Here is a 57,671-nt window from a genome sequence, read left to right as displayed (position 1 = left end):
TACCCTGCGATAGGTTCCACATTTTTATGCGAGTCAAGAAAGGCGAACGCGTATACGCCCTGCCAGTTTCCTTTTTCATCATATCGCCCTTTCCCAAGTCCACCCCCCCAAGAATTTTCATTATAAGAATTAATTTTATGTGAGGGGTAAACGTAGCGATTATGCCAAGCATATCCTGATAAATACACTTCCATATCGCCCTCATGAAAAATGGAAGCGATGTGTTGACAAGTAGGCTTTGACCAGCCTGCCCAATTTCGACAAGATTCGTTGGCAAACGCAGATGGACTAGATATTCCTAAACAAAAAAGCAGCAAAAAGAAAAATCTCATTCACGATCCAGGTGAGAAAGATGCTATTTGCCAATCAACATTTGGCATGGTAAAAACGCATAAAAGACTTTAAAAAAATACGACAGGAATACTAACATGGACTTGTTTCGTAAAAAAGATATTTCTAATCAAGTAGATAACACGGGCCATTTGCGCAAATGCCTTTCTGCATTCGACCTAACGTTTTTAGGGGTAGGCGCGATTATAGGCGCAGGTATTTTTGTTTTAACGGGGATTGTAGCCGCCACCCAAACAGGACCCGCCATTGTGTTTTCTTATGTAATGGCTGGATTGGCTTGTGCTTTTTCAGCCTTATCCTATGCCGAATTGGCGGCTTCTGTTGGTGGGTGCGGTAGTGCTTATGGTTATGCTTATGCAGGCTTTGGGGAGTTTATTGCCTGGATCGTGGGCTGGGATTTGCTTTTGGAATATTCCATTGCGGTATCGGCGGTTTCTGTTGGTTGGAGTGGATATTTTAATGATCTATTAAGGGCACTTCATATTCATATTCCTAGATATTTACTCCATAGCCCTCTGGAGGGTGGAGTGATCAATGTCTTGTCAATTGGGATTATTCTAATTTTAACGGGGTTATTGAGCGTCGGGGTTAAGTCTAGTTCAAGATTTAATAACTTAATGGTACTAGTAAAACTTCTCGTAATTGGCTTATTTATTGTCATTGCTAGCGCTGAAGTGGATGTTAAAAATTGGGTTCCTTTTGCTCCTTTTGGTTGGACTGGAGTAATGGAAGGGGCGTCGTTAATCTTTTTTGCTTATGTAGGTTTTGATGCGGTATCGACAGCTGCCGAAGAAGCCCTTCATCCGCAAAAAGATTTACCGATAGGGATTATTGGATCGCTGGTAATTTGTACGGTCTTATATATCGTTGTTTCAGGATTATTAACAGGTATTGTCCATTATTCTTTTTTAAATGTGTCTTCTCCAATCAGTCATTCGCTTCTTATTCTCGGGCATAAGACGGCTGCGGGATTAGTCGGTGTAGGGGCTGTCGCTGGGTTAACAACCGTCATGCTGGTGCTTTTTTATGGTTTAAGCCGAGTATTTTTTGCTATGTCGCGCGATGGATTATTACCACGCTTTTTTTCTCATATTCATGCCAAAACATTAACCCCGATGCGTATTATTCTATTATGTGGTGTTAGTATGGCCGTTATTGCGGGATTTGTTCCGATTGGTGATCTGGCTGAGCTCGTTAATATTGGAACGCTGTTTGCGTTTATCATTGTGTGTTCGGGGGTATTAATGCTTCGTTACACTCGGCCTGAAATACATCGCCCCTTCAAAACACCGCTCATGCCTTATACGCCCATTTTAGGTATTCTTTGCTGTGCTTATTTAATTTACAACCTACCTTGGTTTACGATGTTGCGTTTTGTGGTTTGGATGGTGGTGGGGATTTTTATTTATTTTGCTTATAGCCGCACCAATAGTGAATTGGAGCGTACAAATGAATGCCCTGCAAAATAAAGTTAGCGTTAAATGGGTGAGTTATACATAATAACTACTGCGGGTCATGAGCTTAGATACGTAAGACATAAATTGCTTAACAAACCAGGGTAGTTCAGCGGCTCCTGCGCGTTTTGCTGCGTGTGCGTGCTGAGTTTCATCTTCGTGCATTTGAGCTAAAATGGCCATGGTTCGCTCATCTTCTACGGGGATTTGTCGCAAATGTCGTTCGATATGCGCACTTACTTGACGTTCTGTTTCTGCGACAAATCCTAAACTCCATTGGTCTCCCGCAAGCCCTGCCACCATACCAATCAGTAACGAGCCACCATACCATACAGGATTTAAAACACTGGGCTGACTATCCAGCTCACTTAAGCGTTGTTCACACCAAGCCAAATGATCGACTTCTTCTTCTGCAGCTTTTGCCATTTGCTCACGAACGTGATTCAACTTGGCAGTTAAGGCTTGTCCTTGATAAAGCGCTTGCGCACAAACCTCTCCGGCATGATTCACTCTCATTAAGCCTGCAATATGTCGCTTTTGATCCGATGTTAAATCGGTCGACGGGTATGGATCCCCAGGATTCTCTCGGGCGGGTGCGCGATGAGATGGGATAAAGAGTGTGCGCAAAATCGTATCAAATTGAGAAATGGCCTCATCCATCTTGTTAAAGTGGCGCATGGTTAAACCCTCACAATGAAATGGGTTTAATCATATCACAACTGCGACCAAATAATTCAAAAGCAACTTGCTTCAATGTATTTCAGGGGTATACTAAAAATGATGAAGGGATTGATTATCATAGGAAATGTATGCGTCAACTGCTTACCATCATATTCTTACTCGGCATGACATTCGCTCATGCAGAACCCTTAAAAATTGGCGCTATCCCTTTTTACCCGCCTTTTGAAATCCAGGGCGATAAAGAAGGTCAATTATCCGGTTTTGATATCGATTTAATCATGGCTATATGTAAAGAGATAGACCAAGAATGTATGATTCAACCGACTGTGTTTAAAGATATTATTCCAAAATTATTGACAAATGAAATCAACCTTGCTGCTTCAGCCATCATCATCACAAAAGAGCGCGAACAGTTTATGCTCTTTAGCCTCCCCTACTTAGCCAGTTATTTGCAATTCATGACGCTAAAGAGCAATCCTCTTCAGGATCTTACCGAGTTAAAAGGCAAAATAGTGGCAACCATCACAGGCTCGGTTATTAGTGATTATTTGCACGATCGCTATGGAAAGACTATTACCGTCAAGGAGTATCAACAATTTCCAGATATGCTTGATGGGTTAATGAACAAGCAAGTCGATTTGGTGCTTATCGATTACTATGCTGCACAGTACTGGATTGTTGCCAGTGGCAATCAACTTAAATTCGTTGGTGAAAAACTGCCGTTTGGAACAGGGTATGGCTTTGCAGCCCCAAAAGGCAATGAGGCGTTGATTAGTCAAATTAATAAGGGCTTAGTGACTTTGGAATATAATGGCGAATATTTAAAAATATATAATAAATATTTTGGCGAATAGATTTTTTATTTAAAACGTCGAGGCAGTATTGAATGACAAGATGGCCCGAACAAGTCGGGCCAGGTAGGGGGTGAGCATGTCGGGCCAGGTAGGGGGTGAGCATGTCGGGCCAGGTAGGGGGTGAGCATGTCGGGTCAGGTAGGGGTGAACAAGTCGGGTCAGGTAGGAGGGTGAGCATGTCGGGCCAGGTAGGGGGTGAACAAGTTAGTCAGGTAGGGGGTGAACAAGTTAGTCAGGTAAGGATGGTGAGTTAAAAGGTAGGGAGTTAGTTTCACTCACTAACCCCTCATTTCTTAGCCATTATTGTTCCATTTCTTTGTTTGTAAATGATAATCTTAGTTTGAGTCCAACACTGAATGACAAGGAAGCAAGATGACTTCGTTTTATGTTTATATTTTGACGAACAAACGAAATGGTACATTATACGTAGGTTCAACATCCGATTTGGTGAAACGTATATGGGAGCATAAAAATAAATTTATCCCTAATAGCTTCACAGCCAAATATAATCTTAACCTACTCGTTTATTATGAAATCCATGAAACCTATATCGAAGCAGCTCGACGAGAGGCGCGTTTTAAAAAATGGCCTAGGCAATGGAAAATTAATTTAATTGAAGCATTCAATATGAACTGGCTGGACTTGTATGCAAGTATTTGTAGTTGACTTAGAGTGAATAGATGGCCCGAACAAGTCGGGCCAGGTAGGGGGAGGTGAGTTAAAGAGGGGGAGAGGGCTAGCTTCATCTTTTCAACCGCAACATGGTTCAACTTCCCCACCGGGGCCCAACGATTCTCTTCCCCGCCGGGCCCGACTATTCTCTTCCCCACGTGGCCCGACTTGTTCGGGCCATCCATAGATTTGTCCTAGGTCACGAATCCCCATACTTCCACGCGAGCCAATTTGTTCTATCTTTTCAACGTGGCCTGACTTTGTTCTTTTTCTCTTCCGGGTTTGATTGCTCTCTCCCCACGGCTCCGTCTATTCTCTTTCACCACGGGGCCCGACTATTCTCTTCCTCACCGGCTCCGACTATTTTCTTCCCCACTTGGCCCGACTTGTTCGGGCCATCCATAGGTGTGGATTAGACATGAAAGACAGCGTGCTTCTCCGCTTTTTTGATACCTGCGAGAGAATTTGTTAAACTGTTTTTTTTATTTCCAATGGAGTTTGAAAAAAACGTTTCTTTGTTATGAAAAATTCAAACCTACAAATTTGTGACGCGACCATTCATCCTGGTGAAATAGCCAACTTGGCTTTACCCCTTCCAGAATTTTTTTCCTGTATTTCTTTTTACATGCCAATCAAAGTGGTCCATGGAAAACAAGCGGGCCCTTGTGTGCTTATTTTTTCTTCGGTCAAAGGCGAGGAATTAAATGGCCTTGAGATTATTAATCAATTGCTGTTATCAGAAGAAATTAAGCATTTAGCCGGAACGCTTATTGTGGTCCCTGTTTTAAATGTGCTTGGTTTGGCAAGTTATGCTAAAAGTCTTAAATTTGATACCAATTTAGAGCGCTGCTTTCCTGGGCAGGAAGATGGAACGTATGGAGAACGGATGGCTCATGTGTTTACTAAAGAAATCATGTCCAAAGCGAATTACTGTATAGAGCTTAGAACAGGGTCTTTGAATCATGATATTTTACCGCAAGTCTATTGCAATTTATCCGATCCTCAAAGTAAATCCTTAGCCCAAAGCTTTGCCGCTCCAGTCATAACCAATGTGATTACCGAAAACAACACATTGCGCCAGACCACCGAACATTTGAATATCCCTTTATTGGTTTATCAAGGCGGAGAGGCGCTTCGTTTTGATGAATCGGCCATTTCTCTGGGGTTAAATGGCATAAAAAACGTTTTACAAACGCTTGAGATGATTTCAGTGAAAGACAATCCAGCAAGCAATGGGTTTCAACCTGTTTTTTCTCAAGACCAGGATTGGATCTATTCTCATCGTAGTGGGGTGCTTAAATCGCAAGTTGAGTTAGGCCAGCGCATTCAAAAAAATCAAATCATTGGGTTGATTAACGACCCCTTTAGCGCAGATACAGTCGAGCCTGTTAAAGCGCAACAAGATGGCATCGTGGTGGGGGTGAATCGCCATCCGTTAATTCATGAAGGCCAAACTATTTTTAAAATCGCGACCTTTATCGATAACCTACGGGCAGAAACTGCATTAGAAGCCTGGAGTGAAGCACAACAAGACGAAAGCCTATGAGTCCAAATAAAGTCACTTGGCGCGGCTTAACCGTTTGGCTTATTTGTGCCGCGTTTTTTATGTATGAATTTTTATTGCGAACCGTTTTAGGAACCTTTCAATACCCTATTATGGATGATTTGCATTTATCCCCTATGAAATTCGCCTTTCTAAGCTCAACTGCCTATCAAGTGATTTATGGGGTGATGCAATTGCCGGTTGGCATTATTACCGATCGTTTTGGCCTTAAAAAAACGCTGTTTTCTGCGGTTTTAATTTGTGGCTTGGCCAACGTCGGTTTTGCGTTGACCCATCAATTTGACGTGGCTTTTTTATTTAGAGTTCTGATGGGGCTTGGTTCGGCATTTGGTTTTGTCTGTTTATTGGTTGCTGTATACGATTGGATGCCACGGAAAAACATCGCTCTTTTTATTGGTTTGTCGCAATTTATAGGAACCTTGGGCCCTATGTTAGCCGCAGGCCCTTTAAATGCCATGGCCGAAGAACATCTTGTGGGTTGGCGAGGGTTTTTTCTAGCCTTAGCTTTAGCTGCTGTGGTGTTAGGCGCACTCATTTTAGGTTTTGTTGAGAACAAACGAGAAACTACCGGCAAATTTTTAATTCTAAATCGCGATGCAGCGATTAAAGAAAATCTCTTACGAATAATCAAGCAGCCTGAAATCTGGTTCATCGCTTTTTTTTCGGCAACCATTTACTTTGCCATTGAGTATTTATCGGAAAACGAAGGCACGGCCTTTTTAATGGAAAAAGGATTTACCTCCACATTTTCATCTTACATGATCACCTTTGCATGGCTAGGTTATGCACTGGGATGCCCTATGCTCGGTTATCTTTCTGATTGGATTGAAAAACGAAAGCCGGTGATGATTGGCAGTGCTCTTGCGATTTTATTGGGTCTTACAGGGATTATTTATTTTGATTTAAATCGCGCAGCTACAACAATTTGCTTTTTATTAGTTGGAATTGGAGCAAGCGGGCAAAGCATCGGCTTTGCAATTATTGCGGAATATTGTAAAGAACGCTATCTTGCGGTTGGGCTTGCGTTTAATAACGCCATGATTATGTTTTGTTCGGCAATAAATGCCCCATTGGTTGGCTATCTATTATCCCGATTGTCATCGCCTGGAGCGGGTCATTCGCTTGCTACTTACCGCGAAGCGTTTCTGATTTTAATAGCGCTCGCACTTTGTGCAGTTTTCTTAAGTATGTTGATGATCAAAGAAACGTATTGCAAATCCATGCGAGAAAATACCGTTTTAAATCCAGCGTAAATGCCTTCTCTCTTGCGAGAGAAGGCCAATTCCTTTATTCTGCAAACCGTTTACTGTATTCATAATCAACGGTTTGGTTTGGCTGATTAGTCTTTGGATTTAAGCTTGAACAAGTAATACTGACGTAATTGCTTGAACAAGGATAATCCCTTGTAACCGACCAGAGAGACAGCAATCCCATTTGTTTTTCATCTGCAAATTGCTTTAAGGTATCCACATCTTCTAATGTGAAATTCAACGGGATGGTGTCGTTTAACCCAATCATAACCGTCACTCCAATCCGGTTCCACAGTTGCTCATCACTTTGGTTTGGATACAAAGTTTTTAATTGATTAAACGTACTGGTTGCTGCATCAATGGCGTACTCGCCCATCGTTTTTTCTTGGAAGCTTGGACCATAATCCATGGCCATAATATTCACAAGATAGTCATCTAACCCGCTTAATTGAGCACGTTTAATAACATTTTCGCCCACTCCTGAGACAAGTCCAAAAGGCATAACAGGTAGCGTAAAGCTTATTTTGATGTGGGGATAATTTTGTTTAACCCGTTTAATGGCTGCCATTAAACGATCCAGTTGCGCGTTGTTGGTTTGCATGGCGTTTTCCACGTCAAAGTCCAATACATCGGGTTGATAGGCTTTAATGATGGTGTCATAGGCGTTATATAACGCATCGGTTGTTTCACAAACCTGAGCTAGGTAAGTTCCACTTAAACCACCAAGTGCCACACGAAGCTCAACGCCTTGTGCTTTCAATTGTTTAAATATCGGCACACCAAAGCCATTTTCATCGGTACTGACTGGATACCCATTCCAAGTGCCTTGACAACCGTTTTGTGCGGTGATGAAGGCTAGATGAAATGATTTTATTCCAGAGTTTTTGGCAATATCCAATAAACCTAAGGGTTGCATGGAGCCAGTTTTTGAATCCCATTTAGCAACCGTTCCTAAGGTAACATCCACATAAGGACTAAACTCAGTTACCATGGGTTTTTCTTGATAAACCACGTTAAGACTTGCTGGAGTGTCCGCTTGCAGTAAGATAGACGCGGGTGTCACTTCAGCTTGGTAGCGTTTGTTATCAACATTAACCACCGCAGCACTGAATTGATATTGGCGATTGCTGGGTAACTTCCAATCTTGGGTGTGATTGCCAAGGGTAATCGGATACGTATTGCCTTTATTATCTTTTGCTGTAATGGTTGCCGTTTGATTCGCTGGCAATCCAGATACGGATAAATTCACTACCGTAGTGGGCAACGCTTGGGTTTCAAAACTTAAAGTGATGGGTTTTGAAGCCGTGCCATCAATTGTTACGGTATTGTTCGGGCTAAATTGCGCCACATAGCTGTGCTCTGAACCATACAAGGTGGCCACTGACAATTGATAAGCATCACCTACCTTAAGATTATTAATGAGCGCTTGCCCATTCCAATCAATGGGTTGAGCAGGTAATTCGGTATTCTTGGTTAAATTTTTAATGGTTAATACTGGGCTAGCCAAGCCTTCTTCAGGCTTTGCCTGATTTAATGTCACCTGAATCTCGCCATAAGCAATGGCTTGCTGATAGCGAATCGTCACAGTTTGTTGATGGGTAGAATTAACACTTAAGCTTGCAGGCTCTGCGATGCCTGACCAAGAACCACTGGATAATTGAATCGGTTGCACGGTGATTTGATAATTTCCATATGGGACGTCGTTAAGTACAGTGGCTTGATTCCAGGCGCCATTGCTTATGGTTTTGTTATAGGTTCCTCCATCTGAAATCGTCACGGTTGATGGATTCGCCAGGCTTTGATCGGGCGCGCTTGGAAATTGAATGGCCACTTGGCCTTTATTTACCGTGGGTGTGGCAATGGGATAAAACGCCAATTGTTCAATAGTGGTTTCGGGAGTTGTGGAAAATTGAAGACTAACCGAAGCGCCTGCCGGAAGTACGGTATTCGGTTTCCACCACTCATTACCAACGGGAAAAGCCAACGCCATACGCACCAAGTTGCCATCTCCTTGTTTTTCGTGCGTTATGGCTGGATTTTCAGGATAAGCCAAGGGTGAGAATGAACCCCAAAAGCTACCCGATAAAGCATGATTGGACTTAAATTCAACAAGGCTATCACGAAGATCAACCGCTTGACCGCACTGATTGCTAAGCGTCACACTACCATTCCATCCGCCCGTTTGTTTGGTTAACTTCATACAAGAAAGCGCTTCTCCTGCCCATAAAAAAGGGCTAACCGAAAGCCCACTCGCTAACACCAACGTTCTTAAAGGTAAACTCTTCATAATAACCCCTTCTACAAGATAGTGTGTATTAGTATATGGGTTTGATTAAAAATTGACCATCATGAAATGGGGTGATTTTTGTAAAGTTTGTGCAAATTGTGGGGTGATAGGTAAAAATGATCCTTGAGGAGGCGCATGGAAATCAAATTTATTCCACACCTACTTAGTTGACATGGCATGACCAGACCACCCCCTTACCTACTTGGCCCGGCTTGTCCGGGCCATCTAATACTTTGATCGCGCTCTGGTTTAAAAGCTATGATTAATTATCCTCCAGTCTACAAGGACCATCCTCGCATCCATCAGGACCAATAATAGATCCCGGTGCCACTAATTTCACCGTATCCCCATGCTTCACATCCTTCAGCTTATCCTGTTCTTCTTTGGGGACATGGACTTTGATTTGAGTGCCACTATCTGTTTGTATAGTAATAACCTGAACCTCCTCCTTTAATGGCCAATCGGGACTAGCAAACCCAGTACCCACAAAAAACACCATGGCCGCGATGCCCAGTAATAAACGTTTCATGTTGCGTTCTCCTCGAATTAAAAGTGAACAATTTGAGTATAGTCTAGATTTGAAAGAGTAGAGAAAGTAGCCCATGATGAGTGCACTGTAATCCAGTTTGCTCTCAGACAGACCTGGCCCGGCTTGTCGTGGCTATCTAATGGCCATTAGGATATACGATATCTGACTATGGATTGCAAAAAGCGGGAAGCTCTGACTAATTGATTTATTAGAGATGACCCGGACAAGCCGGGTCAAGTGGGCGCGGGGGGCGGCTAAGCTGGAGCAGATAGGTGTGGAACTCTCAGAAACAAGTCGTAGCACTTCGGCGATAGGAATATAATCAGCCAATATCAATTTATTTTTATGATATTATTGGAGCATTACTCACCCATCTCTTCTTCCCTCTCCCTTATCCCTTCACCCAATACCCCCGACCCAATCAATTTCACCGTATCCCCATGTTTCACATCCTTCAGCTTATCCTGCTCTTCTTTAGGAACATGGACTTTGATTTGCGTGCCTTTGTCGGTTTCAAGAAGTAAAGTCCCAGCATCAGTTAAAGCAACGCCATCTCTTGCCGCGGTTACATCCGCGATTACATCATCAACAGCAAAACCAGTACCCACAAAAAACACCATGGCCGCGGTGCCCAGTAATAAACGTTTCATGTGCGTTCTCCTCGAATTAAAAGTGAACAATTTGAGTATAGTCTAGATTTGAGAGAGTAGAGAAAGTAGCCTTGATGAAGCTCATCATGCCCAAGCCATTAGATGACCCGGACAAGCCGGGTCAAGTGGGCATGGAGGATGACTCGGACAGGCCGGGTCAAGTTGGTTTGGAGGATGACTCGGACAGGCCGGGTCAAGTTGGTTTGGAGGATGACTCGGATAGGTCGGATCAAGTGGGCTTGGCGGATGGCCCTGACAAGTTGGGTCAGGTAGGCGAGGATATTGTCTCATTGACGTGAGCGTAATAATCCACTTGGCCCGGCATGTCCGGGCCATCCAGAGGTGATAGCAATAAACCTTGTGTATTGGTTTGCACGTTTTACTAATTGCGATATGCTTCAATGAGTTAGAGCAAATCATTTCAAGGATAGTTCATGTTACACGGATTGTTCATTTTCTTTTTAGCCGCTTGTTTTTATTTATACGATTTTGTCTTACAGGTGGCTCCCAGCGTAATGGCTACACCAATCATGCAGGCATTTGATGTCAGTGCGCGTGGGTTTGGGCTTATCTCAGCGTTTTATTTTTATGCTTACGCGCCCATGCAATTGCCGGCGGGTGTGCTATATGATCGCTATGGTCCACGGCGGGTGATGACGACGGCGGTATTGATTTGCGCTCTGGGTTCGTTATTTTTTGCTTTGACTGAAAGCGTACTTGCGGCCTCTCTGGGGCGTTTTATGATTGGATTTGGTTCGGCGTTTTCATTTGTTGGCGTGCTTATTTTAATCGCGCGCTGGTTTCCAGAACGATATTTTGCGCTTTTAGCAGGAATTGCGCAGTCCATGAGCTCCGTGGGGGCTATTTTTGGTGAAGCGCCGTTGGCGGCACTGATAAAGCTTACCAGCTGGAGGCAAGCGAGTTTTATTTTATCGGTAATTGGCTTTGGGCTAACGCTTCTTTTTTGGCTATTTATCCGCGATTACCCTCATCAACAAACACAATCAGCCCCTAAGACCAAACTTTTTTATGAATGGCGAAGGCTTCATGCTGTTTGCCGCCATGCACACACTTGGTATACCGGCGCTTACGCTTTTACCACCTGGACTCCAATTGCCGTATTTGCAGCCCTTTGGGGAGTTCCCTTTTTAGAAGCCAAATATCAAATTAGTGTGATAGCCGCCTCGGCAATGTGCAGTATGATTTGGGTTGGTATTGGCGTGGGCAGCCCATTATTGGGATGGCTAAGTGATTACTTAAAAAGCAGACGAATGGTCATGGTCGCAAGCGGCAGTATGGGTTTAATCGCTTGCCTTTTAATTCTTTACACCCCCAACGTATCGCAAGGTTGGATGTATGGATGCTTACTGCTCCTAGGTCTCGGGGCTAGCGGGCAAATTGTGAGCTTTGCTGTGGTCAAAGACAACAATCCACCGCATTTGGTGGGCAGTGCTTCTGGGTTTAACAACATGGCTATTTTAATTGGCGGGGCCATCTTTCAGCCAATCGTAGGCTTTATTTTGCACCATAGCGACGAATGGGTGATGATTAATAACGCGCCAATCTATTCAGTAAATGCGTACCAAAATGCTTTACTGGTGATGCCGATTTGTTATCTCTTAAGCGTTTTTATCGCTTTATTCTTAATTAAAGAATCATTTAAAAAAAAAGAACATGTTATTAAATGATCGTTAGACTGCAATTTTAGAAACGAAAGTGTTAAAATAATGCGCTAAGCATTCAATCTTGGCGCATCATGTTTTCTAGTCGTTATACCCTTCCGCGCTGTGAATTTTACCAGCGCTTTGCTACGGTTGCGAGAATGACTGAAAGCAAACATTGGAATACGTATCATCGCAGCATCTTTAAACGAATTGAGGGGGTAAAGCCCTCACAATTTACTTTTCATCCTACAAAACCGGATGAAAAAATTACCAAAGCTTGTAAAACAGGAACGTATTATTCACCCTTTTACTTTGCTGGATACCAAAGCGCCGTAGTCCCTAAAGCAGAAGAAGGAAAGACTTATCCGTCCCAAAGCTATGATGCGTTTTTAGATTATCAACGAAAAATTGCCCGCTATATCGTCGATGAAGTGGCTAAGAAACAACCGCGCTTATTAGTCAATGCGGACTATGATTATCCTTGTGTGTTAATTCAATTTCCAAAGCCTAAAGAAGCCAAAGAAAACGACTGGGTTCATTTTGTAATTCTTCACTACGTCGCTATAGCGAATGATTTAAGTGAACGAAGTGGTTTAAACTGTGAGCTGGTTAGGCGCTCTGGATTCGGTCATCTAAGACCTTCGGTGAGTGAAACGGCTCCAAGCCTTCGAATCAGTGTAGGATTTATCCCAAAAGAGTACGCCGATGTTTTGATTCAAGCGTTATTAATCACCTATCAGCTTCTTTGTGGCAAAGAACGAGTGGTCTATGATAAACCCTTCGCTATACCAGAATTAACAACCGTATTGCAGTCCTACAATGAGGCGCGAGGTCTTCAGGATAAAAAAATGGTTGCTTTGCAAGCCACATTATGGAAAACATTCTGGTCAAGATTTGATTCGAAAGGCGGTTCATTTTTAGCCCAGATTTTGCGCAAAGAACTCTGTGCTGAATGGATTATTAATCAACTGATGGATGGGTTTAGACGCTGCGTTGATATACCCTATTCTTCAATAAAATCATTAGAAAGTTTGGTTATAACCCCTTGGGTAGAGATGCTAAAGCACTTCACGAATGCTCAAGATTCTCGTGTTTTATCTCTAACACCACCTAAAGAAAAGCTACCAACTTATTCATGGCATTCAAAGCCAGTTGCCATTCACGATGAATCGTTTTTGCAAATATTGCAACGACTTCATATCGTATTTGACATCGAAAAATGCGATCAAACGATTCATCTAGAGGGATTGCATGAGCGATTGGAAGCCGCAAGTGCTGAGATGTTTTTTAAGCCAATAGAAATGGAACATGAAGAAGGGTATGGTTCTGATTCCGAATGTGAGGAAATGGTTCCGCTGGCTAAGAAAAAAGAAACGCTTTATGCAAAAAAATTCATCACAGCAACGGGTATGCGGGCCATTCAATTGGTATTTGCTGCGGTGAAACGACACTGGCATGAAGACTATGGATTGGATTTCCGAAATTTAAGGCCAGAATTAGAGGGCATGTATTATGAAACAAAAGAAGCCTTAACCACTCACGCCATTCCAATTCCTGTGCACTCTATTGAGACGCTAGCGGCGAATCAGTATGTTTTACCTTTTTATGATCTGAATCATTGCAACGTAACCCACGCAAAGCCTAAATTATTGGAAGAGCGATCGTTTAGCCGCTCTCAAATTTGTGTATTAGACACAACATCCGCAACCACCAATAAAACCGCCAAAGCATGTCGGTTTATTTTTAACAAAAATCCGGATATAACGAGCATTATACTGGTAAGCAGTGGCTTAAAAAGTGAACAAGCCGGAAGCGATTTAAACCCTTATGGGACCATTCGGATTATTTCTCGTACAGCTAAAGAGCGCGATGCCTTGTATGCGGATCTCGTCGCTTTAGAGGAAAAGGCAAACTATAAGCATCCGGCTAAAAGTCATTTATTACGCAAAAATGCCAAATTGCGGGAGTTGACCCCCCGAAACATGGGCTTATTTAAGGCCATGAAGCAAGAAGAAAGCTCAGAGCCTAAGCTTGATACACCCAAGTTATGTGGATAAATTAGTTTGTAATGTACTAAGCCAACTTAGGCCTCGCTTCATCTCCCGTTTCGCGAGGATCATGCAATCCATGTGGGTAAAAGGGATCTTTAGACAATTCACCGGGTAACCAGCCCGTTAATAACGTTCCTTGGTAAAGCAGCGACAGCGTTAAGGACCACTTACAAATGCTCGACTCTAATGCACTGCATTCTTCGCCAGTGAATAACATGCGAACAGCTAACATTGCTTGCGTACCCGCTAAAATTAATTGCAACGCGTGGATAAATTTTTCTGTAAAATGGGTATCCTTACGACAAAGAGCATAACCCGATACTAAAGATTGCGCGAATTTACAGGGCAATACCGCAGCAGGGTTTAGCTCTTTTAGCGAAAGCGACATGATTTCAGTAAACGCATTGCTCCGTTCGGTATTGCGATGCGTTTTAGATGAAGTATAAGCATTAAATGCTGGCATCCGAAAAAAACCTGGCATGAAGAAGTCCTTTTAAACGGTTAAACGTTCTTTTATTTATACGTTGAAATTCTTTAAGAATAAAGGGTGATGACTCTACTATTTACAAAGCTTCCTCTGCATATCTAGACACCATTGCTAACACCTACCTCCTGCGATTTTGACCAGAGCATCTACAGGTGTTGATGTTCCCAGCATGGATGCTGTGCTTAAAGCACAGCAGGTAGGGTTTAAGGCTTGCGCCTATTGCCACGGTTTGCTCATGTCATCCATCGCCTTCTCCTACCTGCCACGGCTTTGACTGCAGCATTTATCGGTGTTGATGCTCCCAGCATGGATGCTGTGCTTAAAGCACAGCAGGTAGGGTTTACGCTATCTCCTACCTGCTGCGGCTTTGACCGCAGCATCCACTTTCCTAAACTTTCTTGTACTCTTAATCACTTTAAGAGCAAAAAATAATTCTAACATGGCCATTTATTTAATTTTCTTGTACGCTTTTGCTTTTAATGTGTAGGGAAACCATTCATGATAAAACGATTTACTTTTTACGTTGCTTTATTACTTTCAGGGAGTGCCTTAGCCGAAGGGATTGAATTTGTTCGACCTTATGTGGGGGCTGAGCTGGGAGCTTTTTCTGCCGAAGATGAAACAAAAGTCACGGCCAATATCCTAGGTTTTCCTTTGGATATGCAAATTGATGGAGCTGGGGCGCATGGCTTAGTATATGGCGCCACAACTGGGCTTGGGTTTCGTTGGCGTAATCTCTATCTTGGGGTGAATGGCGAATATCAAAAGCAAGAAATCGAGCAAAGTTTCAGCCTTGAAGTAGCCGGCGATAAAATTTTAGATTCCGAAGGAGGTATGTGGCAAACCTATACGGCAACGCTTCGAGCAGGCTATTATGTCATGCCGAATGTGTTAGTGTTTGTCGGAGCGGGGCGCGCTTGGTCTAAGGCAGGTAGTGTGCTTCATAATGAACTGCTCAATGAGATCAGTCGGGATAATCTTACTCAAAATGGCTGGGTGGGGGCTATTGGCACAAGCATTCAACCTTATGAGCACTGGTCGCTTGATCTTCTGGCTGAAGGCGTGCGTTATGATCCTGTCTTGCTTCCTACCGCTTTATCGAATGTGGTTAAAGTGCGCGTGGTTTCAGTGAATGTGGGAGCATTAGCCGCGATTAGTTATCATTTTTAGCTCCCCTTTAAACCGCTAGAAAATGAGTGATGGTTTAAGGGTGAGCTTAACGCTTAGGATGAAAAAGAATATAAAAACAGCATGAAGAATTCTTCATAATAAGGTTTTAATGCGCCATTATTCCAAGCCAAAATATCTTCTTTATTGCGGTATTTTAATTTAAAGCCAAATTTCTGATACGCTTTGATGGCCCATCTAGCTTGGGGGTGGGCAATTAATGCCATCCCTTTCATGCCACGGTTTTTAGCTTCTTCTTCTGCAAATCCAAGCAATTTTCGTCCAAAGCCTTTACCAACTTCATTCGCATCAACGAACACATACCCCAAATAGGCGTATTCGCCAAAAAACTGCATGGAAAGAGTGCCTACAGGCTTGCCCTCGTGCTCAGCAATATAAAACTCACGTTCATACATGTTTTTCTGTACCCAAGAGTCATCTACCGCATGATCCGAAACATCTTTTTCATCAATGATTCGCGCATACCAATCAAAAGATGAATTAATAAAGCGACGGATGTATTTTTGATCGGCATCGTTAGCCGAACGGATGATCAAGGGAGATCGCTTGATAGGATTAGGCTGGTTCTCTGAATGCTTTTCTGCTGCTTGCCAAAAGGTGTTACGCGTTTCTGGTGAGATGTGCAAAGGCCCTGTTTCTAAAACAGGAGCGGCATCTAAATCCCGTGCTTGAATCATATCCACCACTTTCTCTAGCGCATTAACAATAGATAATTGTTCTGATTCAGATAGTCTTCCGAATGAACGGGCTAATTGTTCTTGTAGAGGTTGAGGCGCTTTTTCAATCAGCGCTCTCCCAGCCTCCGTTAAGCTAATTTGAATACGTCGTTTATCGCGCTCATGGGGAGTGCGAATAATTAACCCCTTTTTTTCTAAACGATTAAAAATTCCAACCACCGTGCTCGGGCTTAAATGAACTACTCTAGCCACTTCCGCAACAGGGATAGCACCGTGATCGCGAATGGCCGTTAAACAAATGAGCTGGGGTGCGGTGATATGATACTGGCTAGAAAGCTTATAAGAATATTGCTCAATGGCGCGAATATTTTGCCGTAGAGATTGCAAAATTCGAAATAAATAAAAATCTTCGGTGCTACCAAATTGAGTAGTAGTACGGCTTTTTGAAGAGGTAGAGACTTCCTTAGAGGATACAATAGTCATTAATACACTCCTGTTACGTATAGTCCTGATTAGTTCGCATAAGATGTTTCGTATACGAATAATTTAACTAGCTTAACATTCCAAGCAGAGCAACGCAAAAATGACCAAATCAAGTTCAAAATGAACAAATATATGATACAATGTGTGCCATTTAAAAAATAATGAAACGGGTTTGGATAAAATGAAACTACATCACGACTTTTTCAATAATCCAAGATTGCTCTCGCCATTTGCAAACAGAGTGTTTCAGGAAGTCCTCACAAAAAGCTATCAGAAAGACGTAGAGGAGTATGTAGAAAGAGCTGTCGCTACGGCAGAAGAAAAAAGAGAGCTTCTTGCCCAATTAACGCAATTCTTTCAAGATTTTCACTATAATCATTGCGCCAATTTTAGAGTGGCTTCAAGAAACGATACCCCCAAAATCGAGCGCGAAGTTATAAAATGCAGTTTATGGTACCTTACCGGCTGGTTAACTGCGAATAACATCCAATATCAATTTTACTTATGGCTTAAAAGTAAGGTAGAAGAGGCGCTTTTAAGTTCTTTTGGTAGCCAAGATGCGTTGATCACTGCGTTATTAGAACAATTGGGTTTAAAGGAAGATTATCGAGAACGATTAGGACAATGCTTGACACAATCTCCTTTGGAAGAAGGGGTAGCGCAAATAATTTATAATCCAGAAGCATTAATGCAATTTGCAAAGACGGTTTTGATAGAAGAAAAAGTGATTGTAGAAACGTCGCCGATTAATAGCCAGGATGAAATCTTAAAAATACAAAATCAGGCCTTAGCTTTAATTAAAAAAAACCCCCTATTTAAAGAAGACATTCATTTCTGGACAAAACTGGCTGAAGACTTTGATGAAGTACTCGTTTCCTTTTTAAGCCCGTTAAAAGATACATCGTTGCAATCAATTGTTGTAGTCGATGCATTATGTGAATCTTATTTTGGTGAATACTTACTGTTTCAGTGGCTTTACCGGTCCAAAGCGTTTCGAAGAGCGGTATGGCAACGTTTCTCAGAACTTATGCCTACTACTCAGCAATGTTTATTTGATCTCTTTTTGAACCAGAGACTTCTTGAGCGATTTGTTCAAACGGAAGAAGATGAAGATGCTTTCCTTCACTTAATACTGAAACAGTCGAATCTCTTTGTTGATGGAACGACGCAGCCAAGCTTATTTGATTCTTTGTTAGTTCGTAGAAATTCTGTTACCTGTAAATTAATTCGCTCCTTAGCGCGTGGACGATACGCGATTGATGCGTTATTGGATGCTTTAGTGTCTAATGAGCGCGTTTTATTTAATGATCCAGAGCATTCGTTGTTTAAGTCCTTATGCTGGAATCAAGACGGTTGCGTTATTTTAAATAAATTAATCTCTAAGTTCGGTCATGAATCATTATTACATTGGTTAAGGGATAAGCCTGAACGATTGTTGACTTCTAGATCACTTTATCCCTCTGCATTTGATTTTTTATCAAAAACGATTGATGGGCGTGTTTTTTTAGCTAAACTCCTTTTACCCTTATGCGAGGAACCACAGTTTTTCACCGCTTTTTGTGAGCCAAGATGGCTTTTTGAACAGCCACACAGAATGGCTTATTTATTGCAATTTAATCTCCCCGTCTTAACGTTCATGCTGAGCAAACAAGGTTCTATAGACTGGATTGATGTTGCTAGGTTAGTGAATGTATTTCAAGCTCACCCTCATTTATATGAGCAGGTGGAACTTCGCAACTGGCTTGCAAGCGATCTTCAAGGCCAGCGATTATACGCTCACATCATTTCCAAAGAAGAAGGGGCTTTGTTTAAACAAAACTTACCGCTGCCTGATCAAGGTCCTATTTTGCCAGCAGGCTTTATGAAAGTCAGTGGAGCAGAAAACCCAGATGATTTATCTTCGGCAGTAGCTGAATATTGGGGAAAAATTTATCCGCAATCGGCGACTTATTCTTTGCAAGAAGAAGCATTTCAAACCCAATTAGAGCAGGTCTTTTCCGTACTCGAAACGCTTGTGAAAAAAGCGGATCCCAATCCAGCTTACTCCGAAAAGCTAGAAGCGTTTCATAATCGCTTGAAGTTAAATCTCGACAATCAGACAGATTTATTTTTTAAACGCATTAAATACTTATTAGAGTCTTTAACGTATCTCTGGAGTAAGCAAAGCCCAGCCATTATTCGAGGATTCCTAAAACCTTTTTTTGATGAAATTGAATATTGTCACGCGGGTGTAAATGATGCTGTACAACATGCTGTGAATGCTCTACTGGATGGGTGGCGGGACTCTATCTCCACTGCATTGACCCAAGCGGTGTTTGAATTTGCTATGTATCATGATGATTTGCTTGGGGTTCATCCAAGCTTAGGCAAACATACCGGCGGATTAATGCTGCAACATTTAGCCGAATTAGGAATTGGCGTGTTAGCACCAGAGGCCACTGACGTGAGTGATACGGCGGGATGTCGATTAATGCCGGCAAGTTATCAATGGCTGCAAAGTCATATCTATCGGTATTTTACCCGCGAGCGTTGTATCCAAATTGTTTATGACGCAATGTCTGAACGAGTGAAAGAACATATTTTACAAAAATTTAGCCAAGAAAGTGGCGAGGCTCTTCCTTATAATCCGAATGCCTATTGTGTGAATTGGGTTCGATTGGAAGAAGAATTGCTGAGCATGCCCTTTCTCAAAGAAATTCAGCAGCTTTTTGGCCGCATGGCACCTACCTTGGGTCATTTTTTTGATAGGAGTGATGAAGAAAATTACACCGTCAAACTATTGCCAAACTTTGATGCACAGTTTTCTCATATCTTTACTTCTTTGATAGAAGAGTCCTTACAAATATCCAGAATGATAACCCCCCGCGCATTGCATATCGCAAGTTTTTCATTACATGATAGCGACGATTTTTCTCCGAGTGAAAAGCGTGCTTTGGCAGGGCATAGTGATACTTCTTATCTAAGCACTCAAATCATTGATTTAATTCACCATGCATTTCCTAATCAGTTTGAATTAAGAGATATTAAGCGTTTTCCAAAACTTGGCACCTTGTTGCAATGTAACCCCAAAGGATATAGTCATCTAAACCTAGATATAGAATCAGCTGATCGATTTTTACAAAGTCTTCTTTCCTTCATTGGTCAACGCAACTATTACAAGAACCATCCATTTCAGCCTGTTCCAACTGATTTTGAAAAACTAGGTCGAGCTGTTAATGAAGTACTGATAGGGCTTTGTAAAAGTGGTAATCAAAATGCGCTGCTTAACTTGGTTCGAGCGGCCCATTCTTCACCGGAAAATATACGCCAGCTAAGGGAGCTCATTTGTTATGCTTTTAGTTTTCGAAGCGCGGAGATGCGCCAAGTTGGTCAAAAACTAATTGCCATTGCTCTCGATAGGCTTGGTGAAGCGATGTTTACAAACTCTGAATTCTATCACCCTGATTTTGCTGCTGGATTTTTACAAGTTTTACAATCAGAGCCAGAAGATGCCTTGACCTTATTTTTAAAGTGGCATAGAAGAGGAAATCAAATTGATCCGTTTCTGAATGACTGGGCATTAAATCAAAGCAGGCCAGAACTGATTCCTGTGCTTGCTCGAGCGATTGAAAAAACGCCACAACTGGCCAATCGTATTTCTTCAGCTACGGTTAGAGCGTTAATTGCGCAACAAAAATTTGGTTTAGTTTACGTTTGTTTGAAGAATAGTACGCGTTTAACATCTCATTTAGTACCTCTTCTTAAGCAACAGCCTCTTTTTACATTGAAAGAAAAAGATCAGGTTGATTTTCTTGAGCTGGTATTACAAAAATACCCAAAATGGAACAACCTTTCTCCTGATGCCCAGAAACGGATTCAAAGTGAACTAACGCTTGCTAATTGGATAAGCTTACTGACTAATCCTGAGTATAGTGTTTTAAGACGATGCGTATTCCGTACCGGCTATTTTCTAAACCAATGGATTACTACCTTAAAAGCCAAAAATGAATGGGATGAAGCTTTATCCGTATTAAAAGAAACCGCTAAGCGTTTACCTGGATTATTGAGTTATTCATTGGAGGCATTCCAACTGCTTGTAGTCTGTTTAAAGCAAGATGATGGTTTCAAAACCGCTTTTAAAGAGCAAATGGAACTGCAAGGAGTTACGCATACTAGTTTTAATCGCTATTTTGAAATGGTTTATTTAAGAAGCGAAGAATATTTAACTTGGATTGGGTTTTTTCCAGAGCGATTGCACCAGGAAGATGTTTTAAATAATGCACTTCTAGCCATTCGAGACAATACCCTTTTACAGAGGAACCGCGATTATATTTGGGAGCAAGTCATGAATCACGCGCCTGTAATATTAACTCTAGCTGAGATACATCCTCCAATAAGAGAGGTATTAGTTCGGCAAATGTTGGCGCGAAAAGATGCGATGATGATAGCATCGAGGCGAACGTCAATCTCTTCGGCAGCTCATGAAAGATTTCAAAAAGAGTCACAACGATTATCGCAATTACATACCTTTATCCGCAGCAAACCTGAGCTGTCTACCCGTTGGGAGCAGGTTTTTCCTGAGTTTGGACAAGCTGAGTTATTGCAGGCGGTTAATTCATCCAGGCGCCGTCGAGGGGCTATTACTCAGTTTGGGCTATGGCAACTTCCTACATCTGAAAGGGAACAAACTGCACAGCCCGCCCAAAAACGTCGGCGCACCTTAACAGGAGTAAGTGTTGATACAGCCAATGTGGCGTCAGCAGCGGATCCTAAACCATAATGCCAGTGCAAATGCATCTGGATTTTGAACACAAAAATTAGATCGTTTGCCGATGTAGAGGCTTTCAGTAGGGTCTAAATTGTACTTTTGCTGATCAAAATGATCATTTGCTATACTTAAGATCAGCCTGTTTAATTATAGGCGTTGTTGATTCATTTTTTGATAGGGAGATTAAGATGAACATTCGAGCAATTGTAATTGCCGGGGCTCTGGCATTAACCCCTCTTAGCAGTATGGCTTTGGGTTGGGACTGGTTTAATGGACAAACGGGACAAACGATAATATCAACTGGAGGTGTATCTGGCTATTATATTGATGGCTATAACATTCCTCGCGAAATATTCTTAGTGGGGGGTGCGCCTGTTGTGGTTGTTGAAGAAAAAGAAGAGGTTAAACATCATTGATCGTCACTAGTAAAGGTCGAGCTTCAGCTCGACCTATTTCATTTTTTGACGAATAAGTTCCATTTTCTGGGCTGTTTCAATTCCGTTCATTGGAAGGCCATTTTTTTGCAATAAACCTAGTTGGATGAGCACGCTGGCTTGATCCCAGTAGATGTGTTCATGCGTTATTTTGCCGTTTGCAAATCCAACAATAACCACCAAGGGAATTTCGACTCGCTTTCCTGTCGGAGGAATGTTAGGTAACATCCATCCAACTTCTGTAGAATGAGTGAATTTTAATATTAACTCATCTACTAACTGGTGGTTATCCACTGTTCTTGATATAGGAACCATTTCAGTATCTGGAGGAAAAAATTTTCCAGGTGGGATTAAGGCGGAGTAAAAATTACGAACACCTTCCAACCCTTCTCCTCCAATCATAGTTGGAATGTTCTGAATATGAGGGTTTGGAGTCATCGTTGCTAGTGTAGATTCTAAATCTTTATTAAGTTCCGCATCAACGTGTTGTTGAAAGGCCTGTAACAATGACGCTTGTTTTTTTTTAGATGCCATAGCCCTATGACTCACATTAGAATATGAAATTTAATTGTGTATCAAAAACTGGTACGCTTCAAATCCCATATGGCGACCACACTTTTTTTCATCGCCCCAAAAAGGGGCTCAATTCAAATTCCTAGGCGAGAACCTAAACGGTATGATTCTAGGCGGGATAGTTAAGCCATAAAGGCATAATTCGATTTAAATAATCTATAAATTTAAATAGCCCAACTCGATACTCTAAGGTGCCAAACTTATCATAATGAGCTTCGGGATAAGCAATACCTAACCCAAACAATCCTGGGGCAATAATTCCGTTATGGGGGTTATAATCTAAACCTTCATAATCATGAATGCGCATGGCACGTTTTTGAAATCCGACCGCATAAATTACTTTATCGCACTCTGGCAAGAACTGAGCGATGTGTTGGGAGCTAGAATAATAACGTGTCAAATTTGGGGGCAAAGTACCATCAATATTTTCTCGTGCCCAGCTTCCTGTAGTCCCTTTTAATCCTGTGTCATCAAATAAGATCCAGTCACCCAAATTCACGGCGTAGCGACAAGGCGTACGATAAAAATTAATAATGTTTTTAACGCCCAGTTCGACTAAGTAACGTATAATTAAGATCGCGGAGTGAGAAGAACCAAACACCCCAATGGTTTCTTTTAAATCGATATGTTGGCTTAGCTTTTGCTTATCAATAGCGATATTAAAAGGAATGACCTCCCTTGTTGGATGAGTCAGCGTTAAGGGTTCTGCACCAAGGGCTAGAATAACGTTCTTTGTTACAAATTGAGTATCTTGAGAATAAAGAGACCAGTTTCTATTGCGTAACTGAATGGACTCAATCCATCGTTTTTTAGTGTGCACCCGTTGTCGCAGTTGCTCAGTCACCCACTGTAAAGGTTCTACTACGGCATTTAACGGGCAGGTTTTTTCAGGATCTAAGTCATTTAATTCAAATCTAATCGACGCTTTTTCATAAGCAAAAGCGTTCACGCCCTTCAAAAAATAAGTAAACCGATTGACTTCTGTGTTGCTGGGAACATTATTCCATTTTTCTCCAAAATCCCCAACGTTAAACTTAGGGTCAATCCAAAGTATATGCTCTGGTTTGATTCCAAAATCCAATAATTTACCCACGGCAACGATACCAGCGGGTCCGGCTCCAATTACCGCCCATGAGTACAAAGCTTCATCCTGATTGTGCATGACGTTAACTACACTTATTTTTGAGTTTTGTAAAAAAAACCACCTATACTTTAATTAGATCGTATCAAAATTCATGCCTTATAGCGGCTATAGGAGAAAATTAATTAATGGTTAATCCAGAATACCTCCAAGTTCAATTAAATTTACGTGATGCTTTGGTTGAACAATTAGCCAGATTAGACGCTATTAAGTTTCCTGTACACTTAAGAAGTCATAACACCCCACGATGGAATAAGCAATTAAGAGCAATCACAACCGAATATCGTAAGCGCATTATCAATGCTCACGATTCTGCAAGTCTATTTATGGCCGGTGCAGACTTACAAAAACAACTTTCAAAATTAACGAATACAGTCCTTGAACAATTAGACCCAAACCTAAGGCTTAAATCATCCGCGGGTAAATTAGATACACTACATGAGATTAATCAAATCAATATTGATTTAAATTTGCAGCTTGCTCAATATGTAGAACCTGTGATTAATACTGCATATGATCTAGATCCGGAAAATTTGCTGTGGCGTGAATTAAGAGCGATCGAATCGAATATTCATATTAATACGGAGTCGCTTGAAGCAAATTTTGGTAGTAATCCTTCAGCGGTGTCTAATACCACCGCTATATTAAATACGAGTAAAGGATTGGTATTGACGGCTTTAGTCAGTGAATCAAACCAGGAAAAAGGCCGTGCTTTAATCCATTCTCTCAGTACCAATCTAACGAGCCACGCTCAGTTAAAACTTGGCGTATCTTTAACGGCTTCTGAAGGCCAGTGCATGCAAGTAGATGCTGGGGGGCTAAATGCATTTGCTGAAATGACACCCTCAAAAGATGAGCTTCTTGCAAGACCTTTAAATGAACGTATTAGTTCAGGAGTTAATCCCAATTCTGGAACAAGTTCAATACTTTCTGTCCCGATACAATTACCTGAAGAAGCGCTAGACAATCGAGAAACGATTAGCGCTCATCTTAGCCAAGAAGGAACGAGCGAACACTACATCAAGGAACTGATGAAAGGCAGCTTGAGTTTTGGTAGTGGCCAACCATCCTACATACCATTTCAATTGGAGCTGATTCATGAACTCATTCATGTACAACATAATGCACAAGGAACCAACATGCGTTATGTTCCGATGGAAAGAAGCGAAAGAAAACTTTGGGGAACTTATGAAGAGTTTCAAACTATCCAGGCGGGTGAAATCAGTGAAGCGGCATTTGCGGTTGAATATGGCACTAAACCAAGAATAAGTCATGGCGGCATTGGTACGGATCTTCTTTTTTCCGCTGCGGAAAGAGACTCAACCAAAACCCTTCAAGAAATCACAGCTCAGCATGAACCAAAGCCCATAACAAGCGAAGTCGCTACAAGTTTCGAACGCTTTAAAGAGACTTATAAAGCGGTAAAAACCGAACAAGACGCTAAAATAGATGAAGTGGAAGAAAACCAAAATACAAAGACCATGCCGCGACCATCGTGACATATTGGCTTAATTTTTTACAAATAGTAAGGTATACTATGGCAAAGATCACACATTCAACGAGTAATAAAAATAGCATGACAATTTACATTTGCACTCCCTTGGCCATTATTTCAGATGATCCTGCACAGTATGAAACGAATGAATTTTTTGATGCCGCCAGTAGGGATTTAACGAATTCAATTGAAAAAAAAGTGTTTACTGATTTTAAAGCCGCGCAAACTTTTTTAAATAAACAAGGTGCGAGATGGTGCATTTATGAAGTGAATCTTCCCTTACCGTACCCACAATTTATGGCTAAGGTTGATTTGAAAAGTCATGAGTTCTCGCCGAAAGATATCACAGCAATTCATTTCCACCCTGCTTTTTCTCTTTTATCGAATGCGGTATTTAACCAGGTCTAGCTGCGGTTTTTTCATGCAGCAATTCATAGTAGGGAGAATTGTTGTGTGATTCAACCGTTTCTTGTTCCTCCACTACTACTTCAACTAAGTCCTTAATATCAGGCCTTTTCTCCATTCGAACCCGTAAGCATGGTCGCAGAGATTCTAGGTTACCATGGAGTAGGTCATGATCGGCTCTCCAAGAAAATAAGCAACCTCCAGTACTTTCGGCAAAAGGATTTAATTCCACAATTCGAATTTGATCGTCTACGACGGCTAAGTCCAAAATATAATCCTTCATGCCAATTTCTGGGTGAGCTTTTTTTGCAAATTCTGTAAGGCGATCATTAAGTGCGTTAAGCACCTCTTGGTTATGTTCATTCGCGGTCAGCGATGGATAGAGACAAGTATGGTTATATTGTGAGATGGCGGTTACTTTCCCTTGATAAACAAATAATCGAAATTCATTTTGCTCTCGTAATGTTGGCTGCCATTCCCTAAGAATGATGCTAGTTGACCATTCATCATCGGGGTTGTCTCGTAAACAAGCCAAAGCCAGTATTAAATCGGTATAAATCCGCTCACTTGTTAAAAGAAGATTCATGACTTGTTGAGGTGTTTGACAATGAAGCGATTTCATTTGCAATTCAGAGAGTTTAATCAGCTTCTCATTTGGATCATCACTCGATTCAAGGGCGGTTTTGTACTTGGATAACAGAGTTTCTGAATCTTCTAAAAGTGGAAGGCCATCTTTCGGTGATCGGTTTGACATCCTTGGAAATACCCCCGATTCATATACTTCCATGGCATGGAGTAGGATTCTTTCAAGTTCTTGTAATTGCTCAATATCTTCCAAGGTAAGTTCTTCTCTATCAAGAAATTTTTGCTGATAAAAATGCACCATAGCACGGGCTGTTTGGGGAGTAATCGGAAGAATCGTGCTAGGAAAGGTATACTCTTTTAATCGAGGATACCAACGATCAAAATCAAAAGGAAAATGAACCGATTTTTTAGCTCGATAGTAATCTACATTAGAAGCACCAAGGCGCTCTCTTTGTTTCGGTTGAGATTGCCCTCTCTCTTTAGGTTTAGAACTAAAAAACGTAGATAGATATTGAAATAATTTCATAATTAATTTTTATACCAAAATTTGCAAATGATCGGCTGTTTCTCTCAATAGTACATCAAGATCTAATGCAATTGCATGCACGCAAGGCATCAATTTAATAATCGAGATATGATTAATAGTTTAGTATAAAAATTTTTTAAATGGGTAAAGAGCCTTTTAAGTATGTGATTTTTAGCCCGTAAAAAGCGTTGCAAATTACGAAAAAATGAGGTTATTACAGGCTGCTATCACTACTTATTTCTTTTAGTTTGCTAGACTCATCACGCTTGCATTCGTTTGGTCATGTTCTGGAAAATAGCGGCTTAAGAATTCACCCACAGTGAGACTCTCACATAATATTAAAGGCGGTTGAGATATTGTTTTTGAAGAGGATGCAAAACCAAAGCGTGCTGGGCATGAAACTTTACGTGCTGAACTAAGCGTTGCTATTTGTTCCTGTGAGAATCCGCAAGCTTCAATTAAACAGGCTTGAAAAGGTCTATCAGGGGCAAATCGTTTAAGTTCTGCAACATATGGCTGAAATTGCGCTCTAACTTCCGTGACATGAACAAATCGTAAAGCAGATTTTTCCCCGGTTTTGGGACATACTACTTCGCGAATGTTATGGTGATGGATACTATAATATTGTTTGCGCTCTGCTAATTTACGTTCAAAATTAAAACCCACTTGCTGAGAGATTTGTGAATTAAAATGAACGATATCTTTAATCATGGCAAGATGAGTATTCGCTGATAAGGCCTCACAGCGCAACCAAGAACGAAATAACACACTTTTAACGTAAGTATTATGATCATCTAGTGCGATACATAAGTCTGTAAGTGTGGAGTATCGCGCATCGGTCAATCGTCCATCACGATCATGAATAATCGTAGTGATATTCCGAATTACCCCGTTAAATTGTTCCGCCGTAATCATCTCCCTTCCTTTTTTGGAGTACCCTCCTTCTTTGCGCAATTCTATATGTGCTGCTTCTTTTACATGGGCGAGGATTAAGTTAGATTGCTCTTCGGTAATTTCATCTTTGCAAATCCCTAATTGAACCACAATATCGGCCAAAGCTTGATAACAAATTTCTTCAATAAGGTTATGTACAAAAAATATATTTTTAGCTTTTTCTATTTCTTCTTGTGAGCATTCAGAACCCAGCGTTTTAGCCCGAGCAGATAATTTTAAAAACGCTTCGTTATAACGTTCGATTCGTTGTTGTTGTGCATCAATGCCAGACTGCAATAACAAGCTCGCGCATTCCCATGCGCCATGCCCTAACAAAACCAAAGCGCCCATAATGGGGTTAACCGTGGCAGCGTAGGCTGCCATGGCACCAAAGGAAGCGCGTGTGTAAAGCGCTGTATTAGGTGTTAGTCTACTGGGCATATAGCGCTTAATATCTACAAAAAAAGGCATGATTCACCTACGTGATGCAAAAAAAATGATGACAAATTATACTGAGCGAATATTAAGGGATCATTAAGGTCTGAAGAATTACTTTCTTAAAAAAAGCGCGTTTATGCTTATCTTTTGCCTAAAAAATGCGTTTTGTGTAAAATCAATTGGCACCAATGTGAAAGGATTTATAATTTTTTTATTTTTGAGTTCATATGCACCCCTCATTACAATTATATTTTGAACGATACTCTTCGAACGACGCTCCCTTTATGCACATGCTATTAAGTCAATGGAGACAAGAACGTCCTTTAGAAGGTATAAAAGTTCTTCACCATGTTCCTGTTGTTACCAATACCTTGCTTAAAATTGCTTGTTTAATTGAAGCGGGTGCAGATGTGACAGTCACGAACCCATCTTTTTTAGAAGCGCATGATGAAGCAGTTTCAGCTCTAAACGATGCTGGTGTTCGTTACGTTACGAACTTGAGATCCCTTTCTGGTGAACCGTTTGATATTTATTTTGATTGCGGCGCAGAGTTATATAAATGTTTAGGCGCTCCTACAATAGGTTCGATTGAATTAACAGGATCAGGTGATGACTATTATCGAAAACAATCGTTGTCTTTTCCTGTAATCAGCATTGATCGCACGCTTACCAAACAATTGGAAACCGTGTTTGGTTGTGCAAAAGGAGTTAGTCAAGCGTTAGAACAACTAACGGGCTTTTCGCAGGCGCAAAAAAATTGGCTCATTTTTGGTTTTGGAAAAATTGGAAGGGGTATTGCTTACTTTGGTAAGCAAAGCAATTCCAACGTTACGATTGTCGACATTTCTCTGAATCAAAGAGAGGCTGCGCGACAGTTAGGTTTAAACGCGGTTGACCCGAACAATAAAAGCCAGTTAAGAACCGCCCTTTTAAATGCTGACTTGGTTATAACTGCAACAGGAGTAGAGAATTTATTGAGCCGATTTCCCTCAGATTGGTTTGAAGACAAGTTTTTGGCGAATATGGGCGTTCTGGATGAGTTTGGGCCTAATTTCAGGCCAGAAGAGGTATTAAACAAGAAATTACCGATAAATTTTGTTTTAAAAGATCCTACGCCAATGCTCTACATAGATCCCGAATTTTACTTACATAATTCGGCTTCTTTGTCTTTATTAAAAGATCAATTAAATCCAGGAGTCCACTCACCAAATTCTGAATTTGACAGAAATCTAATTACACAATGGGCTTTATTTCATCAATTTAATCAAGAGATTATTGCGCGCTGGTTTATTCCATTTAATATTTCTTCAGCTCACGAAGAACACAACACACCTATCCATCCGCTAATGCCAGTTTAACAACATTACCTCGTATCTACGCAAAAAGTCCCGTTCCTGGGTTCTGTTAGAGTAGAATGGTTTCAATGTGTGCATTTTATGTGCCGATCGGGTATAATTGTCATATAGCTATTTTTATTCTTTATCAAACCGTTTGCATTGAAAATGAGCATTAATCTGGGGCAAGGACAAGTAATAGACAACCTAAACCGTTATCTGGAATGGCATAACCTACCTTTGCGTATGAATAAAGAAGGCATTTGCAATGGTCTCGCAATGGTTTATGTAAAATATGTTTTAGAGAATAAAGAAAAAGAATTTTTTGACATGTTAGGGTATATCGCAGGAAAAGAGATAAGTTCAGAAATGGAAATACAGGTCAATCATTTTGTTAATGAAGTCATTTTAAGCTTTATACCCGAGAAATATGACAAAAAATTAAATCAATCAAATGCAATTAAAGCGTTGGCCATAGATAATAAGTCTTTAAAATCTTCCTTTGATTTAGCATTGGTTACAAGTGATGATAATTGGGCAAACATCTTCACATCATTATCCTTGCGTGAGAATGAAGTGATGCGCGTGGCAAGCATCAATCACACCGTGGCGGTAGCAAAAAAAGAAGGGCAGTATATTGTATATGACCCTAATTATTCTTCAGGATTTAAAACCTTTGCAAATGAAAAACAGTTGGTTCAAGAGCTCCATAAAAATGTATTTGAATACAATAGAGGCCCATTAGGTCTGGAAGTGAGCGTGATTTGTCATCCGGATAGCCCAGCTCGCGACTTTCCTAAACTGAAAGAAATTTACCATGCTTACTTAACACATGAAAATATTACCCAAGTTGCCAAAACAGACGGAAAAAAGTTCGATACATTACAAAGAAGCGCTATTTTAAATGATGCAGCTGCTATATCTGAGCTTCTTTCCATTGGTGCCAAAGATGATAATTACCAAGCCGCTGCAGAAGCTGTAATGAGCAATAACCCAGATACCTTACGCGTCTTGCTTGAGAATATTAAAGAACCTAACGTAATTAATGGACTTTTTGTAGCGGCCCTCGAGCATGGACGTAGCGAAACATTTGATGAGTTATTACAACATTCCTTCTCTAGGACGGTTATTGAAAATGCTGCGAAAATGAATTTAAACAAATCGTGGTTGATTAACAAAGCCGCTGAAGGAGGAAATGTTGAAGTTTTACAAAAAACTATCCAGTTATGTCAAACCAATTTAGGCACAGAGGATCTCCTATCGCCCTTCATCCTAGAAAAGCAACCAATGGAGGATGCGATTTGTGCAGCGATACGAGGCGGGGATGTAAAAAGCGTGGAATTGCTAATGGAGCACTTGGAAAAAGAAGGGTTTGATGATCCCATTAGGAATGTCCAATACCTTACCTTGGCTATACGTGAAAATCAGCCTTATATGGTTGCGTTATTACTGAAAAAAATACCAAGCGAATTTGTGCAAACCATCTCAATGACAGCTTCTGCTACTGAAAAAACGGATCTGTTCATCATTCATCAGCTACAAAAGCATGATGTAAATTTTTCAACAACGGCCAAAGCAATTATTGATAAAAAAGAACATCGCCCAGTGGGCATTATATTATCTATTGGGATTATGCTGAATAAGTTTAGTGATTTCTGTAAGGAAAAACTATTGAATAAAGCAGGGGTTGATCACAACGTTCAAGCATGCAAAACAATACAAGCAAAATTAGCTAACATCCAACATGAAGCGCTCGAATCTGAAGAAGAACCTAATTCTGGACTCAGCCCAAAATAAACCTACGTTCTTAGCAAGCATAGGCTAATAAGCGTAGGCTGGGCTGAAAAGCCCAGCACGTTACTTTTTTATTTTATAGATTTACCGTGGCCCTTGGCACCTGGACTCTTCTGTAACGTCTATTAGTATTCACGATGTTCTTGAATGTCACCTTCTTTCGTATGAATAACTAAACGCCCGCCTTTATTATGTAATAGATCTTTCGCTTTCTCGAGCGCTTTTTCTTTAGTATCAAACGTGAAGGAAGCTTGTTCAGCATCGGTTTTTCTGACTGACCAGCCATTCGGATGAGGTAATACATGATATTCAGAGTCCCCTGAACCATTGCCTCGATCTTTAGCGGTTGCTATCGCGATTGAAATGGCTCGGCCTTCTTCATACCCTTCTTTCAGTAATGAATTTGCTATATCAATGGCTTTATTTCGATCCTCGGTGGATAAATTTTTCATCGCATCAGGATAATCACTTTTCGTCCATGGCATTTCTAATTCTCCTTTTCCATTAAAAATCGTTTATTAACAAGATTCCAAACTCATATTCGGTATACATGTTATTTCTCTACCCTAGTGATAAAATTACCTGGGTGGTAAAAGCTTAGTAAAGAATTTACATTTGTAAACCAACCCACCGAAGATGTTTTTATTCATTAGCAAGATAATGGCAGAAAATAAGATTGCCGTAGGCATTTTATGCATCGTATTATCAATTCAAATAGAGAATTCCGCCGATATGGAAGAAGATAACGATGTCTGTGAAAAATAAATGTAATCGATGCGCTTGGGTAAATGATGATCCACTTTATATTTCCTATCATGATACCGAATGGGGAGTGCCAGTATTTGATGATCGGGTGTTATTTGAGTTATTAATATTAGAGGGTATGCAAGCAGGGCTAAGTTGGCTAACCGTGTTAAAAAAACGGGAAAATTTTAGACAATCATTTGATAATTTTAATGCCAAACTTATCGCTCAATATGACCAAAGTAAAATAGAATCGCTGCTTAATAATACCGGTATTATTCGTAATCATTTAAAAATCAATGCAACTATACAAAACGCTAAAGCTTTTTTAGAAATACAAAAGAAATATGGCTCATTTTCAGACTACGTATGGCAGTTTGTAGATGGTAAACCAATCTTAAATAATTGGGAAAATATAGTTAACGTTCCCGCTAAAACCATCATTTCTGATACGATGTCAAACGATTTAAAAAAACAAGGCTTCAAATTTGTTGGGAGCACAATTTGTTATGCCTTCATGCAAGCGGTTGGAATGGTTAACGATCATACGCTGAACTGTTTCCGCCATGGCCAATAAATCCCGATTTTTAGTTTTTTAAATGATTTGATTGACTGAATGTTTATTTGAAAAAATAAAAAATGGATCGATTCGAATGGCACAACACAGTTTAGCGATTAAAAAACACTGGAACATTATTTCCTTTTCGATTCTTTTAATTTTTTTTGTTTCAAGTTCCTTCGCGAAGTCAATTTCAGGAATCGTAATAAGAATTGCTGACGGGGATACTCTGACAATTCTTACCCCAACCAAGAAACAGATAAAGATTAGATTGGCTGAAATAGATGCCCCTGAAAAAGAGCAAGCATTTGGCAATGTATCCCGGCAATCATTAGCGAACATCTGTTATAGAAAAAATGCTGTGGTTATTTATGAAAAAGCTGATCGATACAAAAGAATTCTTGGAAGAGTTTACTGTAATAGCGTAGATGCTAATGCACATCAAGTTCAAAAAGGAATGGCTTGGGTTTATGATAAATATGTAACAGATAATAAATTATATGATTTACAGATTGAGGCCCAACGGTCAAAGAAAGGGCTTTGGGCAGATAAATATGCAATACCCCCCTGGATATTTAGGAAGAAATGAAGCGTCATGCAAAACTTAAACGCTGTTTTTTAAAATGGATTACAACATAGAGTTAACGATGACTCCAAGAAAGATACCGGTCAGTAAAATCAGAAATATACCCACCTTATAAAGAAATGCGAGTATTAAACTAATCAGCATAATAAACGCTGAACCATAATCAAAGGTAGACCAGATAGGTTGATAAGTATCAACGATAAATATTTGAAATTTTTCTACTTTACCAAATAGAGTATTGATGGCAAACCAAAGCGAGAGGTTAAGAATAACACCAACGATTGCTGCTGTAATTGCGGTTAATATCACACGAAGTACTTGGATTTTTCTTAGCTCTTCAATATAAGGTGCACCGACAAATATCCATAAAAAAGAAGGAATAAAAGTAACCCAGGTGGTTATAATTGAGCCAAGAATGCCTGCCAACCAAGGATTCATATCGCCAGCATAACGATAGGCTGCCAGAAATCCTACAAATTGTACTACTTGAATCAGCGGGCCAGGTGTTGTTTCAGCCATACCTAATCCATCTAGCATTTCAACGGGCTTTAACCAACCATATGTTTGCACGGCCTGTTGAGCAATATAAGATAAAACCGCATAAGCTCCTCCAAAACTTAATAAGGCTGTTTTACTGAATAAAAAAGCTTCTTGGGTGAATACATGATGAACACCAGTTATAAGAAAAATAAAAAAAACTGGAAGAAGCCAAATTGCTAACCAAATACTACTGGTTTTTATCAGTTGCATTGTGGAAAGTGAAATTTTATGAAAGTTTTGATTAAGAGTTGTTTTGCTATCAAGATTGAGCGCAAAATTAAATCGATTAAGCAAATAACCAATTAGTGCGGCACCCAGAATAATAATGGGAAAAGGAACATTTAATAAAAACAAAAAAAGAAAAGCAGACAAAGCAATGATGTAATGACTTTCGGATTTTAATGATTTTTGACCAATCCGAATAAGGGCGCTTAAAACAATCGCAATAACGGCTGGTTTAATACCATAAAATAGAACTTGTACCCAATTGGTTGACTGATAGTTTACATACAAGATGCTCAGCAAAAGTATTGACAAAAATCCAGGCAGTACAAATAATGTTCCCGCGACGATACCACCCCTAACGCGATGCAACAACCAACCTATATAGATGATTAATTGATGGGCTTCGGGGCCAGGTAACAGCATGCAATAATTTAATGCGTTTAAAAATTGTTTCTCATCAATCCATTGTTTTTCATCAACCAATAAGCGGTGCATGACTGCAATTTGATTCGCGGGGCCACCAAAGCTATAAGCCGCAACTTGTAAAAAAACAAAGAAGGCTTCTTTAAAAGAGGGACTTTTGTTCATTGACGAAGATAAATAATGTTACATTTTTTAACGTAACATTTTTACCGAATGCCTGCAATTAATTATACTTTGAGATCTATACAAGACCAAATACTCAGCGAGCTAGAGTAGCTGGGATATGGCATCTCATGTTTGGTTTATGAGCGAATAAGGAATAGGAAATACCTGTACCCTTCTTAGTAAGATTGATAAGATATTAAATGCTCGGTTGTAAAAGTCTTAACGGGTGAAAGGTATTCACAGGGTTTAGAATCAAGACGATATCTGGACAACTTAATAAGGGAGAATAATCATGCAAATTACACTTAATCAGCCGGTCAAAACAATAGGTCCTATTTTTCTATGTAACACAGAGGCAGATATTGTAATTAATGCAGAACTATTAGCAGAGCAGGGTAGGATTTATATTCTTGGTCGGTCTGTTACGATTAATGCACCAATTCGTAGTAAAGCAGAAGTTAAGATTTGCGGCACCGAAGAGGGTGAGACGCTCAATATTGATAAATTAGATATAACTGGGGCAGCAGTGACTATTGGCTCTGCACATTTTCCTTCTCCATTCATGCGTGGTGAACATATTACGGATAATATTCATCATGCTATCGAACGACTTGAATCATCAAAAAATATATTTAGCCCTTAGCCAATCTGGATCCTGAGGTCGCAAGCATGACTTGATTAAAGGTTCTATCAGGTTACAATTGCTATTCCCCTCCCCTAGAATCCTCTTCATCCGATGTGTCTATAGAATTAGCGCCATTTGTTTCAGAGGATTCATCCGTCGTTTTATTTTTTTCTTTCTTGGTTGTTGATTGGGTTGCTTTAGTGGGCTTACCCTGCGGTACTGGCTGGGCCGTTGTTGGTTCAGGCACAAGCTCTTGAGCTGCAGGCTTTCCGGGAGCAGGTTTGGATGGCTCTAGTGTTTCTTCGATAGCTTGTGGAGGCGCTGCTGGATCGGGTTCTTTTTTCTCGACAGGTGGTAGAGCTTCAATGGAGGGTTCTTCCTTAGCAGGCGGTTGGGCTGTAGGTTGGCTCGTTACGGCCGGAGATTCTTCAAGCGGCGCTTGAATGACTTCCTCTGATGGAGTTGGGGTCGACTCGGGTTGTGGTTTTGTAACAGCAGGTGCTGTTGTTTCAGGCGCCGTTTGCGGCTCAACAATCCCAGGCTCTAAAGGAATAGATTCTGGCTGTCCAGCTTCTGGTATCGTCATTTGTGCAGCAGTTGGCTTCGCTGGCTTAGTTTCTTCTGCCACAGGGACCACTGTTTCGGTAGATTTCTCTGCGGTGTTTTTGTTTTGTAATTTCTTCATGTTGACTGATGATAAAGGCACGCCTGGATTTTGTTCTAATAATTTTTCAGTTTCCGAAAAGGGAACTGGGGGAGGAGGTGGTTCGTTTTTCACAACAATAGAACGTTGAGTGATTTCTTCTGGGGGCGCGCTTGCAGCGGTATTAGTACCTAAAACGCTGGTGGATTCTGGAGCTACCGGAGCCACTTGTGATTTTGGGGCGCTGGTTAAAACTTCAGCCGATAAAGGAGTAATAGATGTCATAACTGGTTCAGATTGAACGAATACCTCCGCTGGAACAGCTGTGACTGCGGTGGGGGTCGTAGCGTTCTGATACGTTAGTGTGGACGGCGGATTATTATAAATGTTAATCACGTCGGCTTGATTAATGATGGTATTGCTGGTGTTAACTTGAATAAAATAGTTCTGGCTGACTTCATAGGGTGGGATATAGACTTCCCCGGGGCCTAAAGGGAACCATGCTACACCGGGCACACCAGAAGAAAGCTGCAACGGAGAGCTGCTATCGCCAACGAAGACTACTAATGCAGGAGCATAGACAACTTCTTCAACGATGGGGCCAGGAACCCACCCCCACTCTTCTTCGATGTATACCCAACGTCCATAATGAAAAGGAGCAAATCCCCAGGGTTGGTCATCCACCCATGTCCAACCCCATCCGCTGATCCAAGTCCATTGCCCCATACGATAGGGAGCCCAATTGGCAGGGACTTTATCAGGCGTCCAAATCTTTCCATAGCGTTTAACAGTTTTCCATTGGCCATACTCAACGAGTGCTTCGTGTCCAATCAAACTGGGGGAAACATGTTTAGCAGCGGCAGATTGTTGTAATCGTTTTACCCGTTCCATACTCCATTGGGCAAAGGTATCCAACTTACCTATTTTAGCGCAGCTAAATGGGGATAAGTTCGTTCCGGTAAAACGGCAAGTATACCCCGATTGAATTTCATAATTTGCATGACTTCCGAACGCCTTTCCTGAACCTTTTATGACGCTAATCTGGGTACTGTTTAGAAGAACATCCACCCGATAAGTGCCTGGTTTACTCATTACAAAAGCAAGATTTGGGGTATCGATTTCATAGGTTTGACCGGATTTTAGATTCAATAGCTGTAATATTAAGGTCCCTTGAGAGATTTGTAACTGCTTGATCGTGTGAGTGAGATTGGTAATTTTTAAGCTTGTTTGTCCTGCCATATGAATTAAAGCATTAGGAAGTTGTAGTTCGACTTTCGCTCCGGTTTCAGACCAGAGACGATCACTTGTGATCAACGGTCGATTAAGTTTGGGCTTGACCCATTTGTTTTCTCCAGCAGGCAAAAAGCTGACAGGGCCTTCTGTAAAACTGAGCCTGGCTACTTCTCCCGGATCGTCTGCATAGGCTGTTAAGGAAATGGTTGAGATGATTATTGACAAAAGATAGGTAGCTAAGTAATTGACAATGCGGTTCATCATCGTGGCATCCTTATCACGTATGGCATGGTTACATTAAATTTTGCGGGCTCGGTTCGCTTTGCCCACCTTTTAGCAAAGCGGCATCATGAAAATTCGAGGCGCCCATTCCTGGAAGAGTACAGATGAATTTTGTAACTATAGCAGAAATTTATGAATTGCCTCAGAAAATCTTACCTAAAATTCTGAAAAGCTATTTTGTTTGCAACCAGTGTAAAAAAATTTCATCATGATTTTTCTTTAAGTCAGCTAAAATTTCTTGATTCCGATTTATCCAATCATGTAATCGTTCATTTTGGTAATATAATAAAATGTGTGGATGTAGATAGCTTTTTTGGCATATGTTCGGGGTATGACCTAGTTTTTTTGCCACTTGTTTTATAATTTCGGTCATTTGATTTTGAGTAATTGATTTATTTTTTATTAAAGTTTGTATTATGCCCATAAAAAATTCTCGCGATGCCGCCCAGGTTCGAAAATCTTTTGCTGTGAACGGTTTTTGGGTTAGAGCATGTAAAAACCCATTCACATCTTGGGAGCTTATTACATGAAGCTTGTTTGTTTCATCTAGGTATTTGAATAACTCATAACCAGGTAATTCATTGCATTTTTTTAAGAGCCGAATCATTTTTTTGTTTTTTAGAAGAATATGCCACATTTTCGAATTTTTTCCTTTAAAATCAAGCGCAACCTGTTTTTCATCAAGCGATAAATGCTTTTTACGTAAGGTGGTTATGCCAAAAGATTGGTTCTCTTTGGAATAGAGGGGGTTCCCGATCCGAACACTAAATTTATCTAAAAGATATGTAATCGCGCAGATGATTTGTAATTTATTAATGGTAATTGATTTATTAAGCTCTTTGTGAATGAAATCACGTATGGTCGGTAATAGAGATCCAAATGCAGGCATTAGGTCAAATTTCTGTTTTTTCCGCATTTTTTTCCATAAAGGATGATAAATATATTGCTTTCGACCCTTTTTATCTATTCCTGTGGCTTGAAGATGACTGTTTTCAAAAGGAGAAATCCAAACATTTTTATATGCCGGGGGTATGGCTAGATTTGTAATGCGCTTCAAACGTTTTGGCTTTTTTATATGCTGGCCATCCAAATCATAATAAGCAAACCCCTTCCCGCACTTTTTCCTGGAAAAGCCAGGATGATGATCGTTGATGTACCTTAAAGAAGCTTGGCGTGCAATTTTTTCACATTCCTCTTCCGTGTACAGTGAGAGACTCATCTTTTTCTCAACCAAATTTTAAACTTAAGCTGTTCTTAGAGAGTATAGCTCTCATGCAAGCAAGTGTAGGCTGGGCTGATAAGCATGAGTTAAGGCATCAATTCGTTGAATAAGCAAATTACTGTTTCTATGTTGCAGATTCACAGTAAAAAAATAAGTGGCCCCTGGCACGAGAACTCTTCTGTAATGCATCAGGTTGGTTTCTTATTATTCCTTTTTTTGGTATTTATAACGAAAGTGTGAATGGAATTCAATAGGGTGTGCTGGGCTTTTCAGCCCAGCCTAGGCTTGCTAGAAACCTTAGCAAAATTAAGGGATAAGGGCATTCTTGTGGAAGCAGAGTTTTCTAGCAAGAAAAATGAAATATTAAATGAAAAAAATGAAACACTTCCACAACAACTTAATTTATTTTAATTGCCTCTCCAAATTTTCCATTATTTCCATAAAAACCTAAATTTCCATTGTCTTCAATTATGTAATACTCACCATGTGTATTGTTATCGTCATACCGGATTTTTCCATTCTGGCTAGATTTAACCACTTTTTCATCTGAAATACTCTTATCCGGAAAAACCGTTTTGATCCTAAAATCCCCATTATCAGATTTATATAACGTTATTATTGCTCCCATGAGGGTTTGTTCGCTTTTCCACTGCCCCAAAATAGAATTGTTTGTCGCAGATAATTTTTGTATTGATAGATCTTCTTCTGCTGTTGAGCCGAAAATGTCAACTTCAAGATCAGGAGTGAAATGAGTAGTTGCCCAGGCCACGCTGCCTATCTTCATATTGGATGTATAATAAAAAGTCCATAGTCGATAGCAATGAGGTCTTTCTGCTTTTAATTGCTTGCCTATTTTTATTAATTTTGTCTTTGTGATTTTTTGGCTCAATACAATAGTCACATTGCACTTTTTAAGTGCTTTATTATAAACATCCTTTACCACTTTATATTTCAATGTTTGTGTGCTTTTTGAACTAATTTCTTTCGGTCTTTTTTCTAGCTCTTTAATACAATTATCTTTATCTTGTTGATTTTCGTATGCGTTGCAAATCTTTAAGTCCATTTCACTTAAGGCAAGTACATTTCCAAAACAAATAAAGAGGATAAATAGCAGTATGGGTCTTATATAAAATCGTCCTGTCATTTTGATATTCCTCTTTTTTTACTTCTTAATTAAGATCGATTCAACTAGCCGTTTAAAAAGGCTTTATTTTGCAAAAATCGCCATTCTTTTTTAGCTCACATTTTAAATTAAAATTTTGAAATGCTGAGACTGGATCAATATCCTCTAAAGCATCGAAATTTAATTGTTGCCACTGATTTCTGTCTATTACTGCAGAAACTATATAAACATCTTCAATATCGCCAGTACTTTTATTTGAGCGTTGAGTGTAACCGGATAAGGTAACCTTCCCAAGTGTTGGTAATGCTGTAAAAGAAAGGCCGGCGATCCTGAATAATATTGAGAAAATACACTGCTGGTAATCGGTTTTAGTTTCTTTTGCACTTTTTTCTTTAATACTTAGCTTAAGCCCTCTTTCAATTGCGTTCGCTTCCTTATTTGGTATGTCTTCTATCTCTGGCAAATCAATATCTATCGATAATTCATCACCAGAGTTATTGATCTCAAATGAAAGATAAGTTTCTTTTTCCCATTGAATTTCATTCATTAAATGCTGTAATGTTTTTTCCATTGCATCAACATACCCTGTTTGTGCTTGATACAATTGCTCAAGATATCCTTTTTTTTGGGCTAGATAGGATTGCCATTGTTTATTCCAATCTGCCAGTTCTTTATCATAAGCTTGTTGCAATCTTGCATTTTTATTATCAATGTAGCTATCTAATCGCAGCAGCTTGGAAAAAAAACCTTTCTTTTTTAGCCTTGGCAAATCAGGTTTAGGAATTGTGAAATCTGAAACTTTAAATAAACTATCATCCGGTTTTGGTGTTAAACGATGCTGGTTAATGCTCAATTGTAACTCTTGATTGAAACGTTCAGCGTAGTCTTCTAAAAATGAGAAGATTTCATGTCGATTGTATTTTTTAACCTTTCTTTCTGCAGTGCCGGATAATGTATATCCATCTTCATCGAGGATTAGCAAATCATAGTTATCGTCTATAGCCAATTTGAAAAAATTATCTCCAGTTTTACATTGACTTTGAGATGCCATACGACCCTGATTATCCATTAATTTAGTACGATAAGACAGGCCTGTTCCTCTCAATCCAACATTCCCATATACCCCCTGTCTTCCTAAACCTAAAGAAAAACCACGCGGTCCAACAGTGGTACTGATTCCACGTTTGCCAAAATTTATACGAAATCCCGGAAATAACGTTATCCTTTTTGAAAACCGACTACCCAAATTAAATTCCTTCTCGATGCGATATATTTGTTAATTATAGTAAAGCATCAACAAGATAATGATATTCATGAATAAAGCTGATAAGTTAAAAATTACAGATCATAATCTATTGAAATCTATGGCAAATTTAAAAAATATTGTTGAAGACTCAAATACGTTAGCAGGCAGATTATTTGATATCATCATTCAATCACTGATCGTACTGTCTTTGATTACCTTTTCAGTCGAAACTTTCCCTAACTTGTCTGAGAACTCAAGATTTATTTTAAAGATTATTGAAATCATTACCGTTTTAATTTTCACCTTGGAGTATGGATTACGTATTTATGTTGCCAGCGATAAAAAAACTTATATTTTTTCATTTTTTGGGATTGTCGATTTATTAGCTATTCTTCCCTTTTATCTATCCATAGGTATCGACTTGCGTTCAATAAGAGCCTTTAGGCTGTTGCGTTTGGTAAGAATTTTTAAATTAGCTCGATATAATGCGGCTGCCAAGAGAATTCATCAGGCATTTATAATCGCCAAAGAAGAACTCGCTCTATTTTTATCCGCAGCTTTAATTATTCTTTTTCTTGCAGGGGTTGGTATTTATTATTTTGAAAACCAAGCCCAGCCCGAAACTTTCAGTTCTGTTTTTCATAGTTTATGGTGGGCCGTAGCCACTTTAACAACCGTTGGTTATGGAGATATTTACCCTATTACAGTTGGTGGGAAAATATTTACTTTTTTTGTTTTAGTTGTTGGGTTAGGTGTCGTTGCGGTTCCTGCTGGAATGGTTGCATCTGCCTTGTCAAAAGCAAGAGAAATGGAGTCTCAAGAAAGCACAAAAGAGTAGCAAGCGTAGGCTGGGCTGAAAAGCCCAGCACGTTATTCTCCAAATTTCAAAGGTTTAAAATTATCATTGTAAGTCCAGTTTTGGCTTAAGATGCCTTTATTGATAAAACGGTGGATACTAGAGTATTTCCAATCCGAGGGCTTAAGAACATGGCCGTGTTTGACAGGATTAAAATGAATATAATTGATGTGGTGTTCATAATCGCATGAGTCTTGAATGACATGTTCCCAATATCGCCTTTGCCAGATACCACGTTCACGTTTGTTTTTCCGAGATTGAGATACATCTTCCTTATGTTCAATTTGTCTGGAAAAGGTAGATTTTATTAAGCTCAGACGAGCAGGGTAGTTCATGTCGTTTTCAGGCAAGGTCATCACGATGTGCCAATGGTCTGGCATGATGACAATGGCGTCTATATAAAAAGGGTGTTTTTGCTGTACTTTTTTAAAAGCAAACCTTAAGGCATCAATTCGTTGAATAAGCAAATTACTGTTTCTATGTTGCAGATTCACAGTAAAAAAATAAGTGGCCCCAGGCACGAGGACTCTTCTGTAACGCATAAGGTTGGTTTCTTATTATTCCGTTTTGGGTGTTTATAACGAATGTGTGAATGGAATTCAATAGGGTGTGCTGGGCTTTTCAGCCCAGCCTACGCTTGCTGAAGGGTTTCATCGAAAGATGAAATTGATTCAACGAAGGGCTTATGGATTTAGAAATTTTGAAAACTATAGATTAAGAGTTAGAGTGCTGTGCAGATGAGTAAAGTGCCCCCGGATTTGGGGAAGAGCCAATTTGATGTTTTGATGAATCGAGCTAGAAGCCTGGTGGGATTTGGCTCCCCGGGACGGGCTCGAACCGCCGACCTAATGATTAACAGTTATACGCGAACTATAAATCATAATCAACCTCAGTCAATAAAAACAAATAAATCAAAAGGTTATTGAAATACACTTGTTCATGGTTATTGTCATTTTCTGCTATCTATTGTGGTTTAGTGCCCCACCAGTGTCCCAAATTAGCCAGTTAATATTTCGCTTTTATGAACGTGATGATGTAAAATATTTGCTCATTGGTATTTAAAGAGCACTATGCGCAATTATTTGTTTCATAGATTAATCATCTTTTTTAGTTTTTGGATGAGTTATTCTCCCATACATTCAGAAACCATTACTTCAATTACAACCAATAATTACAAGATTGATGAACGTTACACCGTCAATGGCAGAAGCGATATTATGGAAAAAACGTGGCAAGATGTTTGTAAAGCATTAGGTATGAAGCCAACCGATATTCCAGGTGGAGAATTTTGCGTGAATCCCTCTGGGAATGCTGTATATGTGCAAAGTGGCGATCTTTGCGCTGATGGCTCTTTTAAAATTCCACTGGGTGCGCATTGGTGCGAGGCTCCAGTACCCTCTTGCCCTAACGCCTCATGGACATTATCAAACGATCAGAAAACATGCTCAAGGCCTGATTTTTCGTGCTGGATAAAAATTGATAGTGTTTCTGAAGAAAAGCTTTTAGCTGCTATTGCCTATGGGGAATCTTCGACTATGGATAATTATGAAGAGATGGCAGGTATTGCTTATGCGGTTATTAGAAGAAGGAATGCGGCTCGAAAATCATCTGTTGCATCATTACTTAAAGCATTTCCTTCGTTTTCATATGTTATTTCTGATGGTAACTATCGCTTTAGAAAACTGATGTGCTCGGATATAGAAGAAAATTTTGAGAAACCTTACCATGCTGCCAGAAATGCACTTTATAATGGTTTTGATTACGCCAATGGAGGATGCTTTTGGGATGGGTATGACTTAAAAACAAGCGGAAAACAGCATTATAAATACCAACATGGATTTAAATTTACCAGCCCAAGCCATAATTTATTTTCTATTAATGAACCACCACACAGACGAAAAGAAACGGATTTAGGCTCATACGATCATGAGTATGATTCAACAGCCGCTTATGGTAAAACGATATTTTGGAAACTTAACAAAGAATTTTTAAAAGCTAAGAGGAAAAAGCAATGTCAATAATTAGAGTTGTTACAGGATGTTTGTGTGCATTTTTCATTCAATCTTTGTTTGCAGAACCACCCTTTGAAGTTTTAAGATCTTGTATTGATGAAAAGCCTAAGAACTCATCAGTGAGCCTGTTAGAGATCAATAATGGATATTACCAGTCTGAAGTTGAAGATAAGTGTGAAAATCAATATGAGATTAAATTTAATAAAAAGATTTTTGGTTCAGTTACATGCAATGAGACGCCTTATTTATTAATAAATAATCAAAAGATTAATTTAACAAAAGCTATCAATAAGTCCGTTAACCCAGAAATCAAACCAGGTATCCTCTACCCAACGGATACCTCTTGGTTAAAGATTGACTTTAAAAATCAATCCTTTTTATGTCTCAATGGACCTATTTCTTTATCAGGCACAGGCTCAAACATAGGCCAGTATTACATTATTGAAAATGCGTTTTCTGATAATAGCGAGCCTGTTATTTATTTTTATTTCTTGAATAAAGACGTTGCACCCTTAACAAGCGCTCATTTTTAACTGACTTTTGAATATACAGGCTCCATATATATCTACTTAAAAGTTGAAAGGTTACACCCATACACGCGCGCGTCATGGGGTCTGGAGTGATTGATAATGAGGATGAACAATCATGGCGACTTACTACTTCGATAAAAATTTCAATTTACGCTTTGCAATTTTAGCTAACCCTCCTAAACTAGCACGAACAAAAAGAGGCAAGTGTGGGGCATTAACAAGGCAAAGTACGCCCTGCCAAGCTCCAACCGTATGGGACAAGACAACAGAAAAAGCTGTAAATGGGCGCTGTAAATTACATGGTGGTTTATCTACAGGTCCTAAAACGTCTATAGGTAAAGACGCGATTAGGCAAAGTAATCGCGCGAGAAAATATAATACAAAACTGCCTAATGATGGGAAAAATGAGCAAAATAATTAATGTCTATTGTGATGAGTCATGCCATTTAGAAAATGACGGTAAGAAATCCATGGTTATAGGGGCTATTTGGTGTCCTTTGGATAAAACGAAAAAAACTGCTGATCAAATTAGGGCAATTAAGTTTAAACACTTTGGTAATCAGTATAGAGAAATAAAATGGAACAAAGTGTCTAATGCCAAACTAGAATTTTATAAAGAATTAATCGATTATTTCTTTGATGAACCAGACTTGCATTTTAGGGCAGTCATTGCAGATAAGACCAAGCTTGATCATGGAAAATTTCTACAGACTCATGACGAATGGTATTACAAAATTTATTTTACCTTGTTAAAAATCATTCTTAACCCAGATTTATGTTATCGAATATATATTGATATCAAAGATACACAGGGTGGCAACAAAGTCAGAAAACTAAGAGAGATACTTTGTAATAGCCATTATGATTTCTCCCAGAAAATAATTGAACGGCTACAAATAACGCACTCTCATGAAGTAGAGCAATTGCAGTTAGCTGATTTATTAATAGGGGCGCTTTCTTATTACCATAATGTAACCGAGCGCACGAAAGCAAAGATGAGCTTGATTGATAAAATAAAAGAAAATTCACACTACAGTTTGGATAAGAACACCCTATTTAAAGAAGATAAATTCAACTTGTTCTTCTGGGAGGGCTGTTAATGCCTTATCCAGAATGGCTACCAGACCTCATTGAGTTAAACAGTTATAAAGGAAACTGGGATAGTTATCTCGAGCATCTTTACAGTGTATATACTCAGAATTTTATTACTTCAAAACCAATTTATAATGGAACGCCTGTCGGTGTAAAAGGCACCCCAAAGAGCATGACAAAGATGCTACATTTTGGCATATTATCTCTGAAGGAATGATTGAAAATGAAAGAACACCTGATCTGCGCCGATGTGAGAGAATAGCTTGGCCAAAACCTATAATCGATAATCATAACAACGGTATTTTAAAGATCTGGAAAAATAAGCGCAAAGGAGAAACAAGGATTCTATTGTGGTTTGAAGAAGCTGAGTATCTAGTCGTATTATCTGAAAGAAAAAGTTACACGCTTTTTTGGACAGCTTATCCAGTTACAAGGGGTCATTCCAAAAGAAAGTTACAAAAAGAATATGAAAGTTACAATAGCGGTGAAAGTAGATAGGCTGGCTGCGCCTAATGTGAAATTAGACGCTACCGTTACTCCTTCTACAACATGGTAGATGAGCTATCTATATTATAGTTAATTAGTATGCAAAGTGTCAATTGATTAAAATTATTACATGTTTTTTGATTGTAAATAGTCCTTTCCTGAATAATATGGTTTGCCAGCTTTAAGCCAAAGCTGAATATGAAGCCGTAAGGACTGTGGCGAAATATTTCCATTGATTATATCTTGCCCGTCCTCTATAGACAGGAGATTGTCTATGACTTGCTGAGGTTTAATGTCCAGATCTTTCAAGCAACCCTGTACGAAATTAATCAAATCTTTATCTTTGTTATTTTTTTTATGAAAACCCTCTGCTTTGGTACTGACAAAACCGACATAAGGTGGATTTGTCAGTTTTGTCAGTTCACTTTCTTGCATATCATTTAATTTTTTTAGCCAACGTCCCATGTTAAATCTCTCTTAATCAATCCAGTGGTAAACAACTTTTGGTCGGCCATTTGTATCAACCGAAGCTACCGTTTCTGCAACAATATATCCATAATCAATAAGCCAATTTAAGGCATCATATACATCTTCAATACGGTTAAGGCCAGACCAGCCTTTTCGATGTATAGCTCTTGCGGAAAATGGGTTATCTAGTTTGGATTTGCGCTCAAGAATAAGCTTTGCTCCGTTAAGGCTGTGATTCATTGCAAGACTGTAAAGCCGTTTAGCATGGCTTAGTAGATAGTCAGCCCAATCTAATGCTCTGGCTGTAGAAGTAGCCCCGACAGCCTCTCGCCCCCCATCAATTACTTCAAATAGTAGTGCTAGCCCTGCAATAGTTTGTGGCATTTTAAGCATATGGCTTTCTAAGGCTGGATGAATATCTGAGTCACGTGCCGCCTCTTGAATTTCTTTCATCCACGTAATAAACAAATTTTGAGCTTCATTAGTAAATCGAAAAAGACGAGGCTCATCATCTACCGTGTTGAAATTGAGTTTATGAAGCATTTCAAAAACGGCATTATATTTTTCTTTTGCTTGTTGATTTGGGGCGCGATCAATCCATTCCCAGCAACCAACATTATCTGGCCATATGGCGAGTTGAAAGCGTTGAATCAATCCATCATCTGCCGTTCCCCTGATGGCATCACGAACCAGTGTGGCTATTTTACTTGGTTGAATGCCTCCGATAATAGATAAAGTACAATTCGGAATAACAATTGTGCCACGCCCAATACGGTCATAAGAGTAATAACCATTGCCATCAAAGCATTCAAGATAAAAGGCTCTGTCGGTTTGGTGCTCTTCCTTGTTTAATTTCGCTAACCAGCCAGATAATTCATCGCGAACCAATATCAGCCCATTCGAATTTTCTTTTAGTAACTCACCAAGTTTTTCCACTGTAGCATCATTGACCACCCGTCTTTTACGGGTAGGCATAAAGGAGCTTTCCGAAATTTTTAACGCCTCTTTAGCTGATTCCCTATCGTCTTTTTTTAAAGCGTTTTTAGCTTTGATTTTTGCCGTCTGTTTTTCCAATTCGATTAATTGACACTCTTCTTCATAATTTTGTAAATTTTCTTCAAACTCTTGAGTAGAATCTACATCAAACTGTCTTAATGGCTTGATAGCTTCTTTCATGCTTGGACTCTTCATAGCAGAAGGACGGCCAATAATTGCTCCCCACTGATTAGGGGTTACGGTCCAATCATCAAGCTGCTTGGGGCATATTGATGCTTTTCGGCCTAAGAGTCCTGATAGTCCAACTATTGCTGCGACCGCAACAAAATCCGGTAAGCTTTGTTGACGATCCGCGACATCATAAACATAATCTCTAATTGCTTCAGGCAGCATTTCTGCTTGAAAGGGCATAACAGATGGTCTTGATTCTGGTAATTGTCTTGGCGGGTTATTTTTTATTTGCCGATTTACGGGCTTTTTATTGTGTTCATATATGGCGCTGTCATCAATTGCTATCGATTCTTGTGCAGCCTTTGCAATAGCATCTTTAAGAGATAATCCTTCTCTAACGCGCACCAAGTCGAAAGCATCATGCCAGTAACCATCGTTAAACGGATCATTATGATGACTAAAAAATTTATCATCTCTAACTGTAATCCCAGCAATGCCTGATGATGATTCTGGTGATAACCATTTTTCCTGTGTACTTGTAACAAGCTTCCGCTTATAACCATATTGGCTCAAAAGTGTGGTTAATTGATGTTGTTCATTAAATGCTTGTATTGGTGAATTTTGATCACTTAACCCATGTTTTTTCTTAGGATCAGTGTGATTAGTTGGTGGTATGTTTTGAAAATTAGCCCCCTTAATTGGTAAGCCATCTAGATATTCAAAATACAAGAGCTCTACATTAGAGCCAAAAGGTTTTCTTGGATAATACCAGCCTTGAGCAAACACATTGTTCTCTTTGGCATAAGCCAGCAAGTGCCCTTTTAGGTTTTGATTTAAAGATATAATCATTTTCTCGACAGTAGCTGGTAACTGATTCCTGCCGTATGGCTTATCGGTGGCGAGAATAATTCTGTATCGATTCCCTTTTTGACCAGCATAATGGGAATATGAGCCATAAAGAATATGTCCTATCCCCATGATTTTTAATGTTTGATGAACAGCTAAAGGGTCAGGAGCACCTTCAATTTCATAACCTTCTTCATCAATTCGCTTGTCACAATCAATTACAATTAGATTGGCCATGTTATAAGTATTAGCGTCATTTCGCGGCATACAACGACCATCATTTGTGATTAAAGAGGTTCTTAAAAAATGACTCCCATCTTTATTGCCATAAGGCAGTTGTTTTAGCAGGTTATACAAAACCTTGCCTTTAATATTTTCAAACCTATCAGTAGTGGCAATTCCAGTTTGTGTTGATGCAACTACCGTATTTTCTAGAATTGATATAAAATCCTTCATGTTAAGTCCTTAACAAAAGGGAGAGGTCACCCCCTAAAATCCAAAGTTTGATGATTAACGCTTTTCTCTTGATTGGGTGGGCGTTAATCCCTGTTGAAATAGCTTCTTTGTCTGGGTTTTTATTTTGGCCCTCGACTAATCCTATATTCATTGATTCATTAACCACTCAAAGAAAGCAGCTTCATCAATTAATACTCTCCTCCCATTTCTCACTATCACGCTCATGTCGTCTAAGCCGTTTGTAGAGGCATGAAAGATATGGTGTCTAATACCACCATGGGTAAAAGCTGGATGCTTTTCACAGAACTGTTTAACTGTATAGAGTGAAGGGATTTTTTGTTGGTTGTTCATATGTCACCTCGTAAAATTAAATAGAATCACTGGGGTTTGTGATCTTTCGAGATGAATTATTGTTGATGAAAAGACAGTAATTCTAGATAACTATGGGCCCCTAAATTAGGGGGGCTAATTAATATCGTTGATTAACTTACTGATTTTTAATTATTTTGTTTGGGGCTCTTTTTTTTAAGCTAATCCCTTTTGGCTCAATGGTTGCAACTTCTGATAATTTTTTTACAAAATTTTCTTCATCGGAATCATTTGGGTTAACTATCTCAAAATTTTTCTTAATATATTTGGCAATATTGCCTGTCGAAAAATTCCTATTATTTTTAGAAGCTACAAGCTTTTCTTCCTGAACATAGCCATCAATCAAAGCAGATAATTTTGGAGCTCTACAAGCATTTGTATTAAACCAGCCTTCATGCAAAAGAGTATTTTGATCTAATGTTACCAACTGTTTTATTAAAGCTTCATTTTCTTTATCGAAACCTTTGTCAAAAGCTATTATTTCATTTGGAATTTTTAAATTAGGTAGCCCTTTAGCCCAGCAAATTAAAAAACCTGTTCTCCACATTTCAATATTAGATTTAGGTATTGAATATAACTTACGCTCATCTTCACTAATTAATATAGCCTCTCGGGAAATGACTTCTGCATAGCTTAATAAACAGTTGGAATTGCTTAATATTTTTTCATACACATCTAATCCATCTCGACCAGCATAGGCGCGATTAAATTTAGCAAATTTATTGACTATATCGTCATCAAGCCTAAGCGCATTCGATCTTAGTTCATTGCTATCAAGATTGTGTAGTGCTTCATTTAATTCATTAATAAAACTATCCAATGATCCAGTATGAGCTGGTTCAAAGCCTGCTGAGAGGCAAGCAAATTCCAGTAGACTCATCATGCGTATATTTTGCCATTTGCTGTAATCAACAGGATAGATGTGCCTAAATATCTTATTTATGAGATCACCATAGCGCGATGATGAGAATTTTAAAGGGAAATCAAAGGTCATACCTTTTCACCAAAAATTTTATTGTTCATATTCGCAACAACTTTGCTTGTATGGGCATCAGATAAATGTGCATATCGTTTAACCATTTGCAGTGTTTTATGCCCTAAAATTTCAGCAATTTCAGCAAGGCTTGCGCCGTTCATTGCCAGATACGAAGCACAACTATGTCGAAGATCGTGCCAACGAAAATCAGTAATACCTGCTCTTTTTAAAGCTGTTTCAAAGGGAGTCCTTAGATCGATAGGTTTTTTAAGATTGTGGCTTGGAAAAACAAAATCACAGTTTACATGTCTTAGTTTTGAGTGTTCCTTCATTAGTTCAAGCGCATGGCCTGCTAAAGGCAGAACCCTTCGTTCACCATTTTTTGTTTCATGCAGGGTTATCACCCCTCTATTCAAATCAACATCTTTCCAGCGTAAACCCATTATTTCCATTCTTCTGCCACCAGTGGATAACGCCAGTACTGCCGCGATATATAAATAGGGGCTTTCACTTTTTTTACACTCAGATAAAAATAGCGCTCGCTCATGATCATCTAAAAATCGGACACGACCATTAGATTCTTTAGGCTTAGTAACCTTTCTTAAAGGGTTTTCCTCAACCCACCCCCATTCTTTCATTGCTATAGTGAATAAATGACTTAGCACTGCAAGATAGCGATTAATGGTTGCCGGGCTTAATGAATCATTTCGTTGAGAAGGCGTTTTTGCTAATTTATCTCTGTATTGGCCGATTAAGGCTGGTGTAATATCTGCTAGAGTGTAATCTCCAATATTTTTTTGCCACCACTTTAACTGACCGACTTGGTTCCTTGTACTCTTAGGCTTTGTAGGTATTACATCGCTAATATAACGCTCAATTGCCTCGGACAATGTGTGACGTTTTGCTTCAGAGGTTTTGAAGTGGCGGCCTTCTCGCATTGCAGACTCGGTTTGTTGCACCCACTTTCTTGCGTCTGTCTTGCGATCAAAGGTTGCTGTTTGAGTAGGGTATCCCTTTAGCCTAACTTTGACCCTATAGGATATTTTACCTTCTTTGGATGTTCTTTTTTCAATACTAGCCATAACAACTGTTAACAAATTACAAAAAAACAGCACACTATATCAAAACCGTTTTCTCTGCAACTTATGATTGTTATTCATATTGTGAATTGCAGTATGTATTGATAAATACAAGGCATACAGCAAATATCAATATTACGTGGGGCACTCATGGGGCACTATGGAAAATCTCTAGATTTATATCCAACAATTTGTTTCGTTTTTTACCAATGGAATTTGCTATACTTATCAAATTAATAGCTGTATAAAAAGGAGTTTATATAGTGCTAAAGCTTATTATAAAACTTGCGAGCTTAATTTTAATTTGCTCAGTTTCTTTGCTTTCATATGCTAATGATGAAAATAAATATATCCCCCCTGATGATCTTCAGTTAGTCGAAAAACAAATATACAACTCGTTAGAAAAAAACGGCTTACCAAAATCCAGCATATCTATTAATTGGTCCATATCAGTCTCTGGTGATTATATTGCAACAATAAAATGTAAAAGCCCTGAAAAATGTGGGGAAAAAGAAGTATCAATTCCATTTACAAATAAAAACCTAATAAATAACGAAGCCTCTAGCTTCCTGAAAGAAAACCAAGCAAAGCAACTTCGACCATTGTTAAAAAATACTGGGAATGAAGGCCCACAAAATAAACCTCTAATTAATGGCGAATTGGAGAATTATGAATGAGCAATAATAGTGAATTAACGAAAGAAGAAGTGGAGAAAATTGAGTCGGCAATCAAAGATAAGTTTTGGAATGTGTATGGCAATAATACTGCGCGGCTTTCAGGTATATGTCGTCAGCTAGCTTTTGCTGAAGGAGGTATCTGTTGGTTTTTTTTAAGTAATCCATCAGCTGGAATATCGTTAGATTTGAAGATTATTTTAACTTTTTTAGTCTTTTTTTTTATTGCCGATGCTGGTCAGTATTTCATGTTGGCTATGAATAATAAGAAATTGGCTATGTTATATGAGGCCAAACTGGATAAGAAGCTAATTTATTCAAAGGAAGAAATTATAAGGCCTATCTGGATAAATAGTTCCGGAGATATATGTTTCGGAATCAAGCTACTGTTCCTTGGAATTGCTTCAATTTTACTGATAGCTAAATTTTACTGCCGTTAAGAAAATAATTTTTAAAGTTGTTATTTGGCTCTAAAACGGACGATATAAAGATTACAAAAAAATAAGGATTGATCATGAATAACTATCAGACAATAACTGACGATGAGTTGGAAGATTTCAGAAATATTTGTAGTGATCGAGGTTATAATTCGAAAGAATTTAACTTAAATGAACACGATGTTATAACCCCTAACACGATCGGTCCAAGCTATGGAAAAGTAACAATTTCAAGAAAAGGGAAAAGCAAAACCTATGAAACAGGGGATGCCAGTTGTTGGCATGCTGATTTTGAAAACGATTTAAGAAATAATTTTTTCGTTTAGAAGAAGTAGTTAATATGGACAAAATTCTATGGAGGGTTCGTAGTGGATTATAACTTAAAGCACAAAATCCTGCTTGTTGAAAATTCAGAGGATTCCAACGATTTTCCATGGTCTATAAGAGAAGGTTCAAAACGAAGCGATTATATCCCCTTAGAATGTGAATTCTTATATTTTACAGCAAGCGAGCTTCGCCACCATTATTTTTTACAAATTGAGGCGTCATCCAATAGTGAAGAAGTTGAAGAAGAAAAAGAGCCAAGAGTAGAAAGTGAAAGTATTAGAGGAGTTTTGCACCCTGGCTATTGCAATGATGGCAAGGTGTTAAAAAGGGATACTATGTATTCAATGTTTGGAACTGACAGATTAATAAAAGATTTCAGATTATATATTAGCAAAATAAAAAACCCAAATGACAAAGAAAAATGTCTTATCAAAGGTCATGTAGGTTATACAACTGAAGGAGAAGGGTTTCTTGAAGAAACTATTGATGACTCAATATTTATCGATCTTACCCTAACTCAACAACAATTTGATCATATTTCTGAGTTAATAATATCTAACTGTATTGATATATTTGAAATCATGTTATCTACTCCATCTGGGCTTTATTCAAAATGGTCTGCAGCAGCATCATGTGGGGTACCATCAGGGGGGGAGTATTACATCAAAGTGTTAGCTGATGAAAAATATCATAAGGTTGAAACCCCAGAAAATTGTAAAATAACCCCCCCTAGACTATTAGGTAATACTGATTTTGAAATGACAATAACGCAACGCAATAGTTTAAATATAAAACAAGATTTAAGAGGTATAAATATTGATGAGCTCTTTGATGACGTAGAGGAAGAGAAAGAAGATGAGAAAAAGGAAATCCTTGAATCAAAACAAAATGAGAAGCTTTTAGCGATATTAACAAGCCTTGAAAGCATTAAAGGAACCTTGGCTTTCCCTCTCTGGATGATATTCATACTTTTATGTCTTAAGTTTATTGTTTTTAAGTAGAAAGAAGAAAATGGGGAAGAGCCGAAATTTTGAAAATTATAGATGAAGAGTTAGAGTGTTGTGCGGTTGATTGAAGTGCCCCCGTAATTGGGAAAGCCCCGCTTTTTATTGTCAATTGTTGCTATCTGCTATCACCAGATGCCCCGCTAGTGCCCCATGGTGTAATTGGTAAGAAATGAATTTCACGTAAGCCATTGATTTAAATGGCTCCCCGGGACGGGCTCGAACCGCCGACCTAATGATTAACAGTCATCCGCTCTACCGACTGAGCTACCGGGGAATGAGGCGGAATCTTAAATCGATTCCGCGTGGAGGTCAAGGGTGTTTTGGGAATTTCTTTATTTTTCTGAAAATTTTTGCAATCTATCCATGGCGTCGCGCAAAATATCCATGCTGGTGGCAAAGGATATGCGGATGCAGCCTTCGCTGCCGAAGGCGGAGCCTGGGACTAGTGCGACACCAACGTCTTGTAATAAGCGATCAGCGAATTCTAGATCATTTGCAAATCCTCGTCGGTCAATAATGCCTTGAACGTTCGGGAAAATGTAAAATGTTCCGTCGGCAGGAATGACTTCGACGCCTGGAATGTCGTTTAAGCGTTTGACCACATAATTATGGCGCTCATGGAAGGCTTTAACCATTTCTCTTACGGTCGCATTGCCACCCGTTAATGCTGCGACTGCTGCTTTTTGAGCAATTGAGCATGGGTTTGAGGTGGATTGTGATTGCACGGTTTTCATCGCGGAAATTAATGCTTTAGGTCCACCTGCATAACCAATGCGCCAGCCAGTCATGGAATAGGCTTTCGATACACCATTTAAGACGATGGTTTGATCATAAAGCTCAGGACATGCATCTAAAATATTAACGAAGGGTTGCGACCAAAGAATGTGTTCATACATGTCGTCGGTTGCAATTAAAATATTTGGATGTTTTTTGAGCACCTCGCCTAAGGCTTTCAGCTCTTCATAGGTGTATGCTATGCCTGAGGGATTCGATGGGCTATTAATAAAAAACAAGCGTGTTTTGGGGGTAATGGCTTCTTCTAATTGCTGAGGCGTAATTTTATAGCGTTGAGAGGAAGGTGCCGAGATGATTACGGGCGTCGCTTCAGCTAACAGCACCATATCTGGGTAAGAAACCCAATAAGGCGCCGGAATGATCACTTCATCGCCTGGATTTAAATAAGCTTGGCAAAGGTTATAAATGCTTTGCTTTCCACCTACGGATACTAGAATTTGATTGAGCTCGTAATCAAGACCATTGTCTTCTTTAAATTTGTTCTGGATGGCTTTTTTTAAGTCAGGAATGCCGTCAACTGGTGTATACTTAGTAAAACCGTGGTTAATGGCTGCAATGGCTGCTTTTTTGATATGTTCAGGTGTATCGAAATCCGGTTCACCTGTGCCAAGACCAATGACATCGTGGCCTTCTGCTTTCATTTGCGATGCTTTTGCAGCCACAGCCAAGGTTGGTGATGGTTTAACTTGCTGTATGCGGGAAGCCAGTACAATATCCATCCGTTTGCTCCTATGATAAAGTTCATATAATGAAAAAGTTATTTAAAATTCACTCAAGTTATCAGCCTGCAGGGGATCAACCCATAGCAATTGCCTCGCTCGTGGAAGGCATTGAATCGGGCTTGGCTCGTCAAACCTTATTAGGTGTAACGGGTTCTGGTAAAACCTATTCTATTGCCCATGTTATTCAGGCAGTGCAAAAGCCAACGCTTGTGATGGCACCTAATAAAACCTTGGCCGCACAACTTTATGGAGAATTTAAACAATTCTTTCCAGAAAATGCAGTCGAGTATTTTGTTTCTTATTATGATTATTACCAACCGGAAGCCTATGTTCCTGCTTCAGATACTTTCATTGAGAAAGATGCATCCATTAATGAGCACATTGAACAAATGCGCTTGTCAGCAACCAAGGCACTCATTGAGCGCAAAGACGCCATCATTGTTGCCACCGTTTCCGCTATTTATGGATTAGGTGATCCCGATTCGTACTTGCGTATGGTATTACATGTGTCTCGTAAAGAACAATGCGATCAGCGTAAAATTTTAAGGCGACTTGCTGAAATGCAATACATTCGCAGCCCGCAAACGCTTTCTCGTGGGCAATTTCGGGTTCACGGTGATGTGATCGATATTTTCCCAGCGGATGCTGAAAAAGATGCGGTGCGCATTGAATTGTTTGATGATGAAGTAGAAAACATTGCCACATTTGATCCTTTAACCGGTGAGGTGCTTCAGCGCTTACCAAGAATCACCATTTTTCCTAAAACACACTATGTGACACCACGAGAACGAATTTTAAAAACTATTGATCTCGTTAAAGAAGAATTACAAGAGCGGCTCGCCGAGTTTCGAAAAGAGGGAAAACTTCTTGAAGCGCAGCGACTGGAACAACGCACCAATTTTGATATTGAAATGATGCTTGAGCTTGGATATTGCTCAGGTATTGAAAATTACTCACGCTATTTATCTGGGCGTCAAAGCGGCGAGCCTCCACCGACGTTATTTGATTATCTACCTGCGGATGCGCTTTTGGTCATTGATGAATCGCATGTCACGGTCCCGCAAATAGGAGGGATGTATCGCGGCGATCGCGCTCGCAAAGAAACGCTCGTTCATTATGGATTTCGTTTGCCTTCCGCATTAGATAATCGTCCCATGCGGTTTGAAGAATTTATTGAGCGATCGCCTCAAACCATTTACGTTTCTGCCACTCCTGGCCCCTATGAGCAGGAAAAAGCCGATAATGTGGCGGAACAAGTCGTAAGGCCGACGGGACTGGTTGATCCAGAAGTGATCGTTCGCCCGGTGAAAAATCAAGTGGATGATTTATTATCGGAAATTCACCAGGTTGCCGCTGAAGGCGAGCGGGTTTTGGTAACGACTTTAACAAAGCGCATGGCCGAAGACTTAACTGAATATCTACATGAGCATGGCATTAAAGTGCGTTATCTTCATGCAGACATTGATACCGTGGAGCGGGTTGAAATTATACGTGAGTTAAGGCTCGGTGAATTTGATGTATTAGTGGGCATTAACTTGCTTCGCGAAGGGCTTGATATGCCAGAAGTTGCGTTGGTGGCAATTCTTGATGCCGATAAAGAAGGTTTTTTACGCTCCGAGCGCTCGCTGATTCAAACCATTGGCCGTGCTGCGCGTAACATTAAAGGTCGTGCGATTTTATATGCCGATAGAATGACTGGCTCTATGGAGCGCGCCATTGAAGAAACCAAGCGTCGCCGTGATAAACAAAAAGCTTATAACAAAGCACACGATATTACCCCTAAAACGATTAAAAAATCGGTCACCGACATTATGGAAGCGACTCCCGGAAGAGGGCGTAAATACACCATCAAAGAAGAGCCTCGCGTTTATGAACTTCTTAATCCTGAACAATTAGCTAAGCGAATTAAAGTCTTAGAAAAACAAATGTATGCACATGCTGAAAATATGGAATTTGAGCAAGCAGCGGTGGTACGAGATGAGCTGCTGGCTTTAAAGGAACAGTTGAAGCAGTAAGACATCTCACAATTTTGAGTGTCGCATCTTTTATAATTTTGATTTCCTAGCATGGATGCTGTGCTTAAAGCACAGCAGGTAGGTTGTGTTTCAAACATTAACTTATTTACGTCTATGCACGGTGATTTTGACGGCAGTATGGTCAGATTTGATGGTTTCTAGCATGGGGCTGTGCTTAAAGCACAGGAGGTAGGTTGTGTTTCAAACATTAACTTATTTACGTCTATGCACGGTGATTTTGACTGGCAGTATGGCCAGATTTGATGGTTTCTAGCATGGGTACTGTGCTTAAAGCACAGCAGGTAGGTTGTGTTTCAAACATTAACTTATTCACGTCTACGCACAGTGATTTTGACCGCAATATGGTCAGATTTGAGGGTTTCTAGCATGGGTGCTGTGCTTAAAGCCATAGGTATCTACACAAATGCTTCTCCTATTATTTGGCGAAGCATTTGTTTAAGTTCTCCTGGGTCATATCGTTCTAATAAATCGAG

51 protein-coding genes, 1 tRNA gene and 1 pseudogene (1 of these 53 running past the window's edge) are annotated in these 57,671 nt (G+C 39.6%); 28 read left to right on the top strand and 25 right to left on the bottom strand.

Features of this window, described 5'->3' with window-relative positions:
* Window positions 1-332 carry the 5' portion of a lipid IV(A) palmitoyltransferase PagP gene (gene pagP, locus E1O41_RS11200; protein WP_131777419.1) on the bottom strand. Its footprint begins 223 nt before the window's first position, so only the first 332 of its 555 coding nucleotides appear in the window; the start codon lies at window positions 330-332; its stop codon lies beyond the left edge, outside the window.
* Window positions 333-428: 96 nt separating this feature from the next.
* On the opposite strand from pagP, the gene E1O41_RS11195 reads away from it, so the two are divergent.
* Entirely contained in the window at window positions 429-1,820 is a 1,392-nt protein-coding gene (locus tag E1O41_RS11195; RefSeq protein WP_131777418.1) for an amino acid permease, read from the top strand.
* A gap of 21 nt (window positions 1,821-1,841) precedes the next feature.
* On the opposite strand, the gene coq7 is transcribed toward E1O41_RS11195, so the two are convergent.
* On the bottom strand, window positions 1,842-2,483 hold the full coding sequence (gene coq7 / locus E1O41_RS11190; RefSeq protein ID WP_131777417.1) for a 2-polyprenyl-3-methyl-6-methoxy-1,4-benzoquinone monooxygenase: 642 nt from the start codon (window positions 2,481-2,483) through the stop codon (window positions 1,842-1,844).
* A gap of 131 nt (window positions 2,484-2,614) precedes the next feature.
* Between coq7 and E1O41_RS11185 the strand changes: the two genes are divergently transcribed.
* The 4 genes from E1O41_RS11185 to E1O41_RS11170 all read left to right on the top strand — a co-directional run bounded on the left by E1O41_RS11185 (window position 2,615) and on the right by E1O41_RS11170 (window position 6,829).
* Entirely contained in the window at window positions 2,615-3,340 is a 726-nt protein-coding gene (locus E1O41_RS11185) for a transporter substrate-binding domain-containing protein (RefSeq protein WP_165481186.1), read from the top strand.
* A gap of 372 nt (window positions 3,341-3,712) precedes the next feature.
* Window positions 3,713-4,006 (top strand): GIY-YIG nuclease family protein, encoded by a 294-nt coding sequence (locus tag E1O41_RS11180; protein ID WP_131777415.1) that lies wholly within the window; start codon window positions 3,713-3,715, stop codon window positions 4,004-4,006.
* Between the two features lie 526 nt (window positions 4,007-4,532).
* A complete protein-coding gene (locus E1O41_RS11175; RefSeq protein ID WP_131777414.1) occupies window positions 4,533-5,558 on the top strand; it encodes a succinylglutamate desuccinylase/aspartoacylase family protein in 1,026 nt (341 codons plus the stop codon).
* The gene (locus E1O41_RS11170) at window positions 5,555-6,829 is read left to right on the top strand and encodes an MFS transporter (RefSeq protein ID WP_229669390.1); all 1,275 of its coding nucleotides are present in this window, start codon (window positions 5,555-5,557) and stop codon (window positions 6,827-6,829) included. Before E1O41_RS11175 ends, E1O41_RS11170 begins: the two co-directional genes overlap by 4 nt.
* Window positions 6,830-6,863: 34 nt before the next feature.
* Here E1O41_RS11170 and E1O41_RS11165 read toward each other — a convergent pair whose 3' ends face one another.
* From E1O41_RS11165 to E1O41_RS11155, 3 genes are all read right to left on the bottom strand, one after another.
* Window positions 6,864-9,113: a chitinase gene (locus E1O41_RS11165; RefSeq protein WP_229669389.1), complete on the bottom strand. Its 2,250-nt coding sequence runs from the start codon at window positions 9,111-9,113 to the stop codon at window positions 6,864-6,866.
* Window positions 9,114-9,375: 262 nt separating this feature from the next.
* A complete protein-coding gene (locus E1O41_RS11160; protein WP_131777413.1) occupies window positions 9,376-9,642 on the bottom strand; it encodes a hypothetical protein in 267 nt (88 codons plus the stop codon).
* A gap of 362 nt (window positions 9,643-10,004) precedes the next feature.
* Window positions 10,005-10,292, bottom strand: a complete 288-nt coding sequence (locus E1O41_RS11155) for a hypothetical protein (protein WP_131777412.1) — start codon at window positions 10,290-10,292, stop codon at window positions 10,005-10,007.
* A gap of 434 nt (window positions 10,293-10,726) precedes the next feature.
* Between E1O41_RS11155 and E1O41_RS11150 the strand changes: the two genes are divergently transcribed.
* Together E1O41_RS11150 and E1O41_RS11145 are read left to right on the top strand one after the other, a co-directional pair.
* Window positions 10,727-11,980 carry an MFS transporter gene (locus E1O41_RS11150; protein ID WP_131777411.1) on the top strand — a complete coding sequence of 418 codons (1,254 nt, stop codon included), beginning with the start codon at window positions 10,727-10,729 and terminating at the stop codon, window positions 11,978-11,980.
* Window positions 11,981-12,048: 68 nt separating this feature from the next.
* Entirely contained in the window at window positions 12,049-14,013 is a 1,965-nt protein-coding gene (locus E1O41_RS11145; protein ID WP_131777410.1) for a hypothetical protein, read from the top strand.
* A 16-nt stretch (window positions 14,014-14,029) separates the two neighbouring features.
* Here the strand turns inward: E1O41_RS11145 and E1O41_RS11140 are convergent, their stop codons facing one another.
* A complete protein-coding gene (locus E1O41_RS11140; protein ID WP_188668263.1) occupies window positions 14,030-14,488 on the bottom strand; it encodes a hypothetical protein in 459 nt (152 codons plus the stop codon).
* A gap of 504 nt (window positions 14,489-14,992) precedes the next feature.
* Between E1O41_RS11140 and E1O41_RS11135 the strand changes: the two genes are divergently transcribed.
* On the top strand, window positions 14,993-15,664 hold the full coding sequence (locus tag E1O41_RS11135) for an outer membrane protein (RefSeq protein ID WP_131777409.1): 672 nt from the start codon (window positions 14,993-14,995) through the stop codon (window positions 15,662-15,664).
* Window positions 15,665-15,717: 53 nt separating this feature from the next.
* Here the strand turns inward: E1O41_RS11135 and E1O41_RS11130 are convergent, their stop codons facing one another.
* Complete coding sequence (locus tag E1O41_RS11130; RefSeq protein ID WP_131777408.1) at window positions 15,718-16,842, bottom strand: bifunctional helix-turn-helix transcriptional regulator/GNAT family N-acetyltransferase; 1,125 nt, start codon at window positions 16,840-16,842, stop codon at window positions 15,718-15,720.
* A gap of 142 nt (window positions 16,843-16,984) precedes the next feature.
* Between E1O41_RS11130 and E1O41_RS11125 the strand changes: the two genes are divergently transcribed.
* Both E1O41_RS11125 and E1O41_RS11120 read left to right on the top strand, forming a co-directional pair.
* A complete protein-coding gene (locus E1O41_RS11125; RefSeq protein WP_165481185.1) occupies window positions 16,985-21,601 on the top strand; it encodes a hypothetical protein in 4,617 nt (1,538 codons plus the stop codon).
* Between the two features lie 176 nt (window positions 21,602-21,777).
* Window positions 21,778-22,005, top strand: coding sequence for a hypothetical protein (locus E1O41_RS11120; RefSeq protein ID WP_131777406.1), 228 nt, complete (start codon window positions 21,778-21,780; stop codon window positions 22,003-22,005).
* Window positions 22,006-22,038: 33 nt separating this feature from the next.
* On the opposite strand, the gene E1O41_RS11115 is transcribed toward E1O41_RS11120, so the two are convergent.
* Window positions 22,039-22,557, bottom strand: a complete 519-nt coding sequence (locus E1O41_RS11115) for an ester cyclase (RefSeq protein ID WP_131777405.1) — start codon at window positions 22,555-22,557, stop codon at window positions 22,039-22,041.
* Between the two features lie 148 nt (window positions 22,558-22,705).
* Entirely contained in the window at window positions 22,706-23,758 is a 1,053-nt protein-coding gene (locus tag E1O41_RS11110) for a pyridine nucleotide-disulfide oxidoreductase (RefSeq protein WP_131777404.1), read from the bottom strand.
* A gap of 107 nt (window positions 23,759-23,865) precedes the next feature.
* On the opposite strand from E1O41_RS11110, the gene E1O41_RS11105 reads away from it, so the two are divergent.
* Both E1O41_RS11105 and E1O41_RS11100 read left to right on the top strand, forming a co-directional pair.
* Window positions 23,866-25,236 carry a hypothetical protein gene (locus E1O41_RS11105; RefSeq protein ID WP_131777403.1) on the top strand — a complete coding sequence of 457 codons (1,371 nt, stop codon included), beginning with the start codon at window positions 23,866-23,868 and terminating at the stop codon, window positions 25,234-25,236.
* A 38-nt stretch (window positions 25,237-25,274) separates the two neighbouring features.
* On the top strand, window positions 25,275-25,640 hold the full coding sequence (locus E1O41_RS11100) for a hypothetical protein (protein WP_131777402.1): 366 nt from the start codon (window positions 25,275-25,277) through the stop codon (window positions 25,638-25,640).
* On the opposite strand, the gene E1O41_RS11095 is transcribed toward E1O41_RS11100, so the two are convergent.
* Both E1O41_RS11095 and E1O41_RS11090 read right to left on the bottom strand, forming a co-directional pair.
* Window positions 25,627-26,748: an ATP-grasp domain-containing protein gene (locus E1O41_RS11095; protein ID WP_131777401.1), complete on the bottom strand. Its 1,122-nt coding sequence runs from the start codon at window positions 26,746-26,748 to the stop codon at window positions 25,627-25,629. The two genes, E1O41_RS11100 and E1O41_RS11095, sit on opposite strands and share 14 nt — an antisense overlap.
* Before the next feature lie 243 nt (window positions 26,749-26,991).
* Window positions 26,992-28,152, bottom strand: coding sequence for a hypothetical protein (locus E1O41_RS11090; RefSeq protein WP_131777400.1), 1,161 nt, complete (start codon window positions 28,150-28,152; stop codon window positions 26,992-26,994).
* A gap of 194 nt (window positions 28,153-28,346) precedes the next feature.
* Here E1O41_RS11090 and E1O41_RS11085 point away from each other — a divergent pair, with 194 nt between their 5' ends.
* Window positions 28,347-29,477, top strand: a complete 1,131-nt coding sequence (locus E1O41_RS11085) for an adenosylhomocysteinase (RefSeq protein WP_131777399.1) — start codon at window positions 28,347-28,349, stop codon at window positions 29,475-29,477.
* 144 nt (window positions 29,478-29,621) lie between these two features.
* Window positions 29,622-31,250 carry a YopT-type cysteine protease domain-containing protein gene (locus E1O41_RS11080; protein ID WP_131777398.1) on the top strand — a complete coding sequence of 543 codons (1,629 nt, stop codon included), beginning with the start codon at window positions 29,622-29,624 and terminating at the stop codon, window positions 31,248-31,250.
* Between the two features lie 122 nt (window positions 31,251-31,372).
* Here the strand turns inward: E1O41_RS11080 and E1O41_RS11075 are convergent, their stop codons facing one another.
* Window positions 31,373-31,732, bottom strand: coding sequence for a DUF2188 domain-containing protein (locus tag E1O41_RS11075; protein WP_131777397.1), 360 nt, complete (start codon window positions 31,730-31,732; stop codon window positions 31,373-31,375).
* Window positions 31,733-31,995: 263 nt separating this feature from the next.
* Here E1O41_RS11075 and E1O41_RS11070 point away from each other — a divergent pair, with 263 nt between their 5' ends.
* Window positions 31,996-32,568, top strand: a complete 573-nt coding sequence (locus E1O41_RS11070; RefSeq protein ID WP_131777396.1) for a DNA-3-methyladenine glycosylase I — start codon at window positions 31,996-31,998, stop codon at window positions 32,566-32,568.
* Between the two features lie 76 nt (window positions 32,569-32,644).
* Window positions 32,645-33,139 carry a thermonuclease family protein gene (locus tag E1O41_RS11065; RefSeq protein WP_131777395.1) on the top strand — a complete coding sequence of 165 codons (495 nt, stop codon included), beginning with the start codon at window positions 32,645-32,647 and terminating at the stop codon, window positions 33,137-33,139.
* Between the two features lie 39 nt (window positions 33,140-33,178).
* Here E1O41_RS11065 and chrA read toward each other — a convergent pair whose 3' ends face one another.
* Window positions 33,179-34,489, bottom strand: a complete 1,311-nt coding sequence (gene chrA, locus E1O41_RS11060; protein WP_131777394.1) for a chromate efflux transporter — start codon at window positions 34,487-34,489, stop codon at window positions 33,179-33,181.
* A 292-nt stretch (window positions 34,490-34,781) separates the two neighbouring features.
* On the opposite strand from chrA, the gene E1O41_RS11055 reads away from it, so the two are divergent.
* Window positions 34,782-35,132 (top strand): hypothetical protein, encoded by a 351-nt coding sequence (locus E1O41_RS11055; RefSeq protein WP_131777393.1) that lies wholly within the window; start codon window positions 34,782-34,784, stop codon window positions 35,130-35,132.
* A 61-nt stretch (window positions 35,133-35,193) separates the two neighbouring features.
* On the opposite strand, the gene E1O41_RS11050 is transcribed toward E1O41_RS11055, so the two are convergent.
* The 4 genes from E1O41_RS11050 to E1O41_RS11030 all read right to left on the bottom strand — a co-directional run bounded on the left by E1O41_RS11050 (window position 35,194) and on the right by E1O41_RS11030 (window position 40,863).
* Complete coding sequence (locus E1O41_RS11050) at window positions 35,194-37,254, bottom strand: DUF6600 domain-containing protein (protein WP_131777392.1); 2,061 nt, start codon at window positions 37,252-37,254, stop codon at window positions 35,194-35,196.
* Between the two features lie 190 nt (window positions 37,255-37,444).
* On the bottom strand, window positions 37,445-38,491 hold the full coding sequence (locus E1O41_RS11045) for a DNA topoisomerase IB (RefSeq protein WP_131777391.1): 1,047 nt from the start codon (window positions 38,489-38,491) through the stop codon (window positions 37,445-37,447).
* A gap of 400 nt (window positions 38,492-38,891) precedes the next feature.
* Window positions 38,892-39,638, bottom strand: coding sequence for a hypothetical protein (locus E1O41_RS11035; protein WP_131777390.1), 747 nt, complete (start codon window positions 39,636-39,638; stop codon window positions 38,892-38,894).
* A gap of 52 nt (window positions 39,639-39,690) precedes the next feature.
* Window positions 39,691-40,863, bottom strand: coding sequence for a DUF4236 domain-containing protein (locus tag E1O41_RS11030; protein ID WP_165481184.1), 1,173 nt, complete (start codon window positions 40,861-40,863; stop codon window positions 39,691-39,693).
* Between the two features lie 67 nt (window positions 40,864-40,930).
* Between E1O41_RS11030 and E1O41_RS11025 the strand changes: the two genes are divergently transcribed.
* The gene (locus tag E1O41_RS11025; protein WP_207384525.1) at window positions 40,931-41,701 is read left to right on the top strand and encodes an ion transporter; all 771 of its coding nucleotides are present in this window, start codon (window positions 40,931-40,933) and stop codon (window positions 41,699-41,701) included.
* Window positions 41,702-41,733: 32 nt separating this feature from the next.
* Here the strand turns inward: E1O41_RS11025 and E1O41_RS11020 are convergent, their stop codons facing one another.
* Window positions 41,734-42,261, bottom strand: coding sequence for an REP-associated tyrosine transposase (locus E1O41_RS11020; RefSeq protein WP_131777388.1), 528 nt, complete (start codon window positions 42,259-42,261; stop codon window positions 41,734-41,736).
* A gap of 97 nt (window positions 42,262-42,358) precedes the next feature.
* Here E1O41_RS11020 and E1O41_RS11015 point away from each other — a divergent pair.
* The 5 genes and pseudogenes from E1O41_RS11015 to E1O41_RS10995 all read left to right on the top strand — a co-directional run.
* Window positions 42,359-42,460 (top strand): annotated as a pseudogene (locus tag E1O41_RS11015) (transposase); the annotation flags it as partial.
* Between the two features lie 329 nt (window positions 42,461-42,789).
* On the top strand, window positions 42,790-43,740 hold the full coding sequence (locus E1O41_RS11925) for a hypothetical protein (RefSeq protein ID WP_229669388.1): 951 nt from the start codon (window positions 42,790-42,792) through the stop codon (window positions 43,738-43,740).
* Window positions 43,731-44,264, top strand: coding sequence for a hypothetical protein (locus E1O41_RS11005; RefSeq protein WP_131777387.1), 534 nt, complete (start codon window positions 43,731-43,733; stop codon window positions 44,262-44,264). The genes E1O41_RS11925 and E1O41_RS11005 overlap by 10 nt, the downstream gene beginning before the upstream one ends.
* A 112-nt stretch (window positions 44,265-44,376) precedes the next feature.
* On the top strand, window positions 44,377-44,682 hold the full coding sequence (locus E1O41_RS11860; RefSeq protein ID WP_188668259.1) for an HGGxSTG domain-containing protein: 306 nt from the start codon (window positions 44,377-44,379) through the stop codon (window positions 44,680-44,682).
* Window positions 44,666-45,361 carry a DUF3800 domain-containing protein gene (locus E1O41_RS10995; RefSeq protein ID WP_131777386.1) on the top strand — a complete coding sequence of 232 codons (696 nt, stop codon included), beginning with the start codon at window positions 44,666-44,668 and terminating at the stop codon, window positions 45,359-45,361. Before E1O41_RS11860 ends, E1O41_RS10995 begins: the two co-directional genes overlap by 17 nt.
* Window positions 45,362-45,965: 604 nt before the next feature.
* On the opposite strand, the gene E1O41_RS10985 is transcribed toward E1O41_RS10995, so the two are convergent.
* From E1O41_RS10985 to E1O41_RS10965, 5 genes are all read right to left on the bottom strand, one after another.
* On the bottom strand, window positions 45,966-46,304 hold the full coding sequence (locus tag E1O41_RS10985) for a hypothetical protein (protein ID WP_131777385.1): 339 nt from the start codon (window positions 46,302-46,304) through the stop codon (window positions 45,966-45,968).
* Between the two features lie 12 nt (window positions 46,305-46,316).
* Window positions 46,317-48,776, bottom strand: coding sequence for a YfjI family protein (locus tag E1O41_RS10980; protein ID WP_131777384.1), 2,460 nt, complete (start codon window positions 48,774-48,776; stop codon window positions 46,317-46,319).
* Window positions 48,777-48,923: 147 nt separating this feature from the next.
* Complete coding sequence (locus tag E1O41_RS10975; RefSeq protein WP_131777383.1) at window positions 48,924-49,127, bottom strand: hypothetical protein; 204 nt, start codon at window positions 49,125-49,127, stop codon at window positions 48,924-48,926.
* A 136-nt stretch (window positions 49,128-49,263) separates the two neighbouring features.
* Window positions 49,264-50,139, bottom strand: coding sequence for a hypothetical protein (locus tag E1O41_RS10970; protein WP_131777382.1), 876 nt, complete (start codon window positions 50,137-50,139; stop codon window positions 49,264-49,266).
* On the bottom strand, window positions 50,136-51,203 hold the full coding sequence (locus tag E1O41_RS10965; RefSeq protein ID WP_131777381.1) for a tyrosine-type recombinase/integrase: 1,068 nt from the start codon (window positions 51,201-51,203) through the stop codon (window positions 50,136-50,138). Before E1O41_RS10965 ends, E1O41_RS10970 begins: the two co-directional genes overlap by 4 nt.
* Before the next feature lie 260 nt (window positions 51,204-51,463).
* On the opposite strand from E1O41_RS10965, the gene E1O41_RS10960 reads away from it, so the two are divergent.
* The 4 genes from E1O41_RS10960 to E1O41_RS10945 all read left to right on the top strand — a co-directional run bounded on the left by E1O41_RS10960 (window position 51,464) and on the right by E1O41_RS10945 (window position 53,639).
* Complete coding sequence (locus E1O41_RS10960) at window positions 51,464-51,877, top strand: hypothetical protein (protein WP_131777380.1); 414 nt, start codon at window positions 51,464-51,466, stop codon at window positions 51,875-51,877.
* Window positions 51,874-52,314, top strand: coding sequence for a hypothetical protein (locus E1O41_RS10955; protein ID WP_131777379.1), 441 nt, complete (start codon window positions 51,874-51,876; stop codon window positions 52,312-52,314). Before E1O41_RS10960 ends, E1O41_RS10955 begins: the two co-directional genes overlap by 4 nt.
* Window positions 52,315-52,388: 74 nt before the next feature.
* On the top strand, window positions 52,389-52,637 hold the full coding sequence (locus E1O41_RS10950; protein ID WP_131777378.1) for a hypothetical protein: 249 nt from the start codon (window positions 52,389-52,391) through the stop codon (window positions 52,635-52,637).
* Between the two features lie 42 nt (window positions 52,638-52,679).
* Window positions 52,680-53,639, top strand: a complete 960-nt coding sequence (locus tag E1O41_RS10945) for a hypothetical protein (RefSeq protein WP_131777377.1) — start codon at window positions 52,680-52,682, stop codon at window positions 53,637-53,639.
* A 204-nt stretch (window positions 53,640-53,843) separates the two neighbouring features.
* On the opposite strand, the gene E1O41_RS10940 is transcribed toward E1O41_RS10945, so the two are convergent.
* Both E1O41_RS10940 and E1O41_RS10935 read right to left on the bottom strand, forming a co-directional pair.
* Window positions 53,844-53,919: transfer RNA gene (locus E1O41_RS10940), tRNA-Asn, on the bottom strand.
* A 58-nt stretch (window positions 53,920-53,977) separates the two neighbouring features.
* A complete protein-coding gene (locus tag E1O41_RS10935; protein WP_131777376.1) occupies window positions 53,978-55,159 on the bottom strand; it encodes a pyridoxal phosphate-dependent aminotransferase in 1,182 nt (393 codons plus the stop codon).
* A gap of 29 nt (window positions 55,160-55,188) precedes the next feature.
* On the opposite strand from E1O41_RS10935, the gene uvrB reads away from it, so the two are divergent.
* A complete protein-coding gene (gene uvrB, locus E1O41_RS10930; RefSeq protein ID WP_131777375.1) occupies window positions 55,189-57,177 on the top strand; it encodes an excinuclease ABC subunit UvrB in 1,989 nt (662 codons plus the stop codon).
* Window positions 57,178-57,671: the final 494 nt, after the last annotated feature.

The sequence above is a fragment of the Legionella impletisoli genome, from assembly GCF_900639875.1.
Lineage (GTDB): Bacteria > Pseudomonadota > Gammaproteobacteria > Legionellales > Legionellaceae > Legionella_A > Legionella_A impletisoli.
This window is presented reverse-complemented; position numbering and strand designations above follow the sequence as displayed.

Excerpts from the sequence above, each read along its gene's own strand:
- E1O41_RS10980 (WP_131777384.1), bottom strand. The coding sequence starts at position 48,776 with ATGAAGGATTTTATATCAATTCTAGAAAATACGGTAGTTGCATCAACA.
- E1O41_RS10970 (WP_131777382.1), bottom strand. The coding sequence starts at position 50,139 with ATGACCTTTGATTTCCCTTTAAAATTCTCATCATCGCGCTATGGTGAT.
- chrA (WP_131777394.1), bottom strand. The coding sequence starts at position 34,489 with ATGAACAAAAGTCCCTCTTTTAAAGAAGCCTTCTTTGTTTTTTTACAA.
- E1O41_RS11195 (WP_131777418.1), top strand. The coding sequence starts at position 429 with ATGGACTTGTTTCGTAAAAAAGATATTTCTAATCAAGTAGATAACACG.
- E1O41_RS11130 (WP_131777408.1), bottom strand. The coding sequence starts at position 16,842 with ATGACTATTGTATCCTCTAAGGAAGTCTCTACCTCTTCAAAAAGCCGT.
- E1O41_RS11045 (WP_131777391.1), bottom strand. The coding sequence starts at position 38,491 with ATGAGTCTCTCACTGTACACGGAAGAGGAATGTGAAAAAATTGCACGC.
- E1O41_RS11145 (WP_131777410.1), top strand. The coding sequence starts at position 12,049 with ATGTTTTCTAGTCGTTATACCCTTCCGCGCTGTGAATTTTACCAGCGC.
- E1O41_RS11095 (WP_131777401.1), bottom strand. The coding sequence starts at position 26,748 with ATGAAATTATTTCAATATCTATCTACGTTTTTTAGTTCTAAACCTAAA.
- E1O41_RS11140 (WP_188668263.1), bottom strand. The coding sequence starts at position 14,488 with ATGCCAGGTTTTTTTCGGATGCCAGCATTTAATGCTTATACTTCATCT.
- E1O41_RS11135 (WP_131777409.1), top strand. The coding sequence starts at position 14,993 with ATGATAAAACGATTTACTTTTTACGTTGCTTTATTACTTTCAGGGAGT.
- E1O41_RS11080 (WP_131777398.1), top strand. The coding sequence starts at position 29,622 with ATGAGCATTAATCTGGGGCAAGGACAAGTAATAGACAACCTAAACCGT.
- uvrB (WP_131777375.1), top strand. The coding sequence starts at position 55,189 with ATGAAAAAGTTATTTAAAATTCACTCAAGTTATCAGCCTGCAGGGGAT.
- E1O41_RS11025 (WP_207384525.1), top strand. The coding sequence starts at position 40,931 with ATGAATAAAGCTGATAAGTTAAAAATTACAGATCATAATCTATTGAAA.
- E1O41_RS11155 (WP_131777412.1), bottom strand. The coding sequence starts at position 10,292 with ATGAAACGTTTATTACTGGGCACCGCGGCCATGGTGTTTTTTGTGGGT.
- E1O41_RS11085 (WP_131777399.1), top strand. The coding sequence starts at position 28,347 with ATGCACCCCTCATTACAATTATATTTTGAACGATACTCTTCGAACGAC.
- E1O41_RS11005 (WP_131777387.1), top strand. The coding sequence starts at position 43,731 with ATGTCAATAATTAGAGTTGTTACAGGATGTTTGTGTGCATTTTTCATT.
- E1O41_RS11150 (WP_131777411.1), top strand. The coding sequence starts at position 10,727 with ATGTTACACGGATTGTTCATTTTCTTTTTAGCCGCTTGTTTTTATTTA.
- E1O41_RS11170 (WP_229669390.1), top strand. The coding sequence starts at position 5,555 with ATGAGTCCAAATAAAGTCACTTGGCGCGGCTTAACCGTTTGGCTTATT.
- E1O41_RS11020 (WP_131777388.1), bottom strand. The coding sequence starts at position 42,261 with ATGCGTTACAGAAGAGTCCTCGTGCCTGGGGCCACTTATTTTTTTACT.
- E1O41_RS10985 (WP_131777385.1), bottom strand. The coding sequence starts at position 46,304 with ATGGGACGTTGGCTAAAAAAATTAAATGATATGCAAGAAAGTGAACTG.
- E1O41_RS10965 (WP_131777381.1), bottom strand. The coding sequence starts at position 51,203 with ATGGCTAGTATTGAAAAAAGAACATCCAAAGAAGGTAAAATATCCTAT.
- E1O41_RS10995 (WP_131777386.1), top strand. The coding sequence starts at position 44,666 with ATGAGCAAAATAATTAATGTCTATTGTGATGAGTCATGCCATTTAGAA.
- E1O41_RS11925 (WP_229669388.1), top strand. The coding sequence starts at position 42,790 with ATGCGCAATTATTTGTTTCATAGATTAATCATCTTTTTTAGTTTTTGG.
- E1O41_RS11160 (WP_131777413.1), bottom strand. The coding sequence starts at position 9,642 with ATGAAACGTTTATTACTGGGCATCGCGGCCATGGTGTTTTTTGTGGGT.
- E1O41_RS10975 (WP_131777383.1), bottom strand. The coding sequence starts at position 49,127 with ATGAACAACCAACAAAAAATCCCTTCACTCTATACAGTTAAACAGTTC.
- E1O41_RS11105 (WP_131777403.1), top strand. The coding sequence starts at position 23,866 with ATGGTTAATCCAGAATACCTCCAAGTTCAATTAAATTTACGTGATGCT.
- E1O41_RS11120 (WP_131777406.1), top strand. The coding sequence starts at position 21,778 with ATGAACATTCGAGCAATTGTAATTGCCGGGGCTCTGGCATTAACCCCT.
- E1O41_RS11110 (WP_131777404.1), bottom strand. The coding sequence starts at position 23,758 with ATGCACAATCAGGATGAAGCTTTGTACTCATGGGCGGTAATTGGAGCC.
- E1O41_RS11075 (WP_131777397.1), bottom strand. The coding sequence starts at position 31,732 with ATGCCATGGACGAAAAGTGATTATCCTGATGCGATGAAAAATTTATCC.
- E1O41_RS11860 (WP_188668259.1), top strand. The coding sequence starts at position 44,377 with ATGGCGACTTACTACTTCGATAAAAATTTCAATTTACGCTTTGCAATT.
- E1O41_RS11090 (WP_131777400.1), bottom strand. The coding sequence starts at position 28,152 with ATGCCTTTTTTTGTAGATATTAAGCGCTATATGCCCAGTAGACTAACA.
- E1O41_RS11175 (WP_131777414.1), top strand. The coding sequence starts at position 4,533 with ATGAAAAATTCAAACCTACAAATTTGTGACGCGACCATTCATCCTGGT.
- E1O41_RS10950 (WP_131777378.1), top strand. The coding sequence starts at position 52,389 with ATGAATAACTATCAGACAATAACTGACGATGAGTTGGAAGATTTCAGA.
- coq7 (WP_131777417.1), bottom strand. The coding sequence starts at position 2,483 with ATGCGCCACTTTAACAAGATGGATGAGGCCATTTCTCAATTTGATACG.
- E1O41_RS11035 (WP_131777390.1), bottom strand. The coding sequence starts at position 39,638 with ATGACAGGACGATTTTATATAAGACCCATACTGCTATTTATCCTCTTT.
- E1O41_RS11165 (WP_229669389.1), bottom strand. The coding sequence starts at position 9,113 with ATGAAGAGTTTACCTTTAAGAACGTTGGTGTTAGCGAGTGGGCTTTCG.
- E1O41_RS11185 (WP_165481186.1), top strand. The coding sequence starts at position 2,615 with ATGCGTCAACTGCTTACCATCATATTCTTACTCGGCATGACATTCGCT.
- E1O41_RS11055 (WP_131777393.1), top strand. The coding sequence starts at position 34,782 with ATGCAAATTACACTTAATCAGCCGGTCAAAACAATAGGTCCTATTTTT.
- E1O41_RS11100 (WP_131777402.1), top strand. The coding sequence starts at position 25,275 with ATGGCAAAGATCACACATTCAACGAGTAATAAAAATAGCATGACAATT.
- E1O41_RS11070 (WP_131777396.1), top strand. The coding sequence starts at position 31,996 with ATGTCTGTGAAAAATAAATGTAATCGATGCGCTTGGGTAAATGATGAT.
- E1O41_RS10955 (WP_131777379.1), top strand. The coding sequence starts at position 51,874 with ATGAGCAATAATAGTGAATTAACGAAAGAAGAAGTGGAGAAAATTGAG.
- E1O41_RS11115 (WP_131777405.1), bottom strand. The coding sequence starts at position 22,557 with ATGGCATCTAAAAAAAAACAAGCGTCATTGTTACAGGCCTTTCAACAA.
- E1O41_RS11050 (WP_131777392.1), bottom strand. The coding sequence starts at position 37,254 with ATGATGAACCGCATTGTCAATTACTTAGCTACCTATCTTTTGTCAATA.
- E1O41_RS11065 (WP_131777395.1), top strand. The coding sequence starts at position 32,645 with ATGGCACAACACAGTTTAGCGATTAAAAAACACTGGAACATTATTTCC.
- E1O41_RS11180 (WP_131777415.1), top strand. The coding sequence starts at position 3,713 with ATGACTTCGTTTTATGTTTATATTTTGACGAACAAACGAAATGGTACA.
- E1O41_RS10935 (WP_131777376.1), bottom strand. The coding sequence starts at position 55,159 with ATGGATATTGTACTGGCTTCCCGCATACAGCAAGTTAAACCATCACCA.